The sequence below is a fragment of the Fructobacillus papyrifericola genome, from assembly GCF_018437235.1.
In the GTDB taxonomy this organism is placed as follows: domain Bacteria; phylum Bacillota; class Bacilli; order Lactobacillales; family Lactobacillaceae; genus Fructobacillus; species Fructobacillus papyrifericola.
In genome coordinates this window covers 226,014-280,559 of the sequence record NZ_JAAMFJ010000002.1, presented here as the reverse complement: position 1 = coordinate 280,559, position 54,546 = coordinate 226,014, and the positions used below count along the sequence as shown (strand labels likewise).

Genomic DNA, 54,546 nt, shown 5'->3' with positions numbered 1-54,546 from the left:
GTTGAAGTTGGTCAAACAATCAAGATTGTTGCTGGTCCCTTTAACGGAATGGAAGGGGTTATCCGTTCCATCGATCAAGAAAAGCAAGAAGTCGAAGCAACGGTTGAAGTCTTCGGACGTGAAACACCAACGGAACTTGGCTTTAACGATATCGATACAAACATCTAATCAACAAAGTCCCTTTACGAAGGGACTTTTTTTTGTTATGATAATAGGGCATGTCAAAGACATGTGTGGAAGTAGCACTGAAGCTACGCGATACCACAACACGAGGAGGAAAATATCGTGGCTAAAAAAGTTATCAATGTTGTGAAACTGCAAATTGCCGCTGCTAAAGCAACGCCAGCTCCACCAGTTGGACCTGCTTTGGGACAAGCCGGTATTAACATTGCACAGTTTACTAAGGAATTCAACGCCCGGACTGCGGACCAAGCTGGTTCAACGATCCCTGTTGAAATCTCTGTTTTCGACGATCGTTCATTCGAATTCGTTACGAAGACGCCACCAGCAGCCGACCAATTGCGTAAGATCGTTGGTAAGGGTTCTGGTGAACCTAACAAGACCAAGTGTGGTAATGTTACCCTTGATCAAATCCGTGCCATTGCGGAAAACAAGATGGCCGATTTGAACGCAAACGACATCACAGCTGCCATGAAGATGATCGAAGGTACTGCCCGTTCAATGGGTGTTACGGTCGACGGTGTGGACTTGACTGTTGATGGAACAGCAATCAAGGAGGAAGCATAATGACGACTAAGCATGGAAAGAAGTATTTAGAAGCCGCAGCCAAGGTTGAAGCTGAAAAGGCCTACAACTTGACTGAAGGTGTTTCCTTGTTGAAGGAAGTTTCATACGCAAACTTCGACGCTTCTGTCGAATTGACGTTCAAGTTGAACGTTGACACGCGTCAAGCTGACCAACAACTCCGTGGAGCCGTGGTTTTGCCAAACGGTTCTGGTAAGGATAAGAAGGTTGTTGTCTTCGCTCAAGGTGACAAGGCTAAGGAAGCCGAAGCCGCTGGTGCTGACTTTGTTGGCGCTGCTGACTTGGTTCAAAAGATCCAAGACGGTTGGTTGGACTTCGACGTTGCCATTGCAACGCCTGACATGATGGCCCAAGTTGGTCGCGTGGGTCGTGCATTGGGTCCTAAGGGATTGATGCCAAACCCTAAGACTGGTACGGTTACCATGGATGTTAAGAAGGCCGTTTCTGACGCCAAGGGTGGTCAAGTGACCTACCGTACTGATCGTGACGGAAACGTTGCGGTTACTGTTGGCCGTGTATCATTTGATGATGCTAAGTTGGCAGAAAACATCAAGGCAATCGCCGCTGTTATTTTGAAGGCTCGTCCAGCCGCCGTTAAGGGAACTTACGTTTCTAACGTGGCTTTGGCCTCAACGATGTCACCAGCCGTTACCTTGGATGTCACTTCTCTTTAATTGACAGCCGTCAATTAACCTGTTAGACTAACAAAGTAAATTAAATCAATTTTGCCTAAGACTCAGGTGGTGCTTGCACCTTAATCTCCTGCCGAGGAAGTTATTCAAACTAACTGACCCGTCTGTCTTCTGGCAGGCGGGTTTCTTTTGCAAAAAAATCTTGAGGAAGGAGAATTTCACATGAGTGAACAAGCTATTGCTTTAAAGGCGCAAAAGGTTGCTGAGATCGCTGACCAGTTCAAGAACTCAACTTCTGCCGTTGTTGTTAACCCCCGTGGTTTGACTGTTGCGGAATCAACTGACTTGCGTCACCAATTACGTCAAGAAGGTGTCGTATTGGAAGTTATCAAGAACAAGGTTCTTGTCCGTGCTTCTAAGGATGCTGGTTTTGAAGAATTGAACGACTTGTTTGCTGGTCCTACGGCCGTTGCCTTCTCTGAAGATGACGCCGTTGCTCCAGCACGCATCTTGAAGAAGTACGCCGACGCTAACGAAAAGCTCGTTATCAAGGGTGGTGTGATCGATGGATCAATCGTATCAATCGACGACATCAACAAGTACGCTTCATTGCCTTCACGCGAAGGTTTGCTTGGTCAATTGATGGCCGAGTTCCAGTTCCCAATCCGGAGCTTTGCTTATGCTGTTAAGGCATTGCAAGAAAAGAAGGAAGCTGAAGGCGAAACTGCCGAAGCTGCCGAATAAGTTTCAACTATACTTATTACTAAACATTTATAAATTGGAGGAAATTAATCATGGCTTTTGATAAAGACGCGATTATCGCATCATTGAAGGATGCAACGATTTTGGACTTGGCTGACTTGGTTTCAGCTATCGAAGAAGAATTTGACGTTTCAGCTGCTGCTCCCGTAGCCGCTGCTGGTGCTGCTGGTGCCGACGGTGCCGCTGCTAAGTCAGACTTCGACGTTGAATTGACTTCTGCAGGTACTGCAAAGGTTAAGGTTATCAAGGCAGTTCGCGAAGCAACTGGTCTTGGTTTGAAGGAAGCAAAGGACCTCGTTGATAACGCACCGTCAGTTATCAAGGAAGCTGTTCCTGAAGCTGACGCCAACGCAATGAAGGAAGCTTTGGAAGAAACTGGTGCCTCAGTTACTTTGAAGTAATACATAAAAGAAGAGCACTTCGTGCTCTTTTTTTGTACATAAATCAAACCACTTGTTCATGAAAGGAAGAACCATGGCAGAAAAAGTTTCCGGTCAACAATACTTTACGGCGGACCCGTCCGCGGCACACGATTACCAGGAATTCGACTTTGAATTGTTGGGTCATAATCTACATTTTAAGACAGACGCCGGGGTATTTTCCAAGAAAACCATCGACTTTGGCACCCGGGTCATGCTGGATGCGGCAGACAAAGAGGACTTTGTCCCTGGGAAAGTCTTGGATCTTGGCACAGGCTACGGTCCCGTTGGCAACGCTGTTGCCAAGGCCTGGGGACGGCAAGTCGACATGGTCGACGTGAACGACCGGGCCCTTGAACTAGCGAAGGGAAACTGTAACCGGAACGGCGTGGCTTCCCTGACCCAGGTCTTTCAGTCATCCATCTATGACAATGTTGTGGATAAGTACGCCTTGATCCTGGTTAATCCCCCGATCCGGGCTGGAAAGCCAGTGGTAACGGCCATGTTGCAAGGGGCCGTCGATCATCTCATTGATGGTGGGGCCATTATCGCCGTTTTGCAAAAGAAGCAGGGGGCACCATCGGCGCAAAAGAATTTAGAAGCCGTCTTTCACGATGTTTCCGTTATTGAAAAGAAGAAGGGCTACTTCGTTTTGATGGCTAAGGACCCCAAAAAGGAGCAAGACTAATGGCTGTGGTTCCTGAAATTGCGGGTGCAGACGTTAAGAAGTTCATGGAACTGGCCCTAGCAGAAGCGAAGGCCGCTGGCCAACGCGGCGAGGTGCCAATTGGGGCGGTCATCGTCAAGGATGGAAAAGTCATCGCTTCTGCTGGTAACCGCCGAGAAGAAGACCAGAAAACGGATGCCCATGCCGAAATGCACGCCATTTTGGAAGCCAATGGAAAACTTGGAACTTGGCGGTTGGAGGAAACCGCCCTCTTTGTCACCTTGGAGCCCTGTCTAATGTGTGCCGGAGCCATCTTGAACGCTCGGATTCCCCTAGTGTATTTTGGTGCCCAAGATAAGAAGGCTGGCGCGGTAACGTCGCTTTATTCCGTTTTTGATGATGACCGGTTGAACCACCAGGTCAAAGTCTTCCCTGGTGTTTTAAAGGACGAATCGGCCGGCCTGTTGAAGGAATTCTTCAAAAGTCTCCGCGACAAAGCGAAGGCTAAGAAGAGAGTGCTTAAGTTAGCGGAGGAAGAGACAGGGAAGCAGTCGGAGCAGGCTGAATAAGCTTCGGCTTTTCTTCATAAATTCAGGCCATTTGTTTGCGCAGGGGTCTAAACTTCGATATAATAAAAGAGCAGGCAAGGGTTTTCTTTCGAACCGAGTCAGGACAGAGATGTAGCAGCTCTAAGATTGCTTGACCTTGTGCTTGTGTACATAGCAAAACCGCCTTCAGGCGGCTTTTTTTGTAAGGGAGAAACGATGGCTTATCAAGCACTGTACCGGGTATACCGGCCAAAGACTTTTTCAGAGATGGTTGGCCAAGAGGTCATTACCAAAACACTGCAAAACGCCATTGATAAGAATCAGACGGGGCACGCCTACCTCTTTGCCGGTCCACGTGGAACGGGAAAGACTTCGGCAGCAAAGATTTTTGCCCGTGAAGTGAACGGCATTGGCCCGGATCAAGCCGGACAGTCTCAACCAGACATCATCGAAATCGACGCAGCTTCCAACAACGGTGTCGATGAAATTCGTTCCATTCGTGATTCGGCCAATTATGCGCCAATTGAAGCCGCTTACAAGATTTACATTATTGATGAAGCCCACATGCTGTCAACGGGGGCCTTTAACGCGCTTTTGAAGACTTTGGAAGAGCCGCCGGCCCAGGTGAAGTTTATTCTGGCGACAACTGAAATTCAGAAGATGCCGGCAACGATTTTGTCCCGTACGCAGCGCTTTGAATTTAAGCGCCTGTCCAATCAGACGATTAAAAACCGCTTGATCGAGGTCTTGGACCAGGAAAAGCAGGCCTATGAAGAGGCCGCATTGGACGTCGTGGCCACGGCTGCAGAAGGTGGGATGCGTGATGCGCTTTCCATCATGGACCAGGTGATTGCCTTTGGCCCTGAAAAAGTCACGGTGCAAAACGCCTTGACCGTGACGGGTTCGGTCGACATCGATCAAGTCTTGACCTACCTGCACCAGGTTTTGGCAGGAGAAACCGCCCAGGCCCTCGAAACGCTTTCAGCCATCCTGCTTTCCGGAAAGGATGCCAACCGCTTTCTTTCTGATCTGATTGCGACCCTGCGGGATGTCATGTTGGTTGAGCTTGCGCCGGACTTGGTCAAGGCCAAGTTCAAGGAAGCCGAATTAAAGGCCTTCTTGGCGGCAAGCTCGCAAAGTCAGATTCAAAACATGCTCCAGGTAATCGACCGAATTAAGACGGCGCTGGCCCAGTCGCTACAGTCAGATATTTACCTTGAAATATTGACAGTACAACTAGCTGAAAAGCAGCAAGGAAGCCAAGCCGAGGCAGTAGCCCAGCAGGCGCCCCAAAAGACCAATGCACAGTCAGCAGCAAGCCAAACGATAAAAGAAACAAAAACAGAAAAAACGGCAGACTCAACAGCAGAAAAGCAGCCAACCACTCCGGTACAGGAGAAAGCGGTAGCGTCGGCCGAAAAGGCAGCAGAGCCTGAGGAAGAGCCAATGGCTTTGGCGGAACCAGTGGCCGAAGCTGAAGGCCAGGCAACCATGCCGGACAAATCTGAAGAAAGCGCTGAAACAGCCAGTGCCAGCCAGTCCGAGACGACTGAAACGGCTGCCAGCGCGTCAGAAGACCGGGCCGCCAGTTTGAAAGATTCAGCAGTTCAACCAGCGGCTGCCAAAACAGAAGAAGCCGATTGGCAGTTGACAATCTACACCGGTAACGAACCGGTCCAGGCAGTCCTGGCCCAGGCCAAGCGCGATCAGCTGAACAAGATTCAAAGCGACTGGAAGGACGTTGTTTCCAAAATGCCGGTTAAGGACCAGGCCGTTTTGCAGACGGCCGAACCTGTGGCAGCATCACTGGAAGCCACCGTTTTGGCTTTTGATTACCCAGCCCTTCAAGAAACGGCTGAAAAGGATAATGACCTGCAAGGTCAATTAGCGGCTGCCCTTTACCAGATGGGCCTGCCAACGACCCTGGTCATGCGTAGCCAAGATCAGTGGAAAAATGACCGGGCCGAATACGTGAAGGCGTTAAAAGCCGGGCAGGTCGTCAAGATTTCCCTGAGTGAACTAACGGCTACAACCGTTGCTAAGAAGGTGGGGCAGACGGCTGAAGCACAGGATCTAGCTCAACCAAAGCCGGCTGAAGACGACGTGGTTTCAGCAGCTAAGGCCCTCTTTGGCGACGACCTTGTGCAGGTTGAAAAAGACTAAGTTAGGAAGAATCCATGCAGTATCCAGAACCGATTGCAAAACTTATTGATTCCTATTCAAAACTACCAGGAATTGGCGCCAAAACAGCTTCACGATTGGCCTTTTACACGCTGTCCATGGATCCTGAAGACGTCTTGAATTTCTCCAAAAACCTGGCTTCTGCTAAAGAGTCGATTACTTTTTGTGAAATTTGCGGTAATATTACCAGTAAGGACGAAAATCCCTGCGCCATCTGTACGGACAGCACCCGGGACCGCTCGACGGTTCTGGTCTTGCAGAATCCAAAGGACGTCATGGCCATGGAGCAGACGCAGGAATACCACGGCCTTTACCACGTGCTAAACGGGGTGATTTCGCCATCTGCTGGAACCGGACCGGAAGACATTAACCTGCCTTCTTTAATCCGCCGTTTATCCAAGGATGATGAAATTAAAGAAGTGATTGTCGGCACCAACGCCAATACCGATGGCGAGGCGACGGCCATGTACATCGCCCGCCTAGTGAAACCCGCCAATATCAAAGTCACCCGCTTGGCTTCCGGCCTCGCGGTGGGATCAGACATTGATTACGCTGACCAACTGACTTTGATCAAGTCGATTGAAGGTAGGAACGAACTGTGATCTTTAAGAAAAAAACAGTAAAACATGACAATTTAAAGGCCGATTATGACCAAATCCTCTTAGAGGAAGTCAACCATGCCAGAAAGGACCTACACCAAGCGCAGGATTCCGAAACGGCCCTGGTTGACGCCCGGGTGAACGGGCACATGGTGCAGGCCCAAACGGCCCTCAAAAAGGCGCGTTTTTCCTATCTTTATAAGGAAGCCAAGCGCCGTCGAACGGTGGCCTCTGGCCTTCGTTTTTATAAGCAGGTAGACGATTAGGGGGAAGCCCATGGGAATGCCAAATTTTATCACTTTTGAAGGACCCGAAGGGGCTGGCAAAACAACGGCCATTCAGGCCATTTTGCCAGAAATTGAAAAGCTTAGTCAAAAGCAGGTCCTGCTCACCCGAGAACCCGGTGGTAACCAGATGGCCGAAGCGATTCGCGACTTGTTAAAGGTCCAAACCGACCCGGCCATCGATTCCTGGACTGAAGTTTTCCTGCTGGCAGCCGCCAGAAGAGAACACGTGGTCCAAACCATCCTACCCGCCTTAGAGGCCGGGCAAGTCGTGGTCTCCGATCGCTATCTCGACTCCTCTCTGGCTTACCAGGGTGGCGGCCGGGATCTTGGCTTAAAGTCAGTTCAAGAGATTAACGACTTTGCCATTCAAAATCCGCAGACTGGGAAGCCGGTTCTACCAGACCTAACAATCTACTTTGACTTACCGGTCGAAGTCGGCTTGGAACGGGTCTTTAAAAACCGGACTGAAAAAATCGATCGCCTGGACAAGGAAAAGCTGTCCTTTCACAAAAAGGTTCGCGAGAGCTATTTGGCCCTGGCCAAAAAAGAGCCAAAGCGGATTAAGTTGATCGATGCCAACCAGCCGAAAGAAGCGGTTCTCTCAGCTGTTAACGATGTAATTCAAGAATACTGGAGGTAAACATGAAACTGATTAATGCCATTGTTCAAGATAAGGACGCCACGAAGTTGGCCAACGCCCTTGTAAAGTCCAAGATTCAGGCAACCCGCCTGTCAACGTCTGGTGGCTTTCTCCGTTCTGGAAACACGACTTTCTTAGTAGCCATTGATGACGAACGGGTGCAAGAAGTGTTGGACATCATCAAGGAAGTTTCGCAGAAGCGCAAGCAGTTCATGGTGCCGCCAATGGGTGTCGAAGGCGAACGCGCCGCGGCCTTCCCAGTTGAAATCGAGGTTGGTGGAGCCACGGTCTTCACGCAGACCATCGATGACTTTTACCAGTTCTAATGGCTGCTTCGAAGAAGACGGCTGCAAAAGAAAGTACCGAGTCGGCTGTTTTTGAAATGGCCGACTTTTTCGACATTGCTGAAAAAGCCTATCCGAAAAACTTGGCCCAGTTGTCACAGGCGGTTAAAGAAGACCGGCGGTCCCACCTGTATTTACTAGCCGGACCTGGCGATGAGGAGAAGTTGGCCTTAGCCTTAGCCTTTGCACAAATGGCCTTTGGAAAAAAAGACGAGTCGACGACGGAACGGATTGCCAAGCTAGACCATCCCGACTTGGTCACGGTTCTGCCGGAAAAGAAGGGGGCCTCGATCAAGATTAGCCAGATTCGAGCCATTGTGCCCGAACTGACGACGACTTCCTTGGAGGCACCAGTCAAGGTTTTCATCATTGACCGAACGGAGACGCTGACAACAGCGGCTGCCAACTCGCTTTTGAAATTTATCGAGGAGCCGGCTGGTCCGCAGCTAATCATTTTGCTGGCCGAAAAGGCCGAGGATGTCTTGCAAACCATTGTTTCCCGTGCTCAGGTCGTCCATCTGCAAGCAAGCCCTGAAGTGGCCGAGAAGGCCCAGGCAACGTTGGCGGCCTTTCAAGAAGAGGTACAACCCCTAGTTTTCAAGTGGTTTGAAAAAGTCGTGGCCCGAGACGTTTCCTCCATGGCCTACTTGCAGACGACTTTGCTAAAAAAAGTCAGTGAAAAGGAGCAGGAAGAGGCCGTCCTTTTATGGCTGCAGCAGCTGAGCCGGGACTTGTTGATGGCAAAAACCCTAGCGGAACCGACTCTCTACTTTGAGCAACTGACGGGCTTTTACAACCAGGCGAAAAACCGCTATTCGACAAAACAGCTGCAGGAGCTGGTCGAAACCTTCTTAGCCGTTGATCGGTTGAAAAAGGTTCAGATCGCCTTTCAATCGAAATTAGAAAAACTCGCGCTTGAAAGCGCCATTCTCTTAGGATAACCATGCAAAGACAACAGTCCTTTACAACCCATGATTCCGGTACGCTCTACCTAGTTGGTACGCCAATTGGCAATTTATCAGATATGACGAACCGTGCACTTGAAATTCTCTCGAGTGTCGACTTGATTGCGGCCGAAGACACCAGGCACACCCAGCAGTTACTCAACTATTTTGAGATTAAAAACGAAAAGACCTCTCTGCACGAGCATAACTGGCAGGAGAAGGCGCCGGAGTTGGTTGATAAACTCTTAGCTGGAAACAACATTGCCCAGGTATCAGACGCCGGTCTGCCTTCCATTTCGGATCCGGGTAAGGAACTGGTTGCCCAGGCGATTGCAGCCGGCGTGCCGGTTGTGCCTATTCCTGGCGCTTCGGCAGGCATTACGGCCTTGATTGCTTCTGGTTTGGTACCTCAGCCCTTTTACTTCCATGGCTTTTTACCAAGAAAGAAGCAGGAACAGCAAGAGGAACTGGAAGAACTCTCCTGGCGGCCTGAAACGATGATTTTTTACGAGGCACCGCATCGGCTAAAGAAGACTTTGGCCAATTTGGTGGAGGTCTTGGGTGGGCAACGCCAGGTCGTTTTGGCCCGGGAGTTGACCAAGCGCTACGAAGAATTCTTACGAGGCACTGCCGAAGAAGCCTTGCAATGGGCAGAGGAAGGCGAAATCCGTGGGGAATTCGTTTTGCTTGTTGAAGGTAAAAAAGACGGTAGCGGTCGAACGGACCAGGCTGGAGAAGACAGCCGAGTGGAACTGGCCGCTGAAAATCCCGAAGCGGCCGTTCAAGCCTTAGTTGACGGGGGAATGAAGCCAAACGCTGCCATTAAGCAAGTGGCGAAGGAAAGCGGCCAGAGTCGCCAAGAAATCTATAAACTGTACCATCACATCGAGGAAGAAAATGGCTGATACTTACTCCATTACACAACCAATCGAATATTATCAGGTGGATTTAACCCGCAAGTTATCCCTGGCCATGATGTTAAACCTGGCCATTCTTTGTTCCCGTAAGCAGGGGGAATACCTGAAGGTCGGCTACCAAGAAACCGACCGACGTGGCCTGGGCTGGGTTATTTTGCAATACGACGTGAAGATCAAGCGCCGACCAGCCCTGGGTGAAACGATTACGATTGAAACCAAGGCCGGCGAGTGGGGGTCCTACTTTGCCCAACGCGGTTTCTTGTTTAAGGATGCAGCCGGGGAGGTCATCATCGACATGGACTCCCTCTGGGCCTTAATCGATCTGGAAAGTCGGCGGATGATCAAACTGCCTTTGGACCTCGTGCAGCCCTATGGTGGCGAGGAGCGAAAGCGCCTTTCAAAAATGGTCCGGATTCCAAAGATTAAGGATGAGCCGGTCGACTTTGACAAGCCCTACCAGGTTCGCTTCTTAGACATCGACGGGAACAAGCACGTTAACAACTCCAAGTACCTGGAGTGGATGGTTGACGTGCTGCCCCTTGATTTCTTGAAGGAACAGGAGCCAACCGGCTTCTCCATTCGCTACGAAAACGAAGTCCACTATGGCCACCAAGTTGATTCTCAGGTCGTTATGGGGGATAATGAGACGAAGCACCGTGTCCAAAACGGTGATAAGACTGCTGCGGAAGCCATCATTCACTGGGCTTCCGAAGAAGAAAAGTAAGTGAGGACAAACATGTCAGTATTAGTATTGGGTGGTGCCGGCTACATCGGTTCCCACATGGTTCGTCAGCTCTTGGCTGATGGTCGTGACGTTGTTGTTGTTGATAACTTGGTTAAGGGTCACCGCGCCGCGGTTGCACCGGAAGCCAAGTTCTACGAAGTCGACATCCGTGACAAGCAGGCCTTGTCCGAAGTCTTTGATAAAGAAGGCATCGAAGCCGTTGTCCACTTTGCCGCCTTCTCCATCGTGCCCGAATCCGTGGCTGAACCGTTGAAGTACTTCGACAACAACACGGCTGGCATGGTGACCTTGCTCGAAGTGATGAAGGAACATGACGTTAAGAAGATCGTCTTCTCCTCAACGGCCGCTACTTACGGAAACCCCGTCAACATTCCGATTAAGGAAAGCGACCCACAAAACCCCATCAACCCTTATGGTGAATCCAAGTTGATGATGGAAAAGATGATGGCCTGGGCCGATTCAGCCTACGACATCAAGTGGGTGGCGCTGCGTTACTTCAACGTGGCCGGTGCCATGCCAGACGGTTCGATTGGTGAAGACCACGGTCCAGAAACGCACTTGGTCCCAATCATCTTGCAGGCCGCTTCTGGTAAGCGCGACTACATCGAGATGTTCGGGGATGACTACAACACGCCAGACGGCTTTAACGTCCGTGACTATGTCCACGTAGTCGACTTGGCCGACGCCCACATCCTGGCCCTGGATTACCTGAAGAACGGGAACCCATCGGCTCAGTTCAACCTTGGTTCTGCGACCGGCTTTTCCGTTAAGGAAATGGTTGAAGCAGCCCGTAAGGCAACCGGTGTCGACATCAAGTCCAAGATTGGGCCACGCCGTGCCGGTGATCCTGATATCCTGATTGCCGATTCAACGGCCGCCCGTGAAGTGCTTGGTTGGCAGCCAAAGTACGACGACGTCGAGGAAATCATTAAGACGGCCTGGAACTGGGTTGAAAAGCACCCAAATGGCTACGATGATAAGAAGTAAATGCTTTCTTTTGAACCAACCGAACGGTTGGTTCTTTTTTTGACTAAAAAAGTCCGAGGCAACCGGTCTGTTTAATAGACCAAAAATGCTTGAGTTGTCTCTTTTCTTATTCCGATAGTCTTTCTTGGACTAGACCATTGGATAAAAATCACGTTTTTTCTATTGTTTGCATCCATAAAAGCCCTTACAATATGTAGTGCAAGTACGAGAGGAAAGGGCGTCACCATGTCATTACTAGGCGCAATTGAAGCCGGCGGCACAAAGTTTATCTTAGCCGTCTGCGATGAAGACTTTAATATGATCGATCGACAGGTTCTAAAGACGGAAGACGGACCGACGACTTTGGCCAAGGTAACGGAATACTTTGACCGTTTCCCGGATGTCGCAGCCATCGGGGTGGCGGCCTTTGGACCAATTGATCTTAACCCGCAATCAACCAGCTATGGTTATGTCTTGGATACGCCGAAGGCTGGCTGGGCCAACTTTGACTTTTTGGGCTATCTGAAAAAATGGCGGGACATTCCCTACTATTGGACGACCGATGTCAACGGCTCGGCCTGGGCGGAGTATCGTCACGGGGCCAACTCCGAGGTGAAGTCCCTGCTTTATCTCACGGTTGGAACCGGTGTCGGGGCCGGCATTATCGTTAACGGTCAGTTGCTATCCGGCTTTGGTCATCCTGAAGCCGGGCACATTATGGTGCAAAAAAATCCGGCTGATAATTATGCTGGGCACTGTCCCTTCCATGGCGACCGCTGCTTGGAAGGATTGGCGTCCGGACCGGCCATGGAGGATCGCTAGGGCGTGTCGGCCAAGGAATTGGTCGATGATCACCAGGCCTGGAGAATTGAGGCCGATTATCTGGCTCAGGCAGCCATGACTTATACGACGATTCTGCAACCCGATCGAATCGTTTTTGGTGGTGGGGTCAACCACCGTTCGGTTCTCTTACCGCTAATTCGAGAACGTTTTTCACAACTGATGGCCGGTTATCTATCAACACCGGAATTAGAAGATTACCTGGTTCCCGTTGCCAACGGGGATGACGCCGGAATCCTTGGCTGCTTCTACTTGGCCAAGTCCGCACTCACCAGGGCATACTGACAAAAAAGAAGGTGGCATACGAAAAGTATGCCGCCTTCTTTTTTTATTGCTTATTGGAAAGGGAAAGCAGCGGTTCGAAAAAGGCGGATAGAATAAAAGCAAAAAGGAGTGGACCATGCAAAAAATCGACGAAGCCGTCAAAGTCTTAGCAGCCGGAGGAATCATTATTGTTGTCGACGATGCCGACCGAGAAAATGAAGGGGATTTTCTTGCTCTGGGGGATAACATTCAACCGGAAACGGTTAACTTTATGGTGACGAACGGTCGGGGACTACTCTGTACACCAATATCGGAGGGACTGGCCAGTCATTTCGCGCTTGGACCAATGACGGAACATAACACGGAGCGAAACGGCACGGCTTTTACTGTGTCCATCGATGGCGAATATTTGACAACGGGTGTCACAACGGGAATTTCAGCCGGGGATCGAGCCGCTACGATTCGTCAGCTAGCAAAGGAGGAGGCTACCCGAGAAGACTTTGTTCAACCTGGCCACGTTTTCCCCTTGGTGGCTAGGCCTGGAGGGGTGAGGGAACGGCCAGGACATACGGAAGCGGCCATTGAATTTGCCAAACTGGCGAAGAAAAAAGAGCTGGCAGTGATTATTGAAATTTTACTGCCAAACGGTCAAATGGCCAGGCAAAAAGATTTACAGGCCCTAGCTGAAAAATGGCAAATTCCCCTGGTTCATATTCGAGAACTCATTCAACACCTTGAGGAGGAAAGAAATGGTTAGAGTCATCACCGCAATCATTACCTTTTTTATTCGAGCAAGGTACTTAAAAAGCGTTTCGGATTCAGAACACCTCTCGAATGTCTCTGGAAAGATTATCGTGGCGAACCATGCTAGCTACCTGGATCATTTTGTCATTTTGGCTCTGCTCAAAGGGCGAATCGACCGAAAGAAAATCTACTTTCTAACAAAGAAAGAAGCCTTTGAAAAGCCTCTTTCAAACTGGTGGCACAAAATGATGCAAGGAATCCCCTTAGATCGTAAGGGGCTCGTCTTAGAGACCATGCGGGAGGTAAAAGAACATCTGCAAGAGGGGGATGTCCTGGTCATCTATCCAGAGGGAACGCGGAGCCGAACCGGCCTGATTGGTGTTGGCAAAGATGGCGCCCTGTCACTGGCCAAAATGGCTGGGGCTGAAATCATCCCGGTTGGGATTAACGGAACCTTTGATGTTCTGCCGGCCAAAAGTCACTGGGCAAAGAAACGGCCAGTTCACGTTACAGTGGGGGCGCCAAGGACCGTTTTTTTTAAAAAGAATCGCGAGCGACATGAATTAACCAGACAGTTGATGACGGAACTTTCCTTGTTGAGTGGTGAATACAGAAAAGAGCAGTTGAAAGACTCGACGGACTTGGTTGAAGCTGCTCGCTTTTATAACACGGCGGGAATTCGTGACTTTTCAACAAACACCTTAAGTAGCAGACAGTGCTTTGAGCGAGCACGTCTTTTGGCGCAAAAAGTTTTAAAAGAAGATTCTAAAAACGAGCTTGCTCTGTTAGAAGTGGGGATTGCCTACGCGCGACTCGGACTGTTAAAAAAGCTGACCATGGTTCGTGCCCATTACCTCAGGAAGGGAGCCAGAGCCTTCTTAGCGGTATTGCAAGAAAACAAGAAAAACGATGCGGCACTGTACGCACTTGGACGACTTTTTCATGAACAGAAAAAGTATCAACAGGCGGCTCGTTACTATGAGTTAGGGCTTCAGGTAAACCCAAATAATTCGGCTCTGCGATCCTGGTCCTTTCGATTGTATTTGGTAATGGGGATGCAAGGTCAAGCAGATATGCTAATGGAACGGCTTCCAGAAATCGAAATGAAACAGCAGGTTGATCAGCGGCGGCGCTTAGAAATGATTGCCTTGGCTATGCGGTGGAAGAAAAGTGAGGACTACGGGATTGAATAACGAAAAGGATCAACTAACCATCATTCACGAACTAAATCGAAAGGGAATTGAAAACCGGATGCATTCCGCCATAAAAAAACGTCAGTATCACCAGTTGGCAATCAAAATGGCCAAGGGGCTATCAGGCGATGCGAGCATCCATTCGGCCCGTTATTACGAACTAGGACACGCCTATGCCCACCTGATGTTAGTCAATAAAAACTTTCTAACGAAAACTTATCCCTTTTTACGTACTATTTACTGTACCTGGAAAAGTCTGCGGTTCAATCCGAAAAACGATCGGGCCTTGTACTTAGCCGGTGCAATCGCACTTGTCTTGAAGCAAAGAAAAAGAGCAAAAGGATTCTTTAATCAGGCACTTTTGACAAATCCAAACAATTTGAACGCCTACAAATCCTTAGCAACGCTGCTTTATGAGGAAAGGGCCTTTGGCCAAGCAACCGCCCTCATCCAAAAGGCCCTGAAGGTGAACGCCCGGTCGCAGCCGAGTCGGCGTCGGCAAATTGAATTAGCGGCGCTGTACATGAAGATGGATGAAAGCGTGGTCATTCGGGTGAAAAAGCACGAAACTGTTTAATATAGGAAAAGGAAGGGCAGAAGATGGTCCAAAACAGCTTTCTAGAAGTCCAACGATTGGGTGAATTAGTGAGGAGGGTACGTAAGAATCGCGGCATTTCTGCACAGGATTTAGCGCTGGAAACAAACTTATCAGCTAGTGCTATCTCAAAATTTGAGCGGGGACAAAGCGATATCCAGTTGAGCACGACCGTTCTGATACTTGGCGCAATGGGTATCACCATTAACGATTTGTGTCAGAAAAACATCTTTTTGGATTTTCGAGTCGTGGAATTGGCAGAAAAAGCGAACCGTTATCAGCATGATGCAGTTGTGCTGGCAAGGATTTTAAAAGAATTGCAGCAGATGAAGCCAAGTCTACGTCACGAACGGATTTTTATGAAGATTTTGCTTGTAAAGCTGAACTCGGAAAAGAATCTATCCGAAATTATTGACTACTTTGAGGATTTAGACGAGTTGCTCGACTTCGATCGACACTTATATAGCCTGGTCAAACCTTTCCTACCGAAGTGGGCGTTAAACCACCTAGCAAAGCGTGGCCAAGGTACTTAAAAAGAAAAGAAGAAGATTCGTAAAAATCACTCAAAAGCCTTGTCAGTCTAGTGTAGCTATGGTATGATATCTTTTGTTGATAAAGACACCATGGTTAGTTAGCTCAGTTGGTAGAGCAACGGACTCTTAATCCGTGGGTCCAGGGTTCGAGCCCCTGACTGACCATCCAAGGACCGGCGTAGCCGGTCCTTTTTTTGTATCAAGGAGGAAGAGACATGACCAAGAAAAAAGTGCTAGTTGGCTTGCTTGTTCTTGTGGTGCTTACGGCTGTTGGCCTGGGAGCCTTCAACTTTAGTAACCAGGGACACAAAAGCAGTCAGCAGAATAGCAGCAGCCAAAAGAGTTCCGAGCAGAAGTTGACGAATTTGCCAAAGGGGGCCAAGTCAACGGACTGGGATCTCGTCTTGGTCAATAAGTGGCACCCGCTTTCATCAGAAATGAACTTTGATAAGGCGACAGTCTCGGGCGCAACGGTCGATGCCCGCATCAAGCAGGCGGTTTTGGACTTTCAAAACGGGGCCAGGGCAGCTGGTTATCAAACCAACCTGATTTCTGGTTACCGTTCAATCCAATACCAAAAGGAAGTCTTTGCTAACGTAAAGAAGAATAATATTGCAGAGGGAATGTCGGACGAGGAAGCCGAAAAGGCGACAGCGGCCGTCGTCCAAAGTCCCGGATCATCCGAACACCACACGGGCCTGGCCATTGACATTGCCGGTTCCGATGCCTTTGAAAAGTATCCGAACTTAGAGGCCAACATGGATCAGTTTGCCTCACAAAAATGGCTGATTGACCATGCGGCCGATTATGGCTTTGTTCTTCGTTATCCGAAGGAAAAGAGTCAGATTAAACAGACGGGGATCGATTATGAGTCTTGGCACTTCCGCTACGTTGGCGTGAAGAACGCCAAGTACATGAAGGCCCATAACTTGACGCTGGAAGCCTACGTGAAGGGCTTGCAGGCGGCTGGTCGTTAAGGTAGAAAAGCAAGACAAAGTGTCTTGCTTTTTTCTTTTGACATGTTTTTGTAAAAGTCAAGAAAGAGGGGTAATTGTTTTTCGACTAGACCAATTAAAGAATGCATGTTCGGTTGTTTTGGGGTAAAATTTATGCATTGCCTCTTTTGAAAAAGGCCCGTTCGTCTTTTTTGTTTTCCTTTAACCTTCATTTAACATAGAATAGCGGTTTCTTCCTCCGAAAAATCCGGAAAAACCGAAGAATGCGGAGGGAAAATCAGGCGAACAAATGTGCTTATCAACAGCTGTGGATAAGTCTGTGGATAAAATTGGGATTCCGGGGATAAATGGCTTAAATCCGCCATTTCTGTCTTTTGAAAACTTCCAAGGGGAAGTCGGGGTAAAACGAGCAAAACTGTGGATAAGTTTGGCAAAAGGCGGTAATAATGGGCCTTTTTATCGAAAAAAACGGGGATAACTGTGGATAAGTCAGTGGATAACTCTTGTTTCCGGGGATAACTTAGTGACTTAGACCAAAAAGAAAGTTGGAAATTTAAATGAAAATTAAAGTTGTAACAGTGGGGAAATTAAAGGAAAAGTACCTCAAAGACGGCATTGCGGAGTACGCTAAGCGACTGCAGCGCTTTGCCAAGGTAGAGATGGTTGAACTATCAGACGAGAAGACGCCAGAGAAGGCCTCCCAGGCTGAAAACGAGGAAATCATGGCCAAGGAGGGCGAACGGATCTGGGCAAAGATTGGCGAGCGGGACTACGTTGTGGTCTTAGCCATTGAAGGCAAGCAGCTGCCTTCAGAAGAACTGTCCAAGAAGTTGGAGCAGGCTAAGCTATCCGGTCACGGCACACTCACCTTTGTCATCGGTGGTTCTTTGGGCTTAACGCCAAAGATCAAAAAGCGAGCGGACTTGCTTTTGTCCTTTGGCTTGCTGACTTTACCCCACCAGCTCATGCGCCTAGTCTTGATGGAACAAATTTACCGGGCCCAGATGATTGCGGTCGGTTCGCCTTACCACAAATAAAAAAGCCGGACGAAGTCCGGCTGCATTGATCGAATTATTGAATTGAAAAGATAAAGTCTTCAGGCAAGACCAGGCCGATGTCTTGTGGAATGACCCGGCCGGCCATCTTCTTTCCCTGGGCCTTTTCGCAGCCGACTTTTTCAAAGCCAAAGGCGATGGTTGCCTTCGCCTTTAAAGCGGCCCCACGAATCTCACCGGTGTTAGCATCGATGCCGGTTGGCAGGTCTAAGGCAACGACCGTGTTGTCGATGTGGTTGGCGGCCTTCAGCATCTTTTGTAGTCCCTCTGGCAGGTCCTTGTTCAAACCAGTGCCGAAGATGGCATCAATGATGAGGGAAGGCTCCTTAAAGTCGGACTTTTCAGCCCGCTGCACGCCACAAAGAGTGGCGGCGTGCAGCTGCTCTTTGACAGCCTGACTCGCCCGGTTGACGTTGCCCACAAACTGGAGGGTCACCGGAATCTTTGCCTGGTGTAAAAGTCGGGCCAGGGCGACACCATCGGCACCGTTACCACCAAGTCCCGCTAAGACCAAAACGTTTGAAAGGTCAAAACGGCCCGCAGCAAGCACTTGGAGCGTGGCCATGGCTGCCCGTTCCGTCAAAACGGCGGCGGACAGGCCGGCCTCGTTGATTGTGTAGGCTTCGATGGCCTTGATTTCATCGGCCGTTACGAGTTGTGTCATGTTTTCCACCTTAGTATAATAGTTATAGTTATTATAGTATTAGACGAAGAAAAATAACAGAAAAAAGGAGACCGGCTATGGATAATCTCGATGTTGCCGATGACTATCAAGAAGTGAAGGACCAGGTGGCCATCTTGAACGCCCGTGGTGAAAAGGTGACCGAAGATCAGCTGATCAAGCGGACCTTGAAGCGGAGCTTGGAGCAGATTTTGGACTACCGCATGGACGGGACTTTTTACACCGTGGCCTGGGACGATGAGGGAAACCTGGCATTGACGGATGTTTACGGTAAGCCAGCCGGTGTCATTAAGCCCATCCACGATTCCCTAATCGAGGACTTCAAAGCAGATGACCAAGGTGTTTGGGACCATTTCAATCTGGCCATCATGAAATCAATCGCCCGGTAAGAAAACGGGTCGGCATCCTTTTCTCAAATGCTGACCAGCCTTGTCGGCAAGCGGATAATCTGGTATAGTATTATCTGTTATTGGAGAAGTACTCAAGAGGCTGAAGAGGCGCCCTTGCTAAGGGTGTAGACGTGTTAAAGCGTGCGAGGGTTCGAATCCCTTCTTCTCCACTATCAATCGAAAAGGCTGGCACTGGTAGGTAAAACGACTGGTGTTCGGCCTTTTTTAATACTCGAAAACAAGTGGAAATCAGCCACATGAGTGAGTTGTTCAGCAAAAAATCGAAGTGAATGGGGGCCATGGGGATGCAATCGACTAAACTGACTGCGTATTTAGAAAAGCAGTATTCGAACAATCACAAGTGGCTACCCTTTATAAGTTATTGAGGAACATTTTGATTTTTTGTTTCTTTTTTCTGGCTTTGTCCTTATTTATTGACTTTGACCCCTTTGTCCTATTCATCGCACTCCTGGCTCTGTGCAGTGTCTTTTTCATCGTGCGTCAGATTCGGTTTATCACAGAGATTAATCTGTATTTACAAGACTTAATCGATCAAATAAATATCCAAACTTTGGACTTGCGCGACCGCCCAAAGCAGCCGCTCGAAAAACCCTTTGTTAGACATAATTTGGTCTACTGTATCTTTCTTAGACCAGCACACTACTTATATGGAATCATTGACCAGAAAGAAGCGTATCAGTTTATTGTCTTCCCCTTTAAAGAAAATGAGAAGGTAGCGATTATTACTGTTCCAAAAGATGATCAACGGTACGACAAGATGATTGGTGAACTGTGGGAGAAAAGAAATAAGGTCTTGGCAATGCCCTTGCCTTTGGTTCGTCGTTTTTACCAGCAATTCATGCTGGCGCTGAATCTTTCGGGGGATGAGTCGTGAAGCACTGAGTTGATTGATAGGTAAAAGCAAGAATCAGATTGCTAATTCTTGCTTTTATTTTGTTCTTTGTTGATTCGTGAGGGCTTGTTCGTAAAGACCGCCGCTTCCGCTTCAATCATTCGCCTTTCTTTTTCAAAGCGACTACAATAGGGATAAGATTACGTTTGGAAAGGACCTCCCCATGAAAGTTGCCATTTTAGTTGGATCGAATCGGCAGGTGTCGCTGTCTCGAAAAGTCGCCCGCTGGCTTCGCCCCTTGTTGGAGAAGAAGGGGCTGGATGCCGAAGTCTTGGACTTAGCCGAAATTAATTTACCCTGGTTGGATGAACCAGAACTTCCGGCTGCCGGACTTTACCAGCTGGAAGCCACCAAGACCTGGTCGACCATGGTGCAGGAATTTGACGCCATGGTGATCGTCTTTCCTCAGTATAATTGGGGCTATCCGGCCGTTTTGAAGAACGCCCTGGACACGCTTTACAGCGAATGGCAGGGAATGCCCGTTGCCACAGTGGCCATCGGTTCACACGGTGGCTTTCAGGGTGAACTGGCCCTGTCCTTGGTTCTGCAGGGCTTGAAGATGAAGCGCTTGGCCGTCAATCCCCGCTTATCCATCAAGCCGGATGAGCTGGCTCGGGATGCTGACGAAGCTGAAAGCGCGGCCTTTCTCGCCCCTTATTTAGATGATGTTGACTTATTGGCCAAAGCCTTACAGGAAGAAGGAAGAAAGTAACCATGCCCTTACTAACACAAATCTTGGCGACGCTCGTGGCCTTGGAGTTTTTCTACATTATGTACTTGGAGACTTTTCAAACGACCTCCAAGGCAACCGGCCGAACCTTTGACATGTCGGGAGAGGAACTGGCCAACGAAAAAGTGCAGTTGCTCTTTCAAAACCAGGGGATTTACAACGGGCTGATTGGTCTCGGTGTCCTAATTGCAGCCTTTTTCAAAGCCGATTGGCTCCTGCCGATTCTGGTCTACATTCTGCTGGTTGCCTTGTATGGGGCTGTTTCGGCTAAGAAAGTCGCCCTCTTTTTCAAGCAGGCGGGCTTGGCCTTGCTGACCTTGTTGGTCCTGGTCTTTTTCTAAGATGGCGGGGCTTGAAATTTTTGGCCAAGACATTGGGCCAACCGGCACTTGCCGGCACTACCATTCCGCAGTTGACGTGGTCGCTTTGCTATGTGGCGAATGCCAGCAGTACTTTGCCTGCTATCGCTGCCACGACGTCATGCGGCACCATGCCTTCCAGCCCGTATCCAAGAAGGTTGGGCGCCCCGTTCTTTGCGGGGCCTGCCACAAAACATTAACCTACGCGGAATATAAAAACGATGCCTGCCCATTCTGTGGGGCGGCCTTTAATCCAAACTGTGTTCTCCATCAGGACCGTTACTTTCACGATTAGTCGAGCACTGCTCGACTTTTTTGTTTTAAATGAGGAAATTTTAATAAATGAGTTGACTTTACTAGTCGGGACGCCTATCCTTGAGGAAAAGAAAGCGGGGATTGTTATGCGAAAAGTTGGAATTATTGGGATGGGTCACGTTGGTTCCGCCGTTGCCCACGCCATGGTGCAGGAAGGCGACTTTGACGAATACGTTTTAATTGACAAAAAGGCTGAAAAAGTCCGGGCCGAAGTCTTGGATTTGCAGGACGCCGCGGCCAATCAAGACGCTGCCTACAAGATTATCGAAAACGATTACCAGGCCTTGGCGGATGCTGACGTGGTGATTTCGGCCGTCGGCAACATTCTCTTGCAGCATAACAACCCATCAAAGGACCGCTTCATTGAACTGCCCTACAACGTGGAACAGGTGAAGGACGTTGCTTCTAAGTTGAAGCAGACCGACTTTTCCGGTGTGCTGATCGTCATTACCAACCCTTGTGATGCCATCGCCGCCCTCTACCAAGAAGAAACGGGTTACCCCAAGGAGAAGGTGATTGCAACGGGCACGCTGCTTGATACCGCGCGGATGCGCCGGGCCACCGGGGCGGCCTTTAACGTATCGCCCAAGTCCGTATCGGGCTATAACCTGGGTGAGCACGGCAACACGCAGTTCACCGCTTGGTCCACGGTCCAAGTTGCCGGGCAGTCCGCTGATGCTTTGGCCAAAGCAAAAGGCATCGACCTTTCTGAAATCGAAAAGGATTCGATTGTCGGGGGCTACACAGTCTTCATGGGCAAGGGCTTCACGTCTTACGGGATTGCCTCTGCGGCCGTCCGCTTGGCCAAAGTCGTTGTCTCAGACGCCCACGAAGAACTCCCGGTTTCTCACTACCAGGAGCGCTTTGGTACGTACTTGTCCACGCCAGCCATTGTTGGTCGGGCGGGGGTGATCGCTGAGGCGGCGTTGACTTTGACAGAAGCCGAGGAAGAAAAACTGGCGGCTTCCGCCAAGTCCATCGCGACGAAGTTTGAGGAAGTGGTTGGGAAGTAAAGAGCGTGAATAGTCCATGTTGAAAACAAGCAGGGAGCCGAAAATGGTGCCTTGCTTTTTTATTTCTGAAAACGAGCCATGTAATGAAAGTTCACAAAAGAAGGGGGCTTTCTCTACCCAGGGACTATAATGGAAAAAATGTCTCTTTTAGGCAGACAAAGACACAGGGGGAAGCGCGATGTCGATGATCGAATTTAAAGACGTGGAAAAGTACTATGGTGACTTTCACGCGTTGAAGGATATTAACTTGAAGATTGATGCCGGTGAAACCGTCGTTTTGATTGGCCCATCGGGTTCTGGAAAGTCGACCTTGATTCGAACGGTCAACGGTCTGGAAGAAATCCAGGAGGGGCAGTTGCTGGTCGACGGCTTTGACTTGCACGATCCGAAAACGGATATGAATAAGATTCGCAAGAACGTGGGGATGGTCTTCCAGCACTTTAACCTCTATAACAATAAGACGGTCTTGGAAAACATTATGCTAGCGCCCCGCTTGGTGCTCAAGCGCGACGAAGAAGAAAACAAAAAGCTGGCCATGGCCCTCTTGGAACGGGTTGGCTTGGCCGATAAGGCCAACAATATGCCCTCTGCACTTTCCGGTGGGCAGAAGCAGCGTGTGGCCATCGCCCGTTCCTTGGCCATGAAGCCAAAGTGCCTGCTCTTTGACGAACCAACCTCGGCCTTGGACCCGGAAATGATTGGCGATGTCTTAAAAGTCATGCGCGAAATTGCCGAAGATTCCGACATGACCATGCTGGTTGTGACCCACGAAATGGGCTTTGCCAAGGCGGTGGCCGACCGCGTCATTTTCATGGCTGACGGGCAGATCCTAGAGGATTCCTCAACGGAGCAATTCTTTAAGGAACCAAGTAACGACCGTGCGAAGAAGTTTTTGAGTCAAGTGGCCAACCACTAAGAAAGGGGGCAAGATGGAAAAGAATAAGAAACGTCTTTTTGGTATCAGCGCCTCCCTTATCTTGGTGTTGCTCCTGGTTCTCTTTGGCTTCTGGGCCGCCAACCGAGCCCATGAAAACCGCATGCACCAGGACACACTCGCCCGGGTGAAAAAGACCAAGACCATCAATTGGGGTGTCAAGACCGACACCAAGCTCTTTGGCTTGGTGAACACCAAGTCCGGTCAGTCCGAAGGCTTTGACGTCGACTTGGCCAAGGCCTTGACCAAGCAAATAGGAAAGCAAGTTGGAGAACAGTTGACGCCGACTTTTACACCGGTGAACGCCTCTTCGAAGGTGCAGCTGCTGAAGAACACCAATATCGACGGGGTGCTGGCCGTGATGACCATCACCAAGGAACGGGCCAAAGTTGTGGACTTCTCAAAGCCTTATTTCCCAGCTGGAAATTCGCTTTTGGTCAAAAAGGATTCCGGCATCCAGTCGATTCAGGACCTAAACGGCCCATCCAAGACGATCTTGATCGCCTTGGGAACGACGGCCGCTGACACGGTCAAAAAAGAAGCGCCAAAGGCCAAAGTCCTCGCCTTGCAGGACTACGCCTCGGCCATGCAGGCCTTGAAGGCTGGTCAGGGGCAGGCGATTGTCACCGATAACGCCATTTTGTATGGTTTGGTTTCAGAAAATCCCGACTACCACGTGGTCGGTGGCATCATGGGCTACGCTCCCTATGGCATCGCCTTTGATCACAACCAACCGGGGATGGTCAGGCAAGCCAACCAGGCCTTGGACGTGCTGAAGAAGAACGGCACTTACAACGCCTTGATTGAAAAGTGGTTCGGCCAAGTGCCTGGCTTGAACCTCAGTGAATTGGAGGTGCAAGCATGATGATTTTTGACCATTACCGTTCACTATTCATCTCTGGCTTTGGCTACACGATTGCGGCCTCTCTGATTGCCCTGGTGGCCTCCCTTGTTTTGGGCACCTTCTTTGCGCTTTTGCAGCTGTCAAAGAAGCGGGCCTGGGCAGCTCTTGGAAACGCCTACGTGCAGTTTTTCCGGAACGTGCCGCTTTTGATCATCACCCTCTTTTTCTACCTGGCTGTTGCCAAGGTGATTAAGATGACTGGCTTTGTGGCTGGAACGGTGGCCCTTTCGCTCTACACTTCGGCTTTCATTGCCGAATCCGTCCGAGCTGGAATTCTAGCTATCGACAAGGGTCAGATGGAAGGGGCCTTGGCCAACGGCCTATCCTACGGGCAAGCGATGAGTCGCATCGTTTTGCCCCAGGCTTTCAAAGTCGCTATCCCATCCTTGGGCAACCAGTTCATCAACCTGGTGAAGAATTCATCGATTCTTGCCTTCGTTGGTGGCTTGGATTTGATGTACCAAGGAAACCTGGTCGCCGCCAGTTCCTTTGATACCTTTACATCCTACATTATCGTCGGCCTCTTCTACCTGCTCTTGACCCTGCCACTGAGCTACGGCATGCAGTACTTAGAAGAACGTCTACAGGAAAGCCGCTAGGAGGGTGAAACATGACTGACTTTATCAATGCGTTAACACCCGAAAACCTGGGCTACCTGCTACAGGGATTGGGGATTACGGTGGCCGTTTCGGTCCTCTCAATTATCATTTCCTTTCTTTTAGGTTCGATTGTTGGGATCGTGATGTTTGAAAAGATTCCTTACTTTTCATCGTTAGTTGGCACCCTGAACAACATTGTTCGCAACCTGCCCCTGCTGCTCATCATTTTCTTTACCTACTTTGCCCTGCCACAAATTGGCATTCGCTTGCCCGTCTTCTGGTCGACGGTGGTGGCCATGTCCTTCTTTGAAGCGGCCATGCTGTCTGAAATCATTCGTGGTGGCTTGGATTCCGTTGACAAGGGCCAGTTTGAGGGGGCTCGTTCGACGGGACTTTCAAACCGGCAAACCCTGGTACACATTGTGCTGCCACAGGCCTATAAGAAGATGATTCCACCGTTGATTTCCCAGTTGATTTCACTGGTCAAAGATACGTCTTTGGCCTCTGGAATTGTCTTAGCTGACTTGACCTTCCGCGGTCAGGTCGTCTACGCGCAAAACAGCCACTACATTGTGCCGGTACTGGTCTTCATGACCTTCTGTTACTTTGTGGTGAACTACCTCTTGTCACTTTTGGCCAAGCACTTAGACCGCCGTTTGGCCTAAGGAAATAAATGAAAAAGTCCCGTTCTCGGTATCCGAGAACGGGACTTTTAAAATGGCTTAATTTTCTTTTTTATACCAATACCAGGCGCCGTAGAGGGCGTTAACCAGCATGACAATTTGAAGCACCAGCATGGAAATGGCATAGCTTCCGTCCAAAACGAAAATGTTTTGGGCCCAGACGATGACCTGAACGATGTCAACGGTGATCCAGGCGAACCACTGGGAGCGGTAACCATAGGTCATGAGTAGCTGACCGATGATGTTTAGGGGAAGTACAGCGGAATCTAAGTAGACCTGGAGGCCATTCAGGTGCTTTGAGATGGCTAAGACCACGATGTAGGTCACAATGGTCAAAGTAAACACCGACCAAGCCAGGGTTTTCGACATTTTCTTGAAGACCAGCTCACCCTTTTCGCTATTTCTTGCCCGGGCCCAGAAGTAGATGCCGGAGAACTGCATCAGGAAGGCAAATCCCTGAGAAAAAACGTCACCGAAAGTCCGCGAGTGCAGGGCGACCATCATCCAGGCGGCCGTACACATCAGGCCCCAGAAGAAGTTGGACTGCTTGCCCTGGTCGACTAGGGCTAAGTTAATGACGGCTGCTAGGCCGGTCGAAAGGGTCAGCCAGGCCAGACCGGAACGGTCGGACGAGAGCAGGAAGGTCAACAGCTGGGCGAAGACCATCACGGCAAGCATCGCCTTGGTTGCCCTGTTCAGTGTGACGAGGTCCGACCAGATCGCTTTGGGCGAAAAAGTCAGGGCCAGTGTGTTTGATTTTTGATTCATTACGAATCCTCCTATTGTTTTTTAGGTGCCGTCATCGGAAGCAACGCACCGTGTGTTTAGCGTTCACCGGGATTGGTAAACGTGTCGATTATAGCACAGGAGAAAAGACAAGAAAGCCAGGCGGGAGCAAAAGATGCCTTGGAGGTGGACTTTGGAGATCGAAGTGGCGGGATTGCCCTATAAAACCGAACAATTTAAGATATTTTAATCAAACATTCGGATAAATTCGTTAGGAAAGGTGACGGAAAGCTATTCTTTTTATTTTCAGCGGGTATAATTAAGATGTTTATGCAAACTGTCGGAATTATACAGGGGGATACGACATGTATTTATTGGTTAACGCGATTGGGCTGCTAATCTTTATCAGTTTAGCCGTTCTTTTCTCAAAGAACCGCGCCAAGATTAACTGGCGTTCGATTGCCACGATGATCGTGGTCAACTTGGCCTTGGCCTGGTTCTTGACGTCCTTTTCAATTGGACGTGACATTGTTGACGGCGCGGCCAGCGGTTTCAACGAATTGATTTCAGTGGCCAGTGCGGGGATTGACTTTGCATTGAAGCCATTGACGGGTGCAAAGTTGCAACCAACGTTCTTCACGTCCGTTTTGCTGCCGATCTTGTTGGTGGTGCCACTCTTTGATATCTTGACTTACTTTGGTGTTTTGCCATTCGTTATCAAGTGGCTTGGAAAGGGACTTTCAAAGCTCTTCGGACAACCAAAGTTTGAATCGTTTTTCTCCATTGAAATGATGTTTTTGGGAAACACGGAAGCCTTGGCGGTTTCGGCTTTGCAGTTGAAGAAGATGAAGGCCGACCGGATGCTGACTTTGGCCATGATGTCCATGTCTTGTGTCACGGCTTCGGTGATTGGTTCTTATACATTGATGATGCCGGGTCGCTACATTTTGACGGCTGTGCCAATCAACGTGATCAACGCTTTGATTGTCACGGCCATCTTGAACCCGGTTGAAGTAACGCCGGAAGAGGATACGATTGCGAAAATCGGACCTGCGCCAGCAGCGGCCGAAGACATCGCTTCTGGTTCCGAAAAGTTGGCCGCTTCTGAAACAAAGGAAGCTGCACAGACGGCCCGCGAACCATTCTTCTCCTTCCTTGGTGACTCCATCCTTGGTGCTGGAAAGTTGATTTTGATTATTGCGGCTAACGTGATCGCCTTCGTTGCGTTGGCAGCGATGGTCGACAAGTTGCTTGGCATGGTCAACCCATGGTTGTCCCTCGAGCACATCTTGGGTATTATCATGTACCCATTCGCTTGGTTACTTGGTGTTGGATCTCACGCCTTTGATCTAGCCCAACTTATGGGAACGAAGCTGATTACCAACGAATTCGTTGTTATGGGTTCTGTAACTAACAAGATTAGTCACTTCCCAGACCACTATGCTGCGGTTTTGACGGTCTTCTTGACATCCTTTGCCAACTTCTCAACGATTGGTATGATCGTTGGTTGCTTCAAGGGAATGGTTTCAGACGATAAGAGCAAGGTCATTGCCAAAAACGTTGGCTACCTGCTCTTGTCCGGAATCTTGGTTTCGCTCTTCTCAGCGGCCATGGTCGGACTCTTCGTTTGGTAAAAGTGAATCAAAGGGCGGCCTGCGGGCTGTTTTTTGCGTTTTAAAAAGTCAGCGACCCCCTCGCTGGCTTTTTTGATTGATTGGCTCTTTTCCGTGAATCCTGCTAAAATGATAGTTGAAACTTTTGTTTTTTTGGAAAGGACTTGGCAAATGGCAGAAGAGAAAAACGAGTCAGTAAACAAGGATCAAGAAGAACAAGCAAGGGAAAGCGAAGAGCAGTCCAATCAGTTCGAACAGGCCAAAGAAGCGGCTCAAAAGGGTGCGCAATCAGCCGTTGATTCTGCTAAGGCAGCCGTTGACCAAGTGAAGGCCCAGTCCGAATGGTCCAATCCGGTGGTGGTTGTGGTCGTCACGGTTGTCTTGTTAGTTTTGATTCGTCTGCTCTTCGGGACTTTGTTCGATGCCTTCTTTACCTATTTGGGTGAGCTGTTAATGACTGTCTTAACGAAGAGCCTTTGGCCAATCGTCGTTGCCGGCTTTGTCGTTTACTACCGGCACGAAATTCGCGATTTGTTAAATCGCCTGGGTCGCTAAAGTACATTAAATTGTTAAACTGAGAGGAATTCATTATGTTATCACGTTCAAAGCGCCGCCAAACCGACAAGCGTGGCTTGTCTTTCTATAAGAAGTGGTGGTTCTGGTTGTTAATCGTCTTGGTAGTCGGCGGCATTGCCCTTTACATGGTTGGCGCTGCCTCATCCAAGTCAGACGATGATTCACCAACACCAGACATCTCATACTCATCAACCAAGCACCACTCAAGCACGTCAACGTCATCTTCTGATGATGACGATACGACCGATACCGACAATGACGATGCTGCTGCCAAGGCAAGTTCTGAAGCCGCAGCCAAGGCTTCACAAAACGCCAAGGCCGCTGCTGATGCATCGGCTGCAGCTGCCGAATCGTCGAAGAACGCGGCTGCGTATTCATCCGAATCAGCTGCTAAGCAAGCAGCAGCTGATTCTGCTGCCAAGGCAAGCTCTGAAGCCGCAGCCAAGTCCTCTGCTGACGCTGCACAAAATAATAACAACAACCAACAACACCAGTAATTCTTTTAATAAAGAATTAAATCTGGTAAAAATGTTTAAGAACAGCCTAAATTGGCTGTTTTTTTATATACAAAATAACACCAGAGCGTATACTAAATTCTATCGGAAACAGGGATAGGATAAGCAGGATGAAAATAACGCGTAAAATGTTGATTTGGCTGATTGCCATTGTGTTGGTTGCAGCATCTGCCACAACGACAGTAGTTGTTAAGCACGTGCAAAGTGAACATAAAAAGGCGGCTGCCGCGGCCAAGGCTGAATCGATTAAGAATCGCAAGGCTGTTGAACCACTGTTAAACATTAAGAGTGGCGAAACGAAAACAGTCAATGGTTTGAAGATTCAAGTTGAGTCGATTTCCAAGACGGATTACAAGGCCTATAGTTCCCGCAGCGTGGCCAAGTTTAAGTTGAAGATGCAAAACACGACCAACAAAAACCTCTACATTGTCGCGGCTGCTCCCCACGGGGCCTTTGACGCCGGCTTTGCCGATTCGGAAAACTGGAATTTAACGGGACTGGCGACGGATAACATCACGGCCAAGTACTGGACGTCAAGCATCAGCCTCTTTGCAAACGACAAGGGCAACTTGAAGGACAAGAACCTGATCAGTGATCAATTGAGGAAAAAGTCCGGCGTTACTTTGGGCGTTGGGGCTAACTATAAGTATCTCTGCTGGAAGCTAAAGCCGGGCCAGACGATTGCCGGTAACGCCTACGGTGTTTACGACGCATTGGTCGATAATCCCGACAAGTTGCCGGTCTTGAAGGTTAACACGGACCAAATCGGTGTGCCAAAGTCGACCGTCGACCTTTACCGCGATGAATACAAGCGGGAAGTCAAGGAAGGCGAAGAACGCGAAAAGGCCATCAAGGAGCAGCAAGCAGCTGAAGAAAGCAGCGAGCAGCAACCAACCGACGATGGAACTGAACAGTAAAGTAAAACCGGTCCTGACGACCGGTTTTTTGCTGCTTTTAAATGGGGCTTGACTAAGCGGGTGAAGCTTTGTAAACTTAAGGATACCTAGAGGAGTACGCAGGCGCTTTTAAAAAGAGACCCGTTGGATGCTGGAAAGCGGGAGAGTTAATGCGGAAGGTTGCTGGGCTTAAACAACTAATTTAAATGAAGTGGTGTTTTAAGACCCTTGTCTTAAGACGCAATTTAGGTGGTACCACGTGCAAGCGTCCTAATCGATAGATTAGGGCGCTTTTTTTAGTTAAAAACCGCCGTGAAGCATAAAGGAGAAGCGCATGCGCGAAGTTAACATGTCAACAAAGTACGACCCAACAGCGGTCGAAGCTGGTCGTTACCAAGACTGGTTGGACAACAAGCTCTTTGCCCCCGAAGCCAATAAGGCCATTCAGGGAAACGAACCGGAACCTTATTCCGTCGTGATTCCACCACCAAACGTGACGGGAAAGTTGCACTTGGGCCACGCCTGGGACACGACTTTGCAAGATATGCTGATCCGTCAAAAGCGGATGCAGGGCTTTGACACGCTCTGGTTGCCAGGAATGGACCACGCCGGTATTGCCACGCAGGCAAAGGTTGAACAGCGCCTGCGTGCCGAGGGCATTTCCCGCTACGACTTGGGCCGTGAAAAGTTTGTTGAGCAGGTCTGGGACTGGAAGAACGAGTATGCCTCAACCATTAAGAAGCAGTGGGGAAAGATGGGCTTGGCCCTGGACTATTCCCGCGAACGTTTCACCCTTGATAAGGGCTTGAACGAAGCCGTCAACAAAGTCTTCATCGACCTCTACAACAAGGGCTTGATCTACCGCGGTGAATACATCATCAACTGGGATCCACAAGCGCGTACGGCTTTGTCCGATATCGAAGTGATTTATCAAGACGACGAAGGGGCCTTCTACCACGTCAAGTACCCATTCACGGATGGCACGACTTTGGATGGTAAGGACTACATCGAAATCGCCACGACCCGTCCCGAAACGATCTTTGGTGACGTGGCCGTTGCCGTGAACCCAACGGACGAACGCTACAAGGACATCATCGGAAAGACGGTTAAGGTACCACTTGTTGGTCGCGAAATTCCAATCATCGCTGACGAATACGTTGAAAAGGACTTTGGTACGGGAATGGTGAAGATTACGCCAGCCCACGATTCAAACGATTTCCAAGTCGGTAACCGTCACAACTTGGAACGCATCAACACGATGACCGAAGACGCCCACATGAACGAAAATGCGGGCAAGTACGAAGGCTTGGACCGTTTCGAAGCCCGCAAGGCCATGGTTGCAGACATCGAAGCCGCTGGCGAAATGCTGAAGGTTGTCCCTTACGTGCACTCCGTTGGCCACTCCGAACGAACGGGTGTGGCTATCGAATCCCGCCTATCAACGCAGTGGTTCGTTAAGATGGAGCCATTGGCTAAGCAAATCTTGGCCATGCAGCAAAACGAAGATGAAAAAGTCAACTTCGTGCCAGGTCGTTTTGAAGACACCTTCACCCGTTGGATGGAAAACATCCGTGACTGGGTCATTTCCCGTCAGCTCTGGTGGGGCCACCAAATCCCTGCCTGGTACAAGAACAAGGGCACGGACCAAGAAGAAATTTACGTCGGTGAAGAAGCCCCTGGTGAAGACTGGGTTCGTGATGAAGATGTTTTGGACACTTGGTTCTCCTCTGCCCTCTGGCCATTTTCAACGATGGGTTGGCCAAACAACTTGGACGAGGACTTTGCCCGCTACTATCCAACCAACACTTTGGTTACCGGTTATGACATCATCTTCTTCTGGGTTGCCCGGATGATGTTCCAGGGAAAGGAATTCACTGGCGAACGACCATTTAAGAACGTCTTGATTCACGGGTTGATTCGTGATGGGGAGGGCTGCAAGATGTCCAAGTCCCTTGGAAATGGTGTTGACCCAATGGACGTCATCGAAAAGTACGGTGCCGATGCCTTGCGCTGGTTCCTGGCAACCGGTTCAACGCCTGGTCAAGACGTCCGCTTTACTTATGAAAAGATGGATGCGGCCTGGAACTTCATCAACAAGATTTGGAACGCTTCCCGTTACGTTATCATGAACTTGGAAGAAGACACCGTCGCCCGCATTCCGGATAAAGCTAAGCTTTCTTTGGCTGACAAGTGGATCCTGGATCGTTTGAACAAGACGGTCAAGGAAGTTACGGACAACTTCGACAAGTTTGAATTCGGGGAAGCTGGTCGTGACCTGTACAACTTCATCTGGTCCGACTTTGCCGACTGGTACATCGAAATGACCAAGGAGTCCTTGAACGGGGATGGCGACAAGACGGCCGTCCAAGAGACCTTGGCTTATGTTTTGGACCAGACCCTGCGTCTCCTCCAACCAATCATGCCATTCATGGCCGAAGCCATCTGGCAGGAAATGCCGCAACAGGCCGGTAAGGATGCCCACCTCGGCATTCAAGCCTACCCAGTTTATAAGAAGGAACTGGAAAACGAAGAGGCTGCTGCATCCTTCAAGTCCTTGCAGGATTTGATTGTGGCCGTTCGAACGATTCGCGCCGAAGCCAAGGCACCAATGTCCAAGGAAATCGATGTCATGATTAAGGTTAAGGATGCGAACTTGGTCGCTATCTTCAATGATAACGCCGACTACATTCAACGCTTCGTCAAGCCAAAGTCGCTGACGATTGCAGAGGACGTTGAGGTTCCTGACTTGGCCATGTCGCAGGTCATTACGGGTGCTGAAGTCTACGTGCCACTTGCCGGACTAATTGACATCGCTGCTGAAATCGAACGTTTGGAAGGCGAATTAGCCAAGTTTGAAAAGGAAGTCAAGCGTGGTCAAGGCAAGCTTTCAAATGAAAAGTTCGTTTCTTCTGCTCCTGAAGCCGTTGTGGCCAAGGAAAAGGGAAAGTTGGCCGACTGGCAGGAAAAGGCCGAGTCAACAAAGAAGCGTTTGGCTGATTTGAAAAGGGCTTAAAGCGACTGATAATTGAAGAAATAAAAAATCCCAGCAACTGCTGGGGTTTTTATGTTAATTTAGTATAGATTTGTTAGGTTTATCTTGAGCAGGAAAAGATTGTCTCTCGACGTTTTTTTGCTCAAATAAAAAACAGGGATGATTATGACTGGAAGTAAGATACTGGCCACGGGCCATTACGTGCCCAAAGACATCGTAACCAATGACGACCTTGCCAAAGTCGTGGACACTTCAGATGAGTGGATTGTTGCCCACACGGGCATCAAGTCCCGCCGTGTGTCTTTGCGTGGGGAAAACACGTCCGACTTGGCGACCGAGGCGGCTAAGCAGGCAATCGACCGGGCAGGCATTGCAGTGGAAGAAGTCGGCTTTATCATTGTGACGACTTTTACGCCGGACGGTTTGGCGCCTTCAACGGCTGCCATAGTGCAGCGCAACTTGGGGGCTGATCAAGCCTGGGCCTTTGACTTGTCAACGGCCTGTGCCGGCTTTGTTTTTGGCCTGGCCACGGCAGACAAGTTCATCAAGACCGGTGCCTACAAGTACGGCTTGGTAATTTCGGCTGAAGTCAATTCGAAGATGATGGACTTTTCCGATCGAACATCGACGGTCTTCTTTGGCGACGGGGCTGGCGCAGTCGTGCTTGCTCCAAGCAAAGATCCTGAGCTGCTTGCAGAAGAGATGCATACGGTCGGTGATGAAAAAGTCGTCCACTCCGGTCGAATTTCGCCACTGGCAAAGCTAGCTGCGGATAACTATCCAAAGATTGATGCTTTTGCCCAAGAAGGTCGTTCGGTCTATAACGAAGTGACGACTAAAATTCCGGCCCACATTCAGTCTTTCTTAAAAAAGGAAGGCCTGACCGTAGATGATATCGACTACTTTGTCTTGCACCAGGCCAACTTGCGGATGATTGAAAGTGTGGCGGACACCCTGGGACAGTCCATGGATAAGTTCGTGACCAATGTTGAGGTCTATGGAAACGCCTCATCGGCAGGAATCGCCATGGCCTATGATCAGTTGAATACTTCCCTTGATCTGACCGGAAAGAAGGTGCTGTTAACAGGCTTTGGTGCCGGTTTCACCTACGGTTCACTGTTGCTTGGTCGTTAATTTGCAAAAACAGTTGATTTATTGTAATATAAACGTAACCTATGGGATATTCTGCAGTAATGCAGGACGTCTAAAATAGGCATATAGATTGAGCGCATCCTATGGATGTCGTGAAATATCCAAAAATAAGTAAAACATATGGAGAGTCTCTCATGAAGAATAACGTAACTAAGACGATCTTGGCCGCATTAGCTTCTGCTACTGCCTTTGCTGCAGCCGGTGCTCATGCATCTGCCAACGAAATCACGATTCAAGAAGGCGACACGCTTTCACAAATCGCAGCTGACAACAACGTAACGGTTGAAGAATTGGTTGCTAAGAACAACATTGCCAACGCTGACTTGATTATCGCTGGTAACACGATTTCAACTGATGGAATCGCTGGTGCAAGTGCATCTTCTGATGTACAAGCTTCAACTGATGAAAACGTAACGGCAACGGCTTCAACTGATGATGCTAACACTGCTGCTACGACGAACACGAACACGCAAGCACAAGCTGCTACAACGTCATCTGTTGACTACTCAACGTACTCAGCTGGTGCAAACGGTTCTGTTCAAACGATCATCAACGCCATGAACGCTAAGCGTGCCGCTGCCGGTTTGGCACCTGTATCATACGACGCTTCATTGGCAGCAACTGCCGCTTCACGTGCCGCTAACGCCGAAGCAAACGGTGGATTGCCAACTGGTCACTTCCAACAAGTTGCCGGACCTGAAGTTGTTGCCATCGACTGGTCACCATCAGCTGTTGTTGACGCTTGGTACAACGAAACTGGTATGGTTGCCGCACCTGCACACCGTAACTGGTTGATGAACGCTTCATTCACCCGCGTTGGCTTCGCCATCGTTGGTGACACGATCGTTGGTATCGCTGGCTAATTTAATTAAAATTTCCGAGACGACTAGCTTTGGCTGGTCGTCTTTTTTTCTTTACATTTGCTTTCAAAGGTAAAGCTTTTCCTAAGATAGGTATTAAATCAACGTTTTAACTTATGTTTAACATGCTCTGTGATAGAATGGAAAAAGTTAAGAGAAAATCTAAAAATTCGTTAGAAGACGGAGCACAGTTACATGCAACAAGATCCAAATCAATTTTCGCGCAAGGCCCGCTACGATGGTGTTCGACAGAAAAACAAGAAGAAGAGTCGTCTACGCAAGTGGTTGCTCTCCATTTTTGTCATAATCGTTTTAGCGATTGCTGGATGGGGAACGTACCTTTACGCTCAGTACAAGGGATCGATTGACGACATTCAAAAGTCGGCCAAGATCAACAAGACTCGTAACGTATCCAACCTGATTGCCCGTGGTAAGCCCTTCTCCATTTTGGTGTTGGGTACCGACGTTGGGGAATTGAATCGTGACCGAACGGGACTGACCGATTCTATGATGCTTGTGACGGTGAACCCAAAGACCGATAAGATCACCATGGTTTCCATTCCACGTGATATCGTGACCGCTATTCCTGGTTACGAGGATTCCTTCCCACAGAAGCTGAACGCCGCTTACGCCTTTGGTGGCGTTGGGGCGACGATGCAGGCCGTTCAGAACTACTTGAACGTGCCGGTTGATTCCTATGCTCTGGTCAACATGAAGGGATTGACGACCCTAGTTAACAAAGTCGGTGGTGTTTCCGTTGAATCACCAATGGACTTCCAGTACAGTCAAGACACGGCCCATGATTATGGTCCAAACCTTTATCGTTTCCACAAGGGATCGACAAAGTGGGAGTACTCGGATGATAATGGTGCAACTTGGTCAACTTCAAAGACAAAGTTGACGGGTGATGCCGCCTTGGCCTTCTCCCGGATGCGTTATGATGATCCGCAGGGTGACTACGGTCGTCAGCAGCGGCAGCGTTTGGTCATGCAGGCCCTGATTAAGAAGTCTGTCAACGCCGAAACGCTTCTGAACGCTTCCTTCGTCAAGTCCTTGTCGAAGTACGCGCAAACTGATCTTTCATTCAACAACATCGTCAAGATTGCTCAGAAGTACCGTTCAGCAGCGAAGAATCAAGATTCTGACCACATGCAGGGAACGGGCGTCATGTCTGCAGGTGTTTCTTACCAGGCCGTTAAGACCTCAGAAAAGCAACGCATTACGGATAAGATTCGTTCGCAGCTTGGCTTAGCCGAAAAGGAGACTGGTTCGCAGTTTGGTGGCGATGTACCAAGTTCTGGATACAGCATTGCCAGAACTTACTTATCGCAAATTGGCGAAACCCTTGAAGAGTAATGAAAAAAGCATTGGACTGCGGTTCAATGCTTTTTTATTTGCCCCTGATTCCATGTTATACTGGACCATAATCCCTAAATGAGGCATCCCATGCGTGAAAAGACAATTGCAATCATTGATTTGGGCAGCAATTCGGCTCGCCTAGTCGTTGAAAAACTGAAGAGCGACGGCTCGTACCGGGAACTTTACCGGGTGAAGGAAGACACCCGACTTTCAAAAGGGATGGGCGATTCCCTGCTCTTGCAAGAGGAGCAGATTGAAAAAACGCTGGCTGTTTTGAAAGATTATATGGGACGAATCCGTCCGTATTCCGTGGATGCTATTTACGGAATCACAACCGCTGCGGTACGAACGGCCAAGAACCAGGCGGACTTTTTAAAGCGGGTTCAAGAGACCGTGGGCGTAAAGCTTCGCGTTTTGACCGGTGAAGAAGAAGCCCACTATGATTTTTTGGGCGTGCTTTCTTCTTTGCCGAGCGTGCAATCGGCCGTGATTTTGGATACGGGCGGGGCTTCCGTCGAACTTATTCCCTACAAGAACAAGCAGGCAGAAGCCGAAGTTTCCTTGCCCTTTGGCGCAGTCAACCTGTCTGAAAAGTACGGTTTGGCTGATAAAGTCCAGAAAAAAGATATCGAGGGGGCCTGTCAACAGATTACCGAAGCTTACGAGCAGTTACCCTTTATCGCAAACAATCAGGAACAACCCGTTATTTTATTGGGGGGCGCCAACCGCTCGCTTGCTAAGATGGCAGAAAAGAAGGGCTGGACAAAGCAGGGGCAAAAGACACTACACGGTCTCTTTTTATCCTCTTCTCGGGTTGAACAAATCTTTTCTGAAATTGCCCAGATGGACCGTCAGGAGCGGGAACATTTGGCCGGTCTTGAAAAGAACCGGGCCGACATCATTATTTCTGGTCTCTTACCCGTCTTGAACTTGGTTCGAGCGCTGCAGTCACCGAGGGTGATTTTTTCCGAATCAGGTGTTCGTGAGGGGCTTATTTTTGAATTGATTCAAGAGGAATTTAAGCGTTCATGACAAAGAAATTTTACCAGGAGACGCCGGCAGGACGCTTGGACCGTTTAGCCTTGAAAGCGTCATTGCAGACCTTTTATCAAGAACGGCAGTCTACTGAAATGCCGGAACTGATTGAAAATTACATTGCCGATTTCAAGTTGCCGGAAGGGGTTTTGCCTAGTTTGATTTTGGATGGCCAGTCTTTTTCGGTGCCAATGGTCACTGAAGAGCCCTCCGTGGTGGCGGCTGCTAGCAACGGTGCTCGCTTAGTCGGACTGGCTGACGGCTTTCAAGGAAAGGGAAAAAGCCAAGCGCTGTTAGGGGGCGAAATTCTTTTTTTGGATGTCGACCAAGCGGTGCTAGCGACATTTATTAAGGATAAGGAAGAGCGGCTTATTGAAGTTGCCAAGCAGGCTAAGCCCAGCATGGCGGCCCGTGGTGACGGCTTGAAGGCGCTGGCTTTCGAAGTGCTCGATGATCGGCACAGCAAGCTGGCCATTACCGTTCAAACGGGTTTGGCAATGGGGGCGAATGCGGTCAACACCATTCTAGAGGCGCTGAAGAAGGAATTGGAAGACTTTGCGCCCTTCATTGTGGGCGCCATTTTGACTAACAGTGGCCAAGATGCCCTCGTCTCCGTGGAAGCGGGCGTACCTATCGAAGCCTTGGGCGGTTTGCGGGCTGCAGAAAAGATTGTGGCGCTGTCCGACTTTGGCAAAGTTGATGCTGATCGGGCCGTGACGGAAAACAAGGGGATCTTTAACGGACTATCGGCCGTTGTCCTGGCAACTGGAAACGATTACCGGGCCGTTGAGGCCGCTGGCCATGCCTACGCAGCCCGAACTGGCCGTTACCAGTCCCTGTCTGAATGGCGACTCAGTGCCGACCGCAAACAGCTGCTTGGCCGCTTGACCATGCCCTTAAACATCGGCCTACTGGGTGGGGCGATCGCGGCTTTGCCAATGGCCCAAAGAAACCTCGAATTGCTGGGGAATCCCGATCTGGACACGCTGAAAAAAGTCGTCCTGGCCACCGGCCTAGCGAATAACCTAGCTGCCTTAAAGGCCGTTGCTGGCCCGGGTATTCAGGCTGGACACATGCGGATGCAGGCCCGTACCCTGGCCATCCAAGCTGGGGCAGTGGCGGGGGAAATCGTCCTTGTTGCCGAGCAACTTTCAAAGAAAAACCGGATTGACCAACACGAAGCAGAAAAAATCTTAGGAGAACTACGTAGTCATGACGCCTAAATTGAATGCACTATTAGAACAAGTTAACCAGACCTATCCCGGAACCGTGATGGTGCGAACGGGTGAGGAAGAAAGCGGTCGCTTGCGAATGGACCAAAGTAAGCAGTCCTTTTTGGCGGATCGTTTGTTGATTGAAATTCCTGATCAGACCGAAGCCGACTTTTTAATCGGAAACGAACTGCTCCAGCTACTCTTGTCTTTGAACGGCATCGTTCCGCAGATCTTCTTTGGACTAACCTTTGAAGATGAGGAACTGGACCAGCAACTGGTCACGATTGCCAGTCGTTTGCACAAGATGGTCATGCATGGCATTACCTTTCGTGAAATGGCCAAGCAGGGCTTCTTAACAAAGGACACTGCTAAGGCCTTTCAAGCAGGGATTGAAGATGAGTTGACGGCTGAAGAGGACGCAATCGATGGACAACACCTGTTCCGCCTGCTCTCCTTGGTGGATGCGCAAATTTTTAACGCCGTTGCCAAAGAAAACGGGTTGAAGGACGAGGCCAAGCAGGCAGATGAACGCTACCACGCCCTCTACCCAAAGGCCAGTGCGGCTGCCAAGGCCCTCTCGGATATCATTGTCGAAGCGGACTTAAAAGAATCGCGCAACATTCGAAAGACGATTGTCCGCGTCTTTGCCGGACTCGACGAACTGCTTGAAGAAGTCGACCTGCCAACGGTCAATGCTAAGCAGTACGTGACCTTGGCACCGGTTTTGTCCGAACGACAATTAAACGGTCCCGTTAAGAATCTCTTTGAAATCTTCCATTCTGAAATGACCGACTTTGCCTCAAAGGAAAAGGCCTACGTTGGCCTTGGAAAGCAGGATCAGCAAAACACCTTTGTGATTGCACCGCCTACAAATCCGGCGGACCGACCAAAGTTCTTTACGGAACTTTACGCCCTTTCTGTGAGGGAATTGCTTGAAAAGTTGGCCTTGCCCTACATTTTGCGTCGCTAATTCTTTTTTGACTGGAGGTAAGTGATGAAGCACATGGTAAGCAAGCAGATTCAAGAGGACTTTGACCGGGCGAAATCGATCGTCTTTTTGACTGGCGCTGGGGTCTCGACTGCCTCTGGCATACCCGATTACCGATCCAAAAACGGGGTCTATCAAAACCTGGCTTATGCACCAGAGTATTTGCTCTCCGATCAGGCCTTTGAGCAGATTCCAGAAATCCAGTACGCCTTTATGCAGGAAAACCTTTATTTTCCGCAAGCTAAGCCAAACGTCATCCATGAAAAAATGGCGGCCTTTGTCAAAGAAAACCGGGCCAAGGTCATTACCCAAAACATTGATGATTTGGACGTACAAGCCGGTTTGTCCGACCAGGAGTTGATTCGTTTTCACGGCTCCCTCTACGACCTGTACAGCCCAAAGGATGGACAAAAGGCGACTTTGCCAGCTTATCAGCAGTCGCTTTACCGAGAAGATGGGGCTTTAATTCGTCCGCGAATCACCTTCTATGGTGAAGTGCCCTTCCGGGTGGAAGAGGCGGTCGATTGGGTGAAGGCGGCCGATTTAATCTGTCTCGTTGGCACCTCTTTTAAAGTCTATCCCTTTGCTGGCCTGCTGAATTATGCCAAAAGAGATTGCCTAATATACGCCGTTAATTTGACGCCCTTGCCAGCCATGGCCGGGGTGCAACAGGTGATTGGGGACGCCAGTCAATTTTTTACCGAATTAAAAAACTAAGCCGAAAGGCTTTTTTTTATTGGAAAAAACGGTATGATACAAAAAGGAGGAAGTATTTATGTCAATGAATCAAGGGGACCAGCAGCTGCATGGTCACTTGCAAGAAGAACCGGTTCACCAACAGGAAAATCACGGGCACCATCATGCTGGGAAATCCGCCCAGCCATCCCAAAAGCCCTATTTAATCGGGATTTCGTTGAACTTGATTTTCGTTTTGTCTGAATTGGTCTTCGCTAAACTTGCGCACTCGACGGCTCTTTTCGCCGACGCCTTTCACAATTTATCGGATGTTTTGGCCCTGGTCATTGCCTGGTTGGCCGTTTTGGTCTTCGGAATTAAGGCCACCCGCAGTAAAACCTACGGTTGGCACAACGTTTCCATTCTGGCATCAATCTTTAACACCGTCTTGCTTTTGTTTGCGGTGGGGACAATCTTTGTTGAGGGAATGGGCGACTTGCTGAATCCCGGAAACATTCACACAAATGGGATTATGATTACCATTGTGGCGGCCATCGGAATCGTGGTGAACGTGTCAACGGCCATGCTCTTCAAGGCTTCCGGGGTGCCGGATGAACACGGACACAGCCACGGCGGCCATGACCAGGACTTGAACGCCAAGACGGCCTACATCCACCTACTGTCGGACGCCGGCGTGTCGATTGGTGTGATTTTGGCCGGTTGGCTGATTAAAATGACGGGCTGGCAGTTGATTGATCCAATCGTTTCGCTCTTGATTGGTCTGATTATCTTAGTAACGGCTTGGCCGGTCATGAAAGAAACGGTCAACTTAGCCATTAACGGGGTGCCAGACGAAGTCGATGCGGATGCTATCTACGATTACTTGCTTGAAAAAGAGGGGGTTTTTGGCCTTCACGACTTGCACATCTGGCCTTTGTCAACGACCGAGGTGGCGCTGACGGTGCACTTATCATTGCAAAAGGAAGCGCTTGAAAAAGATCACGGACTTTCCTTGTTGAACAAAATCGAAAACGAATTGAAGGACGACTTTGGCATTAGTCACGTGACCATTCAGATTGAAGGACAGCAAAAAGAAGCCAACTGTAACGTTATTTAGAATTGTTTTTCTGAAAAGAAGTTCCCTTTAATTTCTTTAAAAAAGCGATATAAATAAGAATTATTCTTATCTAAAGGACTGGTTTTCAAAAGAAAATTAAATTAAGATTAAATCATAAAAGGGGCCTGGGACTTAATCCCAGGCCTTTTTTGAAAGATATTAGACAAAGCTGTTTAAAAAATTACGAAAATTTCGCTTGACCTCTGCTATTCCTCGTGTAATATTAAGTCTAGACTTAGGAAAAGTCATTGAGTTAAGTAGCTTTCATAAGCTTTCAACAACCAAGTTGAATGAAATCCTTTATGAAAATTATTTAGCGATTTTAAACAGATGAATAACAAGCCTTCTAGCTACTTTAGAATGCTTTTATCAACGGCAAGGGGATCTTCCGGTCTTTTTTGCTGTTAAACATTTTTTAGAAGCGTTTTCAATGGCCTTCCTGAGGAGAAATCCAAAGGAGACAATTATGGACAATTCCATGAACGAAAAGAGCCACCGCTCATTGATTGAGCACACGGGTGGTAAGTCACTTGAAGAAGTGAACGGCAGTATCGAAGTGCCAAAGAACGCCTCATTCTGGCGTCGACTCTTCGCATTCTCAGGACCAGGGGCCTTGGTTGCCGTTGGTTATATGGATCCAGGTAACTGGGTTACGTCAATCGCCGGTGGTGCTGGATACCACTACTTGTTGCTTTCAATCATTTTGATTTCATCATTGATTGCCATGCTTTTGCAGTACATGGCTGGTAAGCTTGGAATCGTTAAGCAAGAAGATTTGGCCCAAGCAACGGGTAACCGTACAAACAAGTTTGGTCGTTACGCACTTTGGATCATGACCGAATTAGCCTTGATCGCAACGGATATCGCCGAAGTTGTTGGTGGTGCCATTGCCCTTTCATTGCTGTTCGGTTGGCCACTTCTGGTCACGGTCTTCTTGACTGCCTTCGATGTTATTATCCTGCTTCTCTTGATGAAGTTTGGATTCCGTAAGATCGAAGCAATCGTTATGACGTTGATCGTAACCATCTTGGTTGTCTTTGTTTACTTAACAATCTTGTCAAAGCCAGACTGGGCTGCTGTACTTGGTAACTACGTACCTCGTCCACAAACTATGTCATTGAAGGCTGCTGAAGGTTTGGACAACCCATTGTTCTTGACTGCTGGTATCATTGGTGCCACGGTTATGCCGCACAACCTTTACTTGCACTCATCAATTTCACAAACTCGTCAAGTCAACCACGACAATCCTGAAGAATTGAAGGAAGCCGTTCGCTTGATGACTTGGGATTCAAACATCCAATTGACTTTGGCCTTCTTCATCAACTCAATGTTGTTGATTGTTGGTGCCGCTTTGTTCTTCGGCCACGCCCAAGAATTGTCAGGATTCCACCAATTGTACGATGCCTTGAACGATAAGAACATCGCTGGAGCCATCGCTTCTCCTGTCTTGTCAACTTTGTTCGCCGTTGCCCTCTTGGCTTCTGGTCAGAACTCAACCATCACTGGAACCTTGACTGGTGAAATCATCATGGAAGGTTTCTTGCACTTCCGTATTCCAATGTGGCTCCGTCGTGTGATTACCCGTGGTATCGCCATCACGCCGGTTTTGATCATCGCCATTATTTACGGTGGTAACGAAGCACAAATGGATGCCTTGATCGAATCAACGCAGGTCTTCTTGTCAATCGCCTTGCCATTCTCAATGGCGCCATTGATTTACTTCACGTCATCTAAGAAGATCATGGGTCCTTACGCTAACTCAGCTTGGGTTAAGTGGGCTGGATGGTTGTCATTCGTTGCTTTGACTGCTATCAACGTCTTCCTTGTATGGAACATGTTTGCTGGATAAGAAGAAGGAGGCTATCATGGCTGAATTGAAATTAAACATTACGCCTAAGCAGTTCAAGACTGTTTTGGTTGGCGTTGACGAATCCGAACAAGGATACAACGCTTTGGCAAACGCTATTCACCAAGCACGCGAAGACGACGCACAGTTGATCATCGCCTCAATCTTGGAAATGGGTGACTTGTCAGCGATCTCTGCATTGCACCTTGATGTCATCAAGGAAAAGCGTGCAGAAATCGAAGAAAACTTGGCTAAGTACAAGGCTTATGCTGAGGAACAAGGGGTTAACCAAGTTGAAACCGTCTTTGCTGACAGCGTTAAGGCTGGTGAAGCATTGGTTGAAGACATTGCCCCTCAAGTGAAGGCCGACTTGATCGTTGTTGGTGCTCACTCACGCGAAGGCTTCTGGGGTTCAATCGGATCGCAAGCTTCATACATCGCGCGTAACGCAAAGATCTCTGTTTTGATCGTTCAAAACTAAGAGTAGGAAAAGCAGCTGAAGAAATTCAGCTGCTTTTTTATTTGCTTAAAAGAATCGAAAATAAAAATTCCCTGCTATAATAGTTATATGAAAGAAGAAATTCAACGTGAACTAAGCCATATCTTCAAATTGCTTTCCTCCGAAAAGCGTTTGGCGATCTTGATGCGTTTAGAAGAGAAGCCCTATTCCGTTTCCGAACTGATTGAGGCCCTTCAAATGGAACAGTCCGCTGTCTCCCACCAGCTACAAAAGCTTCGTGAAGAACAAGTTGTGGCCGTTGAAAAAGTCGGCCGGACCGTCTACTACCACCTCACGGACTCGCACATTATTGATCTTTTGACCAATGCGGAAAAGCACGTGGAGCACGTGGTCAACCATGAGAGTCACGAAGATTGGTTGAAGCGGGAAAAGGAATAAAAAAGGGAAGAAAAAGCGTCTTTTTTATTGACAGCTGACCTTGGCCTTGATAAACTAATATAGTTGTGAAAACGCAATGCCCTTGTGGCGGAATTGGCAGACGCGCTGGACTCAAAATCCAGTGGTGGCAACACCGTGTGGGTTCGACTCCCACCGAGGGCATCCGTAAAAGAAGCGAGAATATCGCTTCTTTTTTTGTACATAAAAAGTCGGGCAGGAGAAATCCTGCCCGACTTTTGCCTTTTAATCGACGGTTGCTGCACCGGTTTGATAATTGATGGTGATGCCTGGTTGAACGTTGAAGATCCAGTAGTTCAAGTTCAGCGTTGCCCCGTTGTCCTCGACCGATTTGGCCATGTAGTGGACCCCGCGTGGCACTAGTTCGTTACCGGAATAAACCGGTGTGACCTGACCACGAATGGTGATGTTTGGGTGCTCCTTTAACGCATAAAGAATGTCGTCTTCTGGCACCAGCTGGCCAGGATAGGCGTTTTCGACACGAGTGCCAGTGGTCATGTTTTCAGTGACCATCGTGGCCATGCCAAAGAACTGATAGCCGACAATGTGGGACTTGTTCCACAGGGCCTGCTTGCTGCCACCCAGGCTGACTTTGGGGTTGTTGTGGCTGCCGCCGACCCAGAACGTTCCGTTGAAGTGGTCGTTTTGGTTCCAGCCAGAGGGGCGGACGCTCTTTGGAATCTGGCTTGGTCGTTTAGTGACTTTGTCCATGGCCTTCTTGGAAGCGACAAAGTTGGCTTGGCCGGAACGACCGAGGCTGTCTAGGTTGGAAAGCGCTAGGCCGTCAACTGGATTGAGCTTGCTCTTATTGCCTGGAAAGCTTTGTTTCAACTCCTCGTCTGAAAAAGTCGCCTGGTTATTGTTCAAGTGAACAATGTCGCCATCCAGGGTGCCGTCCCACTTGATGTTTAAGAGGTCTTGATCAGAAGCAGATGTTGCCGTGACATTGGCCGAACGGTTGGCCTTCTTCGCTGACTGTAGGACCTTTGACTGTTTTTGTTCGCTTGGTCCTTGCTTATGCACCCCTTCATTTTTGACGGCTTGAAAGGCAAAAACCGCCACGAGAGCGAGAACCATTGTGGCGGTTTGGGTAAATCGTTTTTGATTCGTTTGTCGTTTTGCCATTAGAAGGACATTGCTCCTAAGAATTGCTTAATGCGAGCTTCCTTCGAATGAAAGAAGCCATCGGTTGGTCCAGCATAGCCAATCGAACCGTTATCAACAAAGATGATCTGGTCGGCCACCTGTTCGGCAAAAGCCATGTTGTGCGTGACGATAATCATGGACACGTCCTTTTTGGCCAAGTCCTTCAAGACACGGAGAACTTGTGCTTCCAATTCCGGATCCAGGGCTGAGGTTGGCTCATCTAAGAGCAAGTACTTGGGTTCCATGGCCAAAGCACGCAGAATGGCCACGCGCTGTTGCTGCCCGCCTGAAAGTTGGTAGGGGTAGCGGTTGGCCAATTCCGTCATGTCAAACTGTTCAAGCAACGCCTGGGCCTTTGCTTCGGCTTCCTGCTTGGACTTCTTTTGGACCTTGATTGGGCCTTCGGTCAGGTTCTTCATCACGTTCAAGTGAGTGAAGAGGGCCTTTTCTTGAAAGACCATGGCCGTCTTTTGCCGAATCTGAAGGATTTGGCTGCTGGTCAAAGGCTTTGCCAAATCGAGGCTGATGTCATCAATGGTCAGAATTCCTTGATCGGGCCGCTCCAGGAGGTTTAAGGCCTGCAAGAGTGTTGACTTACCAGATCCCGAAGGACCGACGATGGCCGTCGTTTCTTCGGCGGGAAAGTCAACCGAGATGTCGTCTAAGGCGACTTTGTCAGGGTAGTGCTTACTGAGATTTTTTACTTGAATCATTGGGCAAACCTCGATGTGTACTTTTCTAGGTAGTGCTGACCGATTGACAGAATTGACGTGAAGAAGGCGTAGACCAAGGCAACCAGAATGTACATCGACAAAACCTTATAGTTGGCCGCAGCGATTTGCTGGGACAGGTAAAAAATTTCCACGATGGTGATGACGGAAGCCAGGGAAGTGTCCTTTAACAGGCCAATCAAAGAGTTTGATAGGGGCGGAATGGAAATCCGCGCCGCCTGTGGCAAGACGACGTTCAAATAGACTTGTGCACGGGTCATGCCAAGCGATTCGGCCGCCTGCTTTTGGACTTCTGGAACAGAAGAAATCGATGCGCGGATCGTCTCCGACGCGTAGGCCCCGGTATTCAAGGAGAAGACCGTGATGGCCGATACCCAGGCCGACTGGAAGAAGGCGATGTGGGCGTTTGGTAAACCGTAGAAGACGATAAAGAGTTGAACGATTAACGGCGTGGAGCGGAAGAACCAGACGTAGGCGTTGGCCAACCACTTCACGATTTGTAAAAAGGCGGCCGCCCATTCGTTTTGCGGAAGCTTTGACACGCGAATCAGGGCGGTCAAAGAGGCGAAGATCAATCCGAAAAAGAAGGAAATCGCTGTCAGTGGAATGGTGTATTTGATTGCTGCAATGAAAAGTTCGGGCAGGTATTTAACTGCCAGGTTGAAAAAGTCTGTCATACTTTCTTCCTATTATAATTTGCTTGCGCTTATTCCTTGGTCAAGTCCTTGTTGAAGTACTTCTTTGACAGCTTGGTCAAGGTACCGTCTTCGCGAATTTCCTTCATGGCCTTGTTGACCTTTTCTTGAAGCTTCTTGTTATCCTTGTTCATCAAGACACCGTCAGGTGTTGAGCCCATGTCCTTTGAGACGTCAACGGCTTCGACATCGGCATCGGGGTTTGACTGCTTCCAGTTTTCAAAGGCACCCATATCGTTTAAGGAACCGTCGGCACGGTTGGTTGTCAACAGGTTCATGGCCTCGATGATACCTGCAACGGCCTTGATGTTGGCACCTTCCGCTTGGGCTCGTTTTCCGTAGTTTGACGTTACGGATTGGGCCATCGTCTTCCCCTTGATATCGGAGAGCTTATTTAATGACGTATCACCGGTGCGACGAATCAAAGCGGCTTTGGGGTAAAGGTAAGGCGTTGACATCCGGTAGTTCTTCTTCCGATCGTCGGTGATTCCGATGTTGTTGATGACGGCGTCGTAACGCTTAGCGTTGATTCCGGCGATTAAGGAATCCCACTTTGATTGGACGAAGTTGACTTTCATGTCCATTTTCTTAGCCAGGGCTTCGGCAATTTCAACTTCGAAACCGGTCAAGTTTCCCTTGTCGTCGTGGTAAGAGAAGGGCGCGTAGGTTCCTTCCAAACCAACGGTAAAGGTACCGGCCTTAATGGTGGTGTCATCCTTTTGTGATGAGGCCATCTTGCTGATTCCAAAGATAGCCCCGATGATAACGATTAGTCCTGCTAGAATAATTGCGATTTTTTTGTTCATTTTCGTACTCCTAATTTACTCAAAAAGAAAAGACCACCCCCAAGTAGAGAAAGGGTCCCTACTTGAATTGGGTGGTCTTTAACCTACAAACGCCACCCTAAATAAGCGGTGTACAACAGCAAACCGTTTGAGTCATCATGTTCATTTGGGCATTGATTGTGTTTGCGTTCATAGTTACTCTCCTTTTTAATCTGTTTTTAGTGTACCGGTGCGTAATTTTTTTGTCAATAAAGTTTCGGAAAAACAAGACAAAGTCAAAAGAATTGGTCTGCTTGGCAAAAAGCCCTTTTTAATTAGAAAAGAGGCTTTCGTGAAAAAAAGTATAAAAATGGTTTATTAGGACTTTTTCTCTTTGACTGACTGCTGTCACGACTGGTTAGAAGGGGGCCTTTTTGCTATAATAGTGGACAGAACAGGCACCATTAGCCAGGAAAGGGACTCATATGTCAGAAAAAAATACCTTCTATATTACAACGCCCATTTACTATCCATCCGGAAAGCTGCAATTGGGAAACACTTATACGACTGTTTTGGCCGATGCGGCTGCGCGATACCACCGCTTGCTCGGTGATGACGTCTTCTTCTTGACCGGTACCGACGAACACGGTGAAAAGATTCAGAAGAAGGCCGCCGCTGCTGGCACGACTGAAAAGGAATACTTGGATAAGATGGCCAAGGACATCAAGGACCTCTGGTCGTTGATGAACATTTCCTATGACAAGTTTATTCGGACGACCGACGTTGACCACGAAAAAGCCGTGCAAAAGATTTTCCAGCAGTTGCTTGATCAGGGTGATATCTACAAGGGCCAGTATGAAGGTTGGTATTCCGTTTCTGACGAAGAGTACTTTACCGAATCACAATTGGCCGAAGTCTACCGAGATGACGACGGCAAGATGATTGGTGGGAAGGCGCCATCCGGCCACGAAGTCGAAAAGATTCAAGAAGAGACCTACTTCTTCAAGATGTCCAAGTACGCCGACTGGTTGGTGGACTACTACAAGGCCCACCCGGAATTCGTCCAGCCCGAATCCCGGATGAACGAGATGTTGCAAAACTTCATCTTGCCAGGGTTGGAAGATTTGGCCGTTACGCGAACTTCCTTTGACTGGGGGGTTCCAGTTCCCGGCGATGAAAAGCACGTCATTTACGTTTGGATTGACGCCTTGGCCAACTATATTACGGCTTTGGGCTACGGAACCGATAAGGATGACCTCTTCAAGAAGTTCTGGCCAGCCAACATTCAGTTGGTTGGAAAGGAAATCGTTCGTTTCCACATTATTTACTGGCCAATCATGCTCCACGCCCTCGGCCTGGAATTGCCAAAGGAAATCATTGGCCACGGTTGGCTGGTGATGAAGGACGGCAAGATGTCCAAGTCGAAGGGAAACGTCATTTACCCAGAAGACTTGACGGAACGCTACAGCTTGGATGCCGTCCGCTACTACCTCTTGCGGGCCATGCCATTTGGTAACGACGGGGTCTTTTCACCGGAAGACTTCGTTTCCCGCGTGAACTTCGACTTGGCCAACGACTTGGGTAACTTGCTCAACCGAACGGTTGCCATGATCAACAAGTACGAGGGTGGCGTTTTGCCAGAATTTGTTTCGGACAAGACGGCCTTTGATGCCGACTTTGAAGAGTTGGTAGCCGAAAAGTTAGCCGCTTACCAAGAACAGATGGCTGGGGTTCACACGGCTGACGCCCTCGAATCCGTTTGGGCCATCGTTCGTCGGGCCAACAAGTACATCGATGAAACGGAGCCATGGGTTTTGGCCAAGAAGGCCGGTGAAGACGCCGAGGCCAAGGCGACGCTGTCAGCCGTGATGGCCCACTTGGCCGCCGGCTTGCGAGTGGTTGCGGCCATGCTCCAACCGGTCATGGTTGACGTGCCAAAGGCGATCTTTGAACAGCTTGGCTTGACTTTGCCAGAGGGCGGCTTGACTTTGAACGGCTTGGCCATGGCGGATTTGCCAGCCGGTGCCAAAGTCGTCAAGAAGGGTCAGCCAATCTTTCCACGTTTGGACGTGGAAGAAGAGGTGGGCTTCATCGCCGGTTTGGTGTCAAAGGACACCAAGGGCAAGGGCCGTGCCGTTAAGGAAGCGGCTAAGAAGGCTGAACAGCAAAAGCAAGAAGCCGTGGAACACAAGGCAGCAATCGAATACGATGACTTTGATAAGATTGAAATTTTGGCAGCCAAGATTACGGCGGCCGAACTGTTGCCAAAGTCGAAGAAGTTGATCAAGTTTACCTTGGATGATGGTTCAGAGAAGCCCCGTCAGATTCTTTCGGGAATTCGTCAGTGGTACCCAGAACCAGAAGTTTTGGTTGGCAAGACGGTCGCGATTGTGGCCAACATGAAGCCCCGGAAGATGGCTGGTGAGCTGTCCGAAGGAATGGTTCTTTCAGCTGAGAAGAACGGCATCGTAACCGTATCGATTTTGCCTGACAGCATCGAAGCTGGATCGGGAATTGAATAAAAACGTGATTTGAAGGCCGGCCTTACAATTTTTTGTGGGCCGGCTTTTTGTAAAAAAGGTTGAGCATTGCAACGTCGCTGCTGATAATAAAACGAAAGGTGGCCTAGATGGCAATTGTAAGGAAGATTTCGCTTTTTATTCTCTTGGTTTGCCTGGCCAAGTGGGTTGGGTACACGGCAGCCAGTGCCGATATGGTTCCAATGCAGTTGCTGGCTACTGCCTTTTACTGTTTTGGTATTTTTCTGTCGGTTTGGCTTGTCCGCAAAAATGCGACGGATCAGCAACGCTTTGTGAAGCTGAACGGTCATGACTGCTTTGTCATTGTACGAAACCTTTTCTTGCAATTTGTTCTTTATCGGCTGCTCCGTTTTATTGGCTTGTACTTGGGCTTGAACGTTCACAGCGTCAATCAGGCGGCTATTTTACAACATCTTCAGGGCCTTAGTGCTGCAGAACTTGTTTTGATGTTTTCCTTTATTATGGTCTGGGGACCGATTTTTGAAGAATTGGTTTTCAGGGGTTATGTCATGAATGCCTTCACTAAGAAGAAGCTGACGTTGGGCATGGCCTTTGTATCTGCTCTGATCTTTGCCTATCTGCACTTGCAGACGCTCTTCATTACCTGGGACAATCTGCTGGTCTTTGTTCTATATTTCAAATCAGCCTTCTTGCTTGCGTTGACCTACCGACAAACGAAAAAATTGACGGCAAGCATGGCCCAGCACGCCATCAGTAACGCGATTGTGTCAATTCCAGTGATTATCTGGTTGGTGAATGGCTGATTGACTTTTAAATTGCTGGCATTAAAAAAGGACTTCGTTTAAAACGAAGTCCTTTTTCTTGTTGATAAGGTGATTGATTAGCCCAGGTTATCCAAAGCGGAATAACCGATGGATGGGAAAATCGTGACCAAGCGCTTTAGCTCTTCTTTCTTGCAGCCGAATTCAATGGCAGGCAAGAGGGCGTTGACCACGTCTTCAGCCTTATCGGAAAGTTCGATAACCCCGACTAGCTGCTTATCCTTGTTGTAAATCAAGGTTCGCTGACCGGGCGTCTCAAAGTCGACCAAGCGGTACCAGTCGTCCATGATATCTTGTTCGACCAAGTCGTACTGATCGGGCTTAGCCTTGGCTTCTTCGATCGTCACGCCGGCTTGAGCGAGTCGGGGAGCGGTGAAGACCGTTTGTGCAATGGCTGGATAGTTGATGGGCTCCTTTTCTTCGCCCAAGATGTGGCTGACCACGTACTGGGATTCAAAGGTTGCCGTTGGCGTAAGCTTTGGCTGACGCTTCTTGACCACGTCACCAGTTGCGTAGATGTTTTTCTGAGTGGTTTGCAAGTAGTCGTTAACCACAATGCCCTTGCCGTCAAAGTCGATACCGACTTTTTCCAAATTGAGCCCCTGCGTGTTTGGCACGCGGCCGGTTGCATCGAGAATGTAGTTGGCCGGGAAGGAGCCGGTGCTGGTTGAGATTGAGTAGGAAGAACCGTTTTCTTCCACGCGTTCCACTTGGGTGTTCTTAATGAAGAGAACGCCCTGGCGCGCCAGTTCCTTTACCAGCTGATCCGAGTATTGCCGGTCAAAGGCGGGTAATGCCTGCTGATCGCGTAGGATAACCGTGACCTGGGAGCCGGCCGTTTGCATGATTGAAGCGGCTTCCAAACCGATGAAGCCAGCGCCGATGATGACCATCTTAGCGGGCACTTCGGGGATGCTCAAGAAATCCTTTGAATCGTGGAGGTATTCCTTGCCGGGAATGTCCAATCGGTGACTGTGCTGACCGGTTGCAATGACGACTTTGTCAGCGGTGATTTGCTTATCGCCAACCTGCAGAGTGTGGGCATCGACAAAGCTGGCGTGGCCAAAGATGAAGTGGATGCCGGCAGCTTCCATGCCCTTTTGGATGGCAGGGGCGAAACCGTCGATGATTTCTTGCTTGCGCTGCATGGCCTTGGACCAATCCAGGCTGAGCGGCCCTTCGACAATACCATTGGACTGTCTTGCTTCAGAAAGGAGCTTCGTGGGTGCCTCGAGAATAATTTTGGCGTTGCAACCCCAGTTGGGGCAGGTACCACCGACGCGGTCCTCTTCGATGAAGGCAACGGTCTTACCGGCAGCCGTTAATGCGGGGGCGCCGTCAAAGGCACCGTGGCCGGCCCCGATGAAGACAACGTCGTAATCGTATGTTTGAGACATGAGACTCCTCCTTTTCTACTTGAGTCCATTATCCCACCATTTATTAAGAATGTAAAAAATGTCAAGAAAATGAAAAAAGCCAGTTCCTGTAGAACTGGCATGGGCTGCTTTTACAACCAGCCCTGTTTTGGCAAGGCCTCGTTCAAGACGAGGGCGACAATCAGGCCGAAGAGACACTGACCAACGTTACCCGGAATGGAAGCAACACCGGCCGCCCAATTATATAGGAAGAAACCGGCAAAGACGTACCCGACAACCATAATCAAGGAAGCAAGGAGAAGAAGGGCTGTGGTCGGAAAAACCTTCTTTTGAGAGGCGAGACCAGCAATGAAGCCCTCCATGCCATGGATGACAAAGGAGAAGAGCAGCCACTGTGGGTAGCCAGCAAAGAGGTCCAAGAGTGCTCCGGAGAAGGCCCCGACAACAAAGCCGGCCCCCGGTCCCAGTCGCAGCGCAGCAACAAAGATGCCGGCCTCGACCAAGTTAACAAAGCCGGAGGTGGCTGGTACCGGAATGTGCACGATATAAGAAAGGGCAACGTTTAAGGCAATGATGACCGCAACGACCGTGATTTTTTTACTAGTCCACTTTGACATGTTCTTCCTCTCTAAAAGCGCGGGTTAACGTTCCTTTTATTTTACCATGTTACCTTAATTAATAGACGAAGTTAACCAAATGGTACGGTTTCTCTTGTGAGAAAAACAGTAAACGATTTGCACTGCTAGGAGGGCGTTGTGTTATAATGTTTGTGTTGACTTAGGTCAAAAAATTATTTGGAGGTCTACACACATGACTGTGAAGATTGGTATTAACGGATTCGGACGCATCGGTCGTTTGGCATTCCGCCGCATTATGGAATTGGGTGACACAGCTGCTGATGTTGAAGTTGCCGCAATCAACGACTTGACGAGCCCATCAATGTTGGCATACTTGTTGAAGTATGACTCAACGCACGGAACTTTGGATGCCGAAGTTTCAGCTGATGAAACGGGTATCATCGTTAACGGTAAGCACTACACGGTTTACTCAGAACGCGATGCCAAGAACATTCCTTGGGTGAAGAACGACGGCGTTGAATATGTTATGGAAGCCACTGGTTTCTACACGTCAGCCGAAAAGGCGCAAGCTCACTTGGACGCCGGCGCTAAGAAGGTCTTGATCACTGCCCCAGCTGGTGATGTACCAACTGTTGTTTATGGTGTAAACCAAGACATCTTGAAGCCAGAAGACAAGATCGTTTCTGCTGGTTCATGTACTACTCAATCATTGGCACCAATGGGTAAGGTATTGGTTGACAACTTCGGTGTTGAAATTGGTACGATGACGACGATTCACGCCTTCACTTCAACGCAAATGATTTTGGACGGTCCAAAGTCAAAGAAGTTCCGTTCAAACCGTACGGCTTCAGTTAACACGATCCCTCACTCAACGGGTGCTGCCAAGGCCATCGGTCTTGTTGTTCCTGAATTGAAGGGTAAGGTTGACGGACACGCACAACGTGTTTCTGTTGTTGACGGATCCGTTACTGAATTGACTTCTGTTTTGTCAAAGAAGGTTACTGCTGAAGAAATCAACGCTGCCATGAAGGCTGCTGCTTCTGATTCATTCGGTTACAACGAAGATGAAATCGTTTCATCTGACATCATCGGCGACACACACGGAACGACTTTTGATGCAACGCAAACGCAAATCATCGAAGCAGGCGACAAGCAATTGGTTAAGACTGTTTCATGGTATGACAACGAATACGGTTTCACTTCAAACATGATCCGTACGTTGTTGCACTTTGCACACATCGGTTAATCAAAACTTTCCAAAAGAACCGCTTTGGCGGTTCTTTTTTTGTGCAGACAAAAGAGCTTTGCTGGTGCGTAAAGGCTTTTCAACTATGCTATACTGGCCCCAGCAAGAAAGGGGAACAGCATGCGCTTGGCCGTCATTTCAGACCTTCATTTAGACATTAATAAGATTGATCGAAACAGTGCCTTGCATGAAATGGCCCAGTATCTGCTGAATCAGCAGGTGGCCGTTTACGTTCTGGCTGGCGATACGTTTAACCAACTGGCGGAAACGGCCGACTTTGTCAGGAGACTGAACCACTTGGTCGAACCGGTCACCAAGGTTTACTACCTGGCCGGCAATCACGAGATGGGCGATGGGACCAGTGACGAGGCATTGGAAAATCTGGCTGATCCCAATTACTTCCATAATAAGAGCCTTTCCTTTGGCGCCTATGAGATTATTGGCAATAACGGCTGGTACGATTATTCTTTTGATGAAGGCAGGCATGACGATGAAACGATTCACCGCTTTAAGCAGCGTTTTTGGTACGATCGGCGGATTGACGAAGCCTTGCCCGATCGAGAAAAGGCTGAGCGTTCAGCCAAGCAAATTGAAAAAGCCGTCCTGGAAGCCCAAAAAGCGGGGCAAAAGCCTTTGGTCATTAGCCACTTTTCCACCGACCAAGCACTGGTCGAGCAAATTCCCTTTTCCAAGCCGGACCTAACGATTTTGAAGGCTTACCTGGGTTCTGCAGCCCTCGGGAGAAGGCTGCAGGAGCTTCGAGTGCCCTTTGTTTTAGCCGGCCACGTTCACTGGCGGATGCCAGCTCACCGTGTCAATGAGACGACTTTTTACAACGTGTCTTTGGGCTATAAGACCAGGCGCATTCACGAATGGGACCAGGGGGACTTTTTCAAGGAGTGGAAAGAGCGGCTGGTGATGTTAGATTTATACCCTTCTTTAGAAAGAAAATAGTGCGATGACCAGATAGTTTGACTATCGAAGTATTTATTGTTAAACTATTTTTATCTTGAAAAATTCTTTACAGCCGGTCGCAAGACCCTAGAAAGGACCAACAATGCCAGTCTTAACTACCACGGAAATCATGGACT

62 protein-coding genes, 3 tRNA genes, 1 other RNA gene, 1 pseudogene and 1 other annotated feature (2 of these 68 running past the window's edge) are annotated in these 54,546 nt (G+C 49.0%); of the genes and pseudogenes, 59 read left to right on the top strand and 8 right to left on the bottom strand.

What is annotated here, in order from left to right:
- The 26 genes and pseudogenes from nusG to rlmH form a co-directional block, all read left to right on the top strand.
- On the top strand, positions 1-168 hold the end of the coding sequence (gene nusG / locus G6R28_RS05030; RefSeq protein WP_213793143.1) for a transcription termination/antitermination protein NusG. It extends 402 nt beyond the left edge of the window; the window shows 168 of its 570 coding nt (coding positions 403-570); the start codon falls outside the window, past its left edge; the stop codon is at positions 166-168.
- A 117-nt stretch (positions 169-285) separates the two neighbouring features.
- Complete coding sequence (rplK, locus tag G6R28_RS05025; protein ID WP_213793142.1) at positions 286-747, top strand: 50S ribosomal protein L11; 462 nt, start codon at positions 286-288, stop codon at positions 745-747.
- Entirely contained in the window at positions 747-1,439 is a 693-nt protein-coding gene (gene rplA, locus G6R28_RS05020; RefSeq protein ID WP_213793141.1) for a 50S ribosomal protein L1, read from the top strand. The genes rplK and rplA overlap by 1 nt, the downstream gene beginning before the upstream one ends.
- 36 nt (positions 1,440-1,475) lie before the next feature.
- Positions 1,476-1,595, top strand: a sequence feature (ribosomal protein L10 leader region).
- A gap of 24 nt (positions 1,596-1,619) precedes the next feature.
- Positions 1,620-2,141: a 50S ribosomal protein L10 gene (gene rplJ / locus G6R28_RS05015; protein WP_213793140.1), complete on the top strand. Its 522-nt coding sequence runs from the start codon at positions 1,620-1,622 to the stop codon at positions 2,139-2,141.
- Between the two features lie 50 nt (positions 2,142-2,191).
- Positions 2,192-2,560, top strand: coding sequence for a 50S ribosomal protein L7/L12 (gene rplL, locus G6R28_RS05010; RefSeq protein WP_213793139.1), 369 nt, complete (start codon positions 2,192-2,194; stop codon positions 2,558-2,560).
- Positions 2,561-2,633: 73 nt separating this feature from the next.
- Complete coding sequence (locus G6R28_RS05005; RefSeq protein WP_213793138.1) at positions 2,634-3,266, top strand: class I SAM-dependent methyltransferase; 633 nt, start codon at positions 2,634-2,636, stop codon at positions 3,264-3,266.
- A complete protein-coding gene (locus tag G6R28_RS05000) occupies positions 3,266-3,814 on the top strand; it encodes a nucleoside deaminase (RefSeq protein ID WP_213793137.1) in 549 nt (182 codons plus the stop codon). The genes G6R28_RS05005 and G6R28_RS05000 overlap by 1 nt, the downstream gene beginning before the upstream one ends.
- Before the next feature lie 66 nt (positions 3,815-3,880).
- An RNA gene (gene ffs, locus G6R28_RS04995) (signal recognition particle sRNA small type) lies at positions 3,881-3,967 on the top strand.
- 42 nt (positions 3,968-4,009) lie between these two features.
- A complete protein-coding gene (gene dnaX, locus G6R28_RS04990; protein ID WP_213793136.1) occupies positions 4,010-5,956 on the top strand; it encodes a DNA polymerase III subunit gamma/tau in 1,947 nt (648 codons plus the stop codon).
- Positions 5,957-5,970: 14 nt separating this feature from the next.
- On the top strand, positions 5,971-6,576 hold the full coding sequence (gene recR / locus G6R28_RS04985; protein WP_213793135.1) for a recombination mediator RecR: 606 nt from the start codon (positions 5,971-5,973) through the stop codon (positions 6,574-6,576).
- Positions 6,573-6,839 carry a DUF2508 family protein gene (locus G6R28_RS04980; RefSeq protein WP_213793134.1) on the top strand — a complete coding sequence of 89 codons (267 nt, stop codon included), beginning with the start codon at positions 6,573-6,575 and terminating at the stop codon, positions 6,837-6,839. Before recR ends, G6R28_RS04980 begins: the two co-directional genes overlap by 4 nt.
- 10 nt (positions 6,840-6,849) lie before the next feature.
- On the top strand, positions 6,850-7,500 hold the full coding sequence (gene tmk, locus G6R28_RS04975) for a dTMP kinase (protein ID WP_213793133.1): 651 nt from the start codon (positions 6,850-6,852) through the stop codon (positions 7,498-7,500).
- 2 nt (positions 7,501-7,502) lie between these two features.
- A complete protein-coding gene (locus G6R28_RS04970; protein WP_213793132.1) occupies positions 7,503-7,826 on the top strand; it encodes a cyclic-di-AMP receptor in 324 nt (107 codons plus the stop codon).
- On the top strand, positions 7,826-8,785 hold the full coding sequence (locus tag G6R28_RS04965) for a DNA polymerase III subunit delta (protein WP_213793131.1): 960 nt from the start codon (positions 7,826-7,828) through the stop codon (positions 8,783-8,785). Before G6R28_RS04970 ends, G6R28_RS04965 begins: the two co-directional genes overlap by 1 nt.
- A 2-nt stretch (positions 8,786-8,787) precedes the next feature.
- Positions 8,788-9,693, top strand: coding sequence for a 16S rRNA (cytidine(1402)-2'-O)-methyltransferase (gene rsmI, locus G6R28_RS04960; RefSeq protein ID WP_213793130.1), 906 nt, complete (start codon positions 8,788-8,790; stop codon positions 9,691-9,693).
- Entirely contained in the window at positions 9,686-10,429 is a 744-nt protein-coding gene (locus tag G6R28_RS04955) for an acyl-[acyl-carrier-protein] thioesterase (RefSeq protein WP_213793129.1), read from the top strand. The genes rsmI and G6R28_RS04955 overlap by 8 nt, the downstream gene beginning before the upstream one ends.
- Positions 10,430-10,441: 12 nt before the next feature.
- Positions 10,442-11,437 carry a UDP-glucose 4-epimerase GalE gene (gene galE / locus G6R28_RS04950; protein WP_213793128.1) on the top strand — a complete coding sequence of 332 codons (996 nt, stop codon included), beginning with the start codon at positions 10,442-10,444 and terminating at the stop codon, positions 11,435-11,437.
- 225 nt (positions 11,438-11,662) lie between these two features.
- Positions 11,663-12,541 (top strand): annotated as a pseudogene (locus tag G6R28_RS04945) (ROK family protein).
- 115 nt (positions 12,542-12,656) lie between these two features.
- Positions 12,657-13,277 (top strand): 3,4-dihydroxy-2-butanone-4-phosphate synthase, encoded by a 621-nt coding sequence (ribB, locus tag G6R28_RS04940; protein WP_213793127.1) that lies wholly within the window; start codon positions 12,657-12,659, stop codon positions 13,275-13,277.
- Positions 13,270-14,457: a 1-acyl-sn-glycerol-3-phosphate acyltransferase gene (locus G6R28_RS04935; RefSeq protein WP_213793126.1), complete on the top strand. Its 1,188-nt coding sequence runs from the start codon at positions 13,270-13,272 to the stop codon at positions 14,455-14,457. Before ribB ends, G6R28_RS04935 begins: the two co-directional genes overlap by 8 nt.
- Entirely contained in the window at positions 14,450-15,034 is a 585-nt protein-coding gene (locus G6R28_RS04930) for a hypothetical protein (protein WP_213793125.1), read from the top strand. Before G6R28_RS04935 ends, G6R28_RS04930 begins: the two co-directional genes overlap by 8 nt.
- Positions 15,035-15,057: 23 nt before the next feature.
- A complete protein-coding gene (locus tag G6R28_RS04925) occupies positions 15,058-15,585 on the top strand; it encodes a helix-turn-helix domain-containing protein (protein WP_213793124.1) in 528 nt (175 codons plus the stop codon).
- Positions 15,586-15,677: 92 nt separating this feature from the next.
- Positions 15,678-15,750 (top strand) — tRNA-Lys (locus G6R28_RS04920).
- 50 nt (positions 15,751-15,800) lie between these two features.
- The gene (locus G6R28_RS04915) at positions 15,801-16,562 is read left to right on the top strand and encodes a M15 family metallopeptidase (RefSeq protein ID WP_213793123.1); all 762 of its coding nucleotides are present in this window, start codon (positions 15,801-15,803) and stop codon (positions 16,560-16,562) included.
- A gap of 268 nt (positions 16,563-16,830) precedes the next feature.
- Positions 16,831-17,019: a hypothetical protein gene (locus G6R28_RS04910; protein WP_213793122.1), complete on the top strand. Its 189-nt coding sequence runs from the start codon at positions 16,831-16,833 to the stop codon at positions 17,017-17,019.
- Positions 17,020-17,098: 79 nt separating this feature from the next.
- Entirely contained in the window at positions 17,099-17,578 is a 480-nt protein-coding gene (rlmH, locus tag G6R28_RS04905) for a 23S rRNA (pseudouridine(1915)-N(3))-methyltransferase RlmH (RefSeq protein WP_213793121.1), read from the top strand.
- A gap of 34 nt (positions 17,579-17,612) precedes the next feature.
- Here the strand turns inward: rlmH and G6R28_RS04900 are convergent, their stop codons facing one another.
- Positions 17,613-18,260: an NAD(P)H-hydrate epimerase gene (locus G6R28_RS04900; protein WP_213793120.1), complete on the bottom strand. Its 648-nt coding sequence runs from the start codon at positions 18,258-18,260 to the stop codon at positions 17,613-17,615.
- A 77-nt stretch (positions 18,261-18,337) separates the two neighbouring features.
- On the opposite strand from G6R28_RS04900, the gene G6R28_RS04895 reads away from it, so the two are divergent.
- From G6R28_RS04895 to G6R28_RS04845, 11 genes are all read left to right on the top strand, one after another.
- Complete coding sequence (locus G6R28_RS04895; RefSeq protein ID WP_213793119.1) at positions 18,338-18,667, top strand: hypothetical protein; 330 nt, start codon at positions 18,338-18,340, stop codon at positions 18,665-18,667.
- Positions 18,668-18,749: 82 nt separating this feature from the next.
- Positions 18,750-18,837, top strand: a tRNA-Ser gene (locus G6R28_RS04890).
- A gap of 326 nt (positions 18,838-19,163) precedes the next feature.
- Positions 19,164-19,562, top strand: a complete 399-nt coding sequence (locus G6R28_RS04885; RefSeq protein WP_213793118.1) for a hypothetical protein — start codon at positions 19,164-19,166, stop codon at positions 19,560-19,562.
- A 181-nt stretch (positions 19,563-19,743) separates the two neighbouring features.
- The gene (locus G6R28_RS04880; protein ID WP_213793117.1) at positions 19,744-20,292 is read left to right on the top strand and encodes an NADPH-dependent FMN reductase; all 549 of its coding nucleotides are present in this window, start codon (positions 19,744-19,746) and stop codon (positions 20,290-20,292) included.
- A 2-nt stretch (positions 20,293-20,294) separates the two neighbouring features.
- Complete coding sequence (locus G6R28_RS04875) at positions 20,295-20,651, top strand: DUF1304 domain-containing protein (RefSeq protein ID WP_213793116.1); 357 nt, start codon at positions 20,295-20,297, stop codon at positions 20,649-20,651.
- 1 nt (position 20,652) lies between these two features.
- Positions 20,653-20,964, top strand: coding sequence for a CHY zinc finger protein (locus G6R28_RS04870; protein ID WP_213793115.1), 312 nt, complete (start codon positions 20,653-20,655; stop codon positions 20,962-20,964).
- Positions 20,965-21,070: 106 nt separating this feature from the next.
- Positions 21,071-21,997 (top strand): lactate/malate family dehydrogenase, encoded by a 927-nt coding sequence (locus G6R28_RS04865; protein ID WP_213793114.1) that lies wholly within the window; start codon positions 21,071-21,073, stop codon positions 21,995-21,997.
- A gap of 178 nt (positions 21,998-22,175) precedes the next feature.
- Positions 22,176-22,913 carry an amino acid ABC transporter ATP-binding protein gene (locus G6R28_RS04860; RefSeq protein ID WP_274381083.1) on the top strand — a complete coding sequence of 246 codons (738 nt, stop codon included), beginning with the start codon at positions 22,176-22,178 and terminating at the stop codon, positions 22,911-22,913.
- A 13-nt stretch (positions 22,914-22,926) separates the two neighbouring features.
- Positions 22,927-23,796 carry a transporter substrate-binding domain-containing protein gene (locus G6R28_RS04855; protein ID WP_213793113.1) on the top strand — a complete coding sequence of 290 codons (870 nt, stop codon included), beginning with the start codon at positions 22,927-22,929 and terminating at the stop codon, positions 23,794-23,796.
- Positions 23,793-24,434 (top strand): amino acid ABC transporter permease, encoded by a 642-nt coding sequence (locus G6R28_RS04850; RefSeq protein WP_213793112.1) that lies wholly within the window; start codon positions 23,793-23,795, stop codon positions 24,432-24,434. The genes G6R28_RS04855 and G6R28_RS04850 overlap by 4 nt, the downstream gene beginning before the upstream one ends.
- Positions 24,435-24,445: 11 nt before the next feature.
- Entirely contained in the window at positions 24,446-25,099 is a 654-nt protein-coding gene (locus tag G6R28_RS04845) for an amino acid ABC transporter permease (RefSeq protein ID WP_213793111.1), read from the top strand.
- 57 nt (positions 25,100-25,156) lie between these two features.
- Here G6R28_RS04845 and pnuC read toward each other — a convergent pair whose 3' ends face one another.
- Positions 25,157-25,885: a nicotinamide riboside transporter PnuC gene (gene pnuC, locus G6R28_RS04840; protein ID WP_213793110.1), complete on the bottom strand. Its 729-nt coding sequence runs from the start codon at positions 25,883-25,885 to the stop codon at positions 25,157-25,159.
- A gap of 323 nt (positions 25,886-26,208) precedes the next feature.
- On the opposite strand from pnuC, the gene G6R28_RS04835 reads away from it, so the two are divergent.
- The 17 genes from G6R28_RS04835 (at position 26,209) to G6R28_RS04755 (ending at position 43,741) form a co-directional block, all read left to right on the top strand.
- Entirely contained in the window at positions 26,209-27,477 is a 1,269-nt protein-coding gene (locus G6R28_RS04835; RefSeq protein WP_213793109.1) for a NupC/NupG family nucleoside CNT transporter, read from the top strand.
- Positions 27,478-27,627: 150 nt separating this feature from the next.
- Positions 27,628-28,011 (top strand): hypothetical protein, encoded by a 384-nt coding sequence (locus tag G6R28_RS04830; protein WP_213793108.1) that lies wholly within the window; start codon positions 27,628-27,630, stop codon positions 28,009-28,011.
- 35 nt (positions 28,012-28,046) lie between these two features.
- Positions 28,047-28,529, top strand: coding sequence for a hypothetical protein (locus tag G6R28_RS04825; protein ID WP_213793107.1), 483 nt, complete (start codon positions 28,047-28,049; stop codon positions 28,527-28,529).
- Positions 28,530-28,657: 128 nt separating this feature from the next.
- Positions 28,658-29,464 carry a hypothetical protein gene (locus G6R28_RS04820; protein ID WP_213793106.1) on the top strand — a complete coding sequence of 269 codons (807 nt, stop codon included), beginning with the start codon at positions 28,658-28,660 and terminating at the stop codon, positions 29,462-29,464.
- 313 nt (positions 29,465-29,777) lie between these two features.
- Positions 29,778-32,456, top strand: coding sequence for a valine--tRNA ligase (locus tag G6R28_RS04815; RefSeq protein ID WP_213793105.1), 2,679 nt, complete (start codon positions 29,778-29,780; stop codon positions 32,454-32,456).
- 144 nt (positions 32,457-32,600) lie between these two features.
- Positions 32,601-33,569 (top strand): beta-ketoacyl-ACP synthase III, encoded by a 969-nt coding sequence (locus tag G6R28_RS04810; RefSeq protein ID WP_213793104.1) that lies wholly within the window; start codon positions 32,601-32,603, stop codon positions 33,567-33,569.
- A 152-nt stretch (positions 33,570-33,721) separates the two neighbouring features.
- Positions 33,722-34,450: a CAP domain-containing protein gene (locus tag G6R28_RS04805; RefSeq protein ID WP_213793103.1), complete on the top strand. Its 729-nt coding sequence runs from the start codon at positions 33,722-33,724 to the stop codon at positions 34,448-34,450.
- 192 nt (positions 34,451-34,642) lie between these two features.
- On the top strand, positions 34,643-35,803 hold the full coding sequence (locus tag G6R28_RS04800; RefSeq protein WP_213793102.1) for an LCP family protein: 1,161 nt from the start codon (positions 34,643-34,645) through the stop codon (positions 35,801-35,803).
- Between the two features lie 90 nt (positions 35,804-35,893).
- The gene (locus G6R28_RS04795) at positions 35,894-36,838 is read left to right on the top strand and encodes a Ppx/GppA phosphatase family protein (RefSeq protein WP_213793101.1); all 945 of its coding nucleotides are present in this window, start codon (positions 35,894-35,896) and stop codon (positions 36,836-36,838) included.
- The gene (locus G6R28_RS04790) at positions 36,835-38,064 is read left to right on the top strand and encodes a hydroxymethylglutaryl-CoA reductase (RefSeq protein ID WP_213793100.1); all 1,230 of its coding nucleotides are present in this window, start codon (positions 36,835-36,837) and stop codon (positions 38,062-38,064) included. The genes G6R28_RS04795 and G6R28_RS04790 overlap by 4 nt, the downstream gene beginning before the upstream one ends.
- Positions 38,054-39,025 carry a nitrate ABC transporter ATPase gene (locus tag G6R28_RS04785; protein ID WP_213793099.1) on the top strand — a complete coding sequence of 324 codons (972 nt, stop codon included), beginning with the start codon at positions 38,054-38,056 and terminating at the stop codon, positions 39,023-39,025. Before G6R28_RS04790 ends, G6R28_RS04785 begins: the two co-directional genes overlap by 11 nt.
- 24 nt (positions 39,026-39,049) lie before the next feature.
- Positions 39,050-39,760, top strand: a complete 711-nt coding sequence (locus G6R28_RS04780; protein ID WP_213793098.1) for an NAD-dependent protein deacylase — start codon at positions 39,050-39,052, stop codon at positions 39,758-39,760.
- A gap of 58 nt (positions 39,761-39,818) precedes the next feature.
- Positions 39,819-40,835: a cation diffusion facilitator family transporter gene (locus G6R28_RS04775; RefSeq protein ID WP_238479346.1), complete on the top strand. Its 1,017-nt coding sequence runs from the start codon at positions 39,819-39,821 to the stop codon at positions 40,833-40,835.
- A gap of 466 nt (positions 40,836-41,301) precedes the next feature.
- Positions 41,302-42,684, top strand: a complete 1,383-nt coding sequence (locus G6R28_RS04770; protein WP_213793097.1) for an Nramp family divalent metal transporter — start codon at positions 41,302-41,304, stop codon at positions 42,682-42,684.
- Between the two features lie 16 nt (positions 42,685-42,700).
- Entirely contained in the window at positions 42,701-43,162 is a 462-nt protein-coding gene (locus G6R28_RS04765; RefSeq protein ID WP_213793096.1) for a universal stress protein, read from the top strand.
- A gap of 87 nt (positions 43,163-43,249) precedes the next feature.
- Positions 43,250-43,579 carry an ArsR/SmtB family transcription factor gene (locus tag G6R28_RS04760; RefSeq protein ID WP_213793095.1) on the top strand — a complete coding sequence of 110 codons (330 nt, stop codon included), beginning with the start codon at positions 43,250-43,252 and terminating at the stop codon, positions 43,577-43,579.
- 78 nt (positions 43,580-43,657) lie between these two features.
- A tRNA-Leu gene (locus tag G6R28_RS04755) sits at positions 43,658-43,741 on the top strand.
- Between the two features lie 81 nt (positions 43,742-43,822).
- Here the strand turns inward: G6R28_RS04755 and G6R28_RS04750 are convergent.
- From G6R28_RS04750 to G6R28_RS04735, 4 genes are read right to left on the bottom strand one after another with little or no spacing between them, the layout of a single operon-like run.
- Complete coding sequence (locus G6R28_RS04750) at positions 43,823-44,722, bottom strand: DNA/RNA non-specific endonuclease (RefSeq protein ID WP_213793094.1); 900 nt, start codon at positions 44,720-44,722, stop codon at positions 43,823-43,825.
- The gene (locus tag G6R28_RS04745) at positions 44,722-45,456 is read right to left on the bottom strand and encodes an amino acid ABC transporter ATP-binding protein (protein WP_213793093.1); all 735 of its coding nucleotides are present in this window, start codon (positions 45,454-45,456) and stop codon (positions 44,722-44,724) included. Before G6R28_RS04745 ends, G6R28_RS04750 begins: the two co-directional genes overlap by 1 nt.
- Complete coding sequence (locus G6R28_RS04740; protein WP_213793092.1) at positions 45,453-46,151, bottom strand: amino acid ABC transporter permease; 699 nt, start codon at positions 46,149-46,151, stop codon at positions 45,453-45,455. The genes G6R28_RS04745 and G6R28_RS04740 overlap by 4 nt, the downstream gene beginning before the upstream one ends.
- Before the next feature lie 29 nt (positions 46,152-46,180).
- The gene (locus tag G6R28_RS04735; RefSeq protein WP_213793091.1) at positions 46,181-46,975 is read right to left on the bottom strand and encodes a transporter substrate-binding domain-containing protein; all 795 of its coding nucleotides are present in this window, start codon (positions 46,973-46,975) and stop codon (positions 46,181-46,183) included.
- Positions 46,976-47,418: 443 nt separating this feature from the next.
- Between G6R28_RS04735 and metG the strand changes: the two genes are divergently transcribed.
- Positions 47,419-49,455, top strand: coding sequence for a methionine--tRNA ligase (gene metG / locus G6R28_RS04730; RefSeq protein WP_213793090.1), 2,037 nt, complete (start codon positions 47,419-47,421; stop codon positions 49,453-49,455).
- A 107-nt stretch (positions 49,456-49,562) separates the two neighbouring features.
- Positions 49,563-50,237 (top strand): CPBP family intramembrane glutamic endopeptidase, encoded by a 675-nt coding sequence (locus tag G6R28_RS04725; RefSeq protein ID WP_213793089.1) that lies wholly within the window; start codon positions 49,563-49,565, stop codon positions 50,235-50,237.
- 77 nt (positions 50,238-50,314) lie between these two features.
- Here G6R28_RS04725 and G6R28_RS04720 read toward each other — a convergent pair whose 3' ends face one another.
- Together G6R28_RS04720 and G6R28_RS04715 are read right to left on the bottom strand one after the other, a co-directional pair.
- Positions 50,315-51,652 (bottom strand): dihydrolipoyl dehydrogenase family protein, encoded by a 1,338-nt coding sequence (locus G6R28_RS04720; RefSeq protein WP_213793088.1) that lies wholly within the window; start codon positions 51,650-51,652, stop codon positions 50,315-50,317.
- Positions 51,653-51,762: 110 nt separating this feature from the next.
- Positions 51,763-52,248 (bottom strand): ECF transporter S component, encoded by a 486-nt coding sequence (locus G6R28_RS04715; protein ID WP_213793087.1) that lies wholly within the window; start codon positions 52,246-52,248, stop codon positions 51,763-51,765.
- Between the two features lie 193 nt (positions 52,249-52,441).
- Between G6R28_RS04715 and gap the strand changes: the two genes are divergently transcribed.
- The 3 genes from gap to fabZ all read left to right on the top strand — a co-directional run.
- Positions 52,442-53,455, top strand: coding sequence for a type I glyceraldehyde-3-phosphate dehydrogenase (gene gap / locus G6R28_RS04710; RefSeq protein ID WP_010691042.1), 1,014 nt, complete (start codon positions 52,442-52,444; stop codon positions 53,453-53,455).
- Between the two features lie 120 nt (positions 53,456-53,575).
- Positions 53,576-54,409 carry a metallophosphoesterase gene (locus G6R28_RS04705; protein WP_213793086.1) on the top strand — a complete coding sequence of 278 codons (834 nt, stop codon included), beginning with the start codon at positions 53,576-53,578 and terminating at the stop codon, positions 54,407-54,409.
- Positions 54,410-54,512: 103 nt separating this feature from the next.
- Positions 54,513-54,546: the 5' portion of a 3-hydroxyacyl-ACP dehydratase FabZ gene (gene fabZ, locus G6R28_RS04700; RefSeq protein WP_213793085.1), read on the top strand. It continues 410 nt past the right edge of the window; only the first 34 of its 444 coding nucleotides appear in the window; its start codon is at positions 54,513-54,515; its stop codon lies beyond the right edge, outside the window.

Excerpts from the sequence above, each read along its gene's own strand:
- gap (WP_010691042.1), top strand. The coding sequence starts at position 52,442 with ATGACTGTGAAGATTGGTATTAACGGATTCGGACGCATCGGTCGTTTG.
- G6R28_RS04725 (WP_213793089.1), top strand. The coding sequence starts at position 49,563 with ATGGCAATTGTAAGGAAGATTTCGCTTTTTATTCTCTTGGTTTGCCTG.
- G6R28_RS04900 (WP_213793120.1), bottom strand. The coding sequence starts at position 18,260 with ATGACACAACTCGTAACGGCCGATGAAATCAAGGCCATCGAAGCCTAC.
- metG (WP_213793090.1), top strand. The coding sequence starts at position 47,419 with ATGTCAGAAAAAAATACCTTCTATATTACAACGCCCATTTACTATCCA.
- G6R28_RS04790 (WP_213793100.1), top strand. The coding sequence starts at position 36,835 with ATGACAAAGAAATTTTACCAGGAGACGCCGGCAGGACGCTTGGACCGT.
- G6R28_RS04855 (WP_213793113.1), top strand. The coding sequence starts at position 22,927 with ATGGAAAAGAATAAGAAACGTCTTTTTGGTATCAGCGCCTCCCTTATC.
- G6R28_RS04880 (WP_213793117.1), top strand. The coding sequence starts at position 19,744 with ATGAAAGTTGCCATTTTAGTTGGATCGAATCGGCAGGTGTCGCTGTCT.
- G6R28_RS04845 (WP_213793111.1), top strand. The coding sequence starts at position 24,446 with ATGACTGACTTTATCAATGCGTTAACACCCGAAAACCTGGGCTACCTG.
- ribB (WP_213793127.1), top strand. The coding sequence starts at position 12,657 with ATGCAAAAAATCGACGAAGCCGTCAAAGTCTTAGCAGCCGGAGGAATC.
- G6R28_RS04805 (WP_213793103.1), top strand. The coding sequence starts at position 33,722 with ATGAAGAATAACGTAACTAAGACGATCTTGGCCGCATTAGCTTCTGCT.
- G6R28_RS04910 (WP_213793122.1), top strand. The coding sequence starts at position 16,831 with ATGTGCTTATCAACAGCTGTGGATAAGTCTGTGGATAAAATTGGGATT.
- G6R28_RS04705 (WP_213793086.1), top strand. The coding sequence starts at position 53,576 with ATGCGCTTGGCCGTCATTTCAGACCTTCATTTAGACATTAATAAGATT.
- rplJ (WP_213793140.1), top strand. The coding sequence starts at position 1,620 with ATGAGTGAACAAGCTATTGCTTTAAAGGCGCAAAAGGTTGCTGAGATC.
- G6R28_RS04825 (WP_213793107.1), top strand. The coding sequence starts at position 28,047 with ATGTTATCACGTTCAAAGCGCCGCCAAACCGACAAGCGTGGCTTGTCT.
- G6R28_RS04770 (WP_213793097.1), top strand. The coding sequence starts at position 41,302 with ATGGACAATTCCATGAACGAAAAGAGCCACCGCTCATTGATTGAGCAC.
- recR (WP_213793135.1), top strand. The coding sequence starts at position 5,971 with ATGCAGTATCCAGAACCGATTGCAAAACTTATTGATTCCTATTCAAAA.
- rsmI (WP_213793130.1), top strand. The coding sequence starts at position 8,788 with ATGCAAAGACAACAGTCCTTTACAACCCATGATTCCGGTACGCTCTAC.
- G6R28_RS04895 (WP_213793119.1), top strand. The coding sequence starts at position 18,338 with ATGGATAATCTCGATGTTGCCGATGACTATCAAGAAGTGAAGGACCAG.
- G6R28_RS04740 (WP_213793092.1), bottom strand. The coding sequence starts at position 46,151 with ATGACAGACTTTTTCAACCTGGCAGTTAAATACCTGCCCGAACTTTTC.
- G6R28_RS04955 (WP_213793129.1), top strand. The coding sequence starts at position 9,686 with ATGGCTGATACTTACTCCATTACACAACCAATCGAATATTATCAGGTG.
- rlmH (WP_213793121.1), top strand. The coding sequence starts at position 17,099 with ATGAAAATTAAAGTTGTAACAGTGGGGAAATTAAAGGAAAAGTACCTC.
- G6R28_RS04835 (WP_213793109.1), top strand. The coding sequence starts at position 26,209 with ATGTATTTATTGGTTAACGCGATTGGGCTGCTAATCTTTATCAGTTTA.
- G6R28_RS04935 (WP_213793126.1), top strand. The coding sequence starts at position 13,270 with ATGGTTAGAGTCATCACCGCAATCATTACCTTTTTTATTCGAGCAAGG.
- rplL (WP_213793139.1), top strand. The coding sequence starts at position 2,192 with ATGGCTTTTGATAAAGACGCGATTATCGCATCATTGAAGGATGCAACG.
- G6R28_RS04735 (WP_213793091.1), bottom strand. The coding sequence starts at position 46,975 with ATGAACAAAAAAATCGCAATTATTCTAGCAGGACTAATCGTTATCATC.
- G6R28_RS04750 (WP_213793094.1), bottom strand. The coding sequence starts at position 44,722 with ATGGCAAAACGACAAACGAATCAAAAACGATTTACCCAAACCGCCACA.
- pnuC (WP_213793110.1), bottom strand. The coding sequence starts at position 25,885 with ATGAATCAAAAATCAAACACACTGGCCCTGACTTTTTCGCCCAAAGCG.
- G6R28_RS05005 (WP_213793138.1), top strand. The coding sequence starts at position 2,634 with ATGGCAGAAAAAGTTTCCGGTCAACAATACTTTACGGCGGACCCGTCC.
- tmk (WP_213793133.1), top strand. The coding sequence starts at position 6,850 with ATGGGAATGCCAAATTTTATCACTTTTGAAGGACCCGAAGGGGCTGGC.
- dnaX (WP_213793136.1), top strand. The coding sequence starts at position 4,010 with ATGGCTTATCAAGCACTGTACCGGGTATACCGGCCAAAGACTTTTTCA.
- G6R28_RS04870 (WP_213793115.1), top strand. The coding sequence starts at position 20,653 with ATGGCGGGGCTTGAAATTTTTGGCCAAGACATTGGGCCAACCGGCACT.
- G6R28_RS04865 (WP_213793114.1), top strand. The coding sequence starts at position 21,071 with ATGCGAAAAGTTGGAATTATTGGGATGGGTCACGTTGGTTCCGCCGTT.
- G6R28_RS04785 (WP_213793099.1), top strand. The coding sequence starts at position 38,054 with ATGACGCCTAAATTGAATGCACTATTAGAACAAGTTAACCAGACCTAT.
- G6R28_RS04775 (WP_238479346.1), top strand. The coding sequence starts at position 39,819 with ATGTCAATGAATCAAGGGGACCAGCAGCTGCATGGTCACTTGCAAGAA.
- G6R28_RS04800 (WP_213793102.1), top strand. The coding sequence starts at position 34,643 with ATGCAACAAGATCCAAATCAATTTTCGCGCAAGGCCCGCTACGATGGT.
- G6R28_RS04715 (WP_213793087.1), bottom strand. The coding sequence starts at position 52,248 with ATGTCAAAGTGGACTAGTAAAAAAATCACGGTCGTTGCGGTCATCATT.
- G6R28_RS04875 (WP_213793116.1), top strand. The coding sequence starts at position 20,295 with ATGCCCTTACTAACACAAATCTTGGCGACGCTCGTGGCCTTGGAGTTT.
- G6R28_RS05000 (WP_213793137.1), top strand. The coding sequence starts at position 3,266 with ATGGCTGTGGTTCCTGAAATTGCGGGTGCAGACGTTAAGAAGTTCATG.
- G6R28_RS04965 (WP_213793131.1), top strand. The coding sequence starts at position 7,826 with ATGGCTGCTTCGAAGAAGACGGCTGCAAAAGAAAGTACCGAGTCGGCT.
- G6R28_RS04760 (WP_213793095.1), top strand. The coding sequence starts at position 43,250 with ATGAAAGAAGAAATTCAACGTGAACTAAGCCATATCTTCAAATTGCTT.
- G6R28_RS04820 (WP_213793106.1), top strand. The coding sequence starts at position 28,658 with ATGAAAATAACGCGTAAAATGTTGATTTGGCTGATTGCCATTGTGTTG.
- G6R28_RS04830 (WP_213793108.1), top strand. The coding sequence starts at position 27,628 with ATGGCAGAAGAGAAAAACGAGTCAGTAAACAAGGATCAAGAAGAACAA.
- G6R28_RS04745 (WP_213793093.1), bottom strand. The coding sequence starts at position 45,456 with ATGATTCAAGTAAAAAATCTCAGTAAGCACTACCCTGACAAAGTCGCC.
- G6R28_RS04860 (WP_274381083.1), top strand. The coding sequence starts at position 22,176 with ATGTCGATGATCGAATTTAAAGACGTGGAAAAGTACTATGGTGACTTT.
- rplA (WP_213793141.1), top strand. The coding sequence starts at position 747 with ATGACGACTAAGCATGGAAAGAAGTATTTAGAAGCCGCAGCCAAGGTT.
- G6R28_RS04915 (WP_213793123.1), top strand. The coding sequence starts at position 15,801 with ATGACCAAGAAAAAAGTGCTAGTTGGCTTGCTTGTTCTTGTGGTGCTT.
- G6R28_RS04850 (WP_213793112.1), top strand. The coding sequence starts at position 23,793 with ATGATGATTTTTGACCATTACCGTTCACTATTCATCTCTGGCTTTGGC.
- G6R28_RS04815 (WP_213793105.1), top strand. The coding sequence starts at position 29,778 with ATGCGCGAAGTTAACATGTCAACAAAGTACGACCCAACAGCGGTCGAA.
- galE (WP_213793128.1), top strand. The coding sequence starts at position 10,442 with ATGTCAGTATTAGTATTGGGTGGTGCCGGCTACATCGGTTCCCACATG.
- G6R28_RS04810 (WP_213793104.1), top strand. The coding sequence starts at position 32,601 with ATGACTGGAAGTAAGATACTGGCCACGGGCCATTACGTGCCCAAAGAC.
- G6R28_RS04795 (WP_213793101.1), top strand. The coding sequence starts at position 35,894 with ATGCGTGAAAAGACAATTGCAATCATTGATTTGGGCAGCAATTCGGCT.
- G6R28_RS04970 (WP_213793132.1), top strand. The coding sequence starts at position 7,503 with ATGAAACTGATTAATGCCATTGTTCAAGATAAGGACGCCACGAAGTTG.
- G6R28_RS04765 (WP_213793096.1), top strand. The coding sequence starts at position 42,701 with ATGGCTGAATTGAAATTAAACATTACGCCTAAGCAGTTCAAGACTGTT.
- G6R28_RS04780 (WP_213793098.1), top strand. The coding sequence starts at position 39,050 with ATGAAGCACATGGTAAGCAAGCAGATTCAAGAGGACTTTGACCGGGCG.
- G6R28_RS04925 (WP_213793124.1), top strand. The coding sequence starts at position 15,058 with ATGGTCCAAAACAGCTTTCTAGAAGTCCAACGATTGGGTGAATTAGTG.
- G6R28_RS04720 (WP_213793088.1), bottom strand. The coding sequence starts at position 51,652 with ATGTCTCAAACATACGATTACGACGTTGTCTTCATCGGGGCCGGCCAC.